At 51.5% G+C, this 57,671-nt stretch carries 47 protein-coding genes and 1 tRNA gene (2 of these 48 cut by a window edge); 6 read left to right on the top strand and 42 right to left on the bottom strand.

Annotation, left to right across the window (positions count from 1 at the left end; all coding sequences use genetic code 11):
- From yedF to ssnA, 12 genes are all read right to left on the bottom strand, one after another.
- Positions 1-339: the 5' portion of a sulfurtransferase-like selenium metabolism protein YedF gene (gene yedF, locus WMO41_RS04250; RefSeq protein WP_349228699.1), read on the bottom strand. The gene continues 270 nt to the left of window position 1, outside the view; 339 of the gene's 609 nt are visible here — the first part of the coding sequence; the start codon lies at positions 337-339; the stop codon falls past the left edge of the window.
- A gap of 100 nt (positions 340-439) precedes the next feature.
- On the bottom strand, positions 440-1,474 hold the full coding sequence (selD, locus tag WMO41_RS04245) for a selenide, water dikinase SelD (RefSeq protein WP_349228698.1): 1,035 nt from the start codon (positions 1,472-1,474) through the stop codon (positions 440-442).
- Positions 1,475-1,691: 217 nt separating this feature from the next.
- Positions 1,692-2,858 carry a M20 family metallopeptidase gene (locus WMO41_RS04240; protein ID WP_349228697.1) on the bottom strand — a complete coding sequence of 389 codons (1,167 nt, stop codon included), beginning with the start codon at positions 2,856-2,858 and terminating at the stop codon, positions 1,692-1,694.
- A 91-nt stretch (positions 2,859-2,949) separates the two neighbouring features.
- Positions 2,950-4,338, bottom strand: coding sequence for a dihydropyrimidinase (gene hydA, locus WMO41_RS04235; RefSeq protein WP_349228696.1), 1,389 nt, complete (start codon positions 4,336-4,338; stop codon positions 2,950-2,952).
- Positions 4,339-4,504: 166 nt separating this feature from the next.
- Positions 4,505-5,446, bottom strand: a complete 942-nt coding sequence (gene arcC / locus WMO41_RS04230; RefSeq protein ID WP_177292704.1) for a carbamate kinase — start codon at positions 5,444-5,446, stop codon at positions 4,505-4,507.
- Positions 5,447-5,634: 188 nt separating this feature from the next.
- Positions 5,635-6,831 carry a knotted carbamoyltransferase YgeW gene (gene ygeW, locus WMO41_RS04225; RefSeq protein ID WP_349228695.1) on the bottom strand — a complete coding sequence of 399 codons (1,197 nt, stop codon included), beginning with the start codon at positions 6,829-6,831 and terminating at the stop codon, positions 5,635-5,637.
- Between the two features lie 91 nt (positions 6,832-6,922).
- Positions 6,923-8,299, bottom strand: coding sequence for a YgeY family selenium metabolism-linked hydrolase (locus WMO41_RS04220; protein WP_177292589.1), 1,377 nt, complete (start codon positions 8,297-8,299; stop codon positions 6,923-6,925).
- 53 nt (positions 8,300-8,352) lie between these two features.
- Positions 8,353-9,564, bottom strand: a complete 1,212-nt coding sequence (dpaL, locus tag WMO41_RS04215; protein ID WP_177292588.1) for a diaminopropionate ammonia-lyase — start codon at positions 9,562-9,564, stop codon at positions 8,353-8,355.
- A 174-nt stretch (positions 9,565-9,738) separates the two neighbouring features.
- Positions 9,739-12,324, bottom strand: coding sequence for a selenium-dependent xanthine dehydrogenase (gene xdh / locus WMO41_RS04210; RefSeq protein WP_349228694.1), 2,586 nt, complete (start codon positions 12,322-12,324; stop codon positions 9,739-9,741).
- Between the two features lie 151 nt (positions 12,325-12,475).
- The gene (locus WMO41_RS04205) at positions 12,476-13,015 is read right to left on the bottom strand and encodes a 4Fe-4S binding protein (RefSeq protein WP_349228693.1); all 540 of its coding nucleotides are present in this window, start codon (positions 13,013-13,015) and stop codon (positions 12,476-12,478) included.
- Positions 13,016-13,102: 87 nt separating this feature from the next.
- Positions 13,103-16,096: a putative selenate reductase subunit YgfK gene (ygfK, locus tag WMO41_RS04200; protein ID WP_349228692.1), complete on the bottom strand. Its 2,994-nt coding sequence runs from the start codon at positions 16,094-16,096 to the stop codon at positions 13,103-13,105.
- A 68-nt stretch (positions 16,097-16,164) separates the two neighbouring features.
- Positions 16,165-17,505 carry a putative aminohydrolase SsnA gene (gene ssnA, locus WMO41_RS04195; RefSeq protein WP_349228691.1) on the bottom strand — a complete coding sequence of 447 codons (1,341 nt, stop codon included), beginning with the start codon at positions 17,503-17,505 and terminating at the stop codon, positions 16,165-16,167.
- Between the two features lie 135 nt (positions 17,506-17,640).
- Between ssnA and WMO41_RS04190 the strand changes: the two genes are divergently transcribed.
- Positions 17,641-18,321 (top strand): helix-turn-helix transcriptional regulator, encoded by a 681-nt coding sequence (locus WMO41_RS04190; protein ID WP_349228690.1) that lies wholly within the window; start codon positions 17,641-17,643, stop codon positions 18,319-18,321.
- A 42-nt stretch (positions 18,322-18,363) separates the two neighbouring features.
- Here WMO41_RS04190 and WMO41_RS04185 read toward each other — a convergent pair whose 3' ends face one another.
- On the bottom strand, positions 18,364-19,695 hold the full coding sequence (locus WMO41_RS04185) for a uracil-xanthine permease family protein (RefSeq protein WP_349228689.1): 1,332 nt from the start codon (positions 19,693-19,695) through the stop codon (positions 18,364-18,366).
- Positions 19,696-20,324: 629 nt separating this feature from the next.
- Positions 20,325-21,170: a DegV family protein gene (locus WMO41_RS04180; protein ID WP_349228688.1), complete on the bottom strand. Its 846-nt coding sequence runs from the start codon at positions 21,168-21,170 to the stop codon at positions 20,325-20,327.
- Between the two features lie 312 nt (positions 21,171-21,482).
- Here WMO41_RS04180 and WMO41_RS04175 point away from each other — a divergent pair, with 312 nt between their 5' ends.
- The 3 genes from WMO41_RS04175 to pcp all read left to right on the top strand — a co-directional run bounded on the left by WMO41_RS04175 (position 21,483) and on the right by pcp (position 23,820).
- Positions 21,483-22,175 carry a DUF969 domain-containing protein gene (locus WMO41_RS04175; RefSeq protein WP_494338424.1) on the top strand — a complete coding sequence of 231 codons (693 nt, stop codon included), beginning with the start codon at positions 21,483-21,485 and terminating at the stop codon, positions 22,173-22,175.
- A gap of 1 nt (position 22,176) precedes the next feature.
- Positions 22,177-23,106, top strand: a complete 930-nt coding sequence (locus WMO41_RS04170; protein WP_349228687.1) for a DUF979 domain-containing protein — start codon at positions 22,177-22,179, stop codon at positions 23,104-23,106.
- 69 nt (positions 23,107-23,175) lie between these two features.
- Positions 23,176-23,820: a pyroglutamyl-peptidase I gene (gene pcp, locus WMO41_RS04165; RefSeq protein ID WP_349228686.1), complete on the top strand. Its 645-nt coding sequence runs from the start codon at positions 23,176-23,178 to the stop codon at positions 23,818-23,820.
- A gap of 88 nt (positions 23,821-23,908) precedes the next feature.
- Here the strand turns inward: pcp and WMO41_RS04160 are convergent, their stop codons facing one another.
- Positions 23,909-24,547, bottom strand: coding sequence for a YczE/YyaS/YitT family protein (locus WMO41_RS04160; RefSeq protein ID WP_349228685.1), 639 nt, complete (start codon positions 24,545-24,547; stop codon positions 23,909-23,911).
- Positions 24,548-24,930: 383 nt separating this feature from the next.
- Here WMO41_RS04160 and WMO41_RS04155 point away from each other — a divergent pair, with 383 nt between their 5' ends.
- Complete coding sequence (locus WMO41_RS04155; RefSeq protein ID WP_349228684.1) at positions 24,931-25,485, top strand: PadR family transcriptional regulator; 555 nt, start codon at positions 24,931-24,933, stop codon at positions 25,483-25,485.
- A 113-nt stretch (positions 25,486-25,598) separates the two neighbouring features.
- Here the strand turns inward: WMO41_RS04155 and WMO41_RS04150 are convergent, their stop codons facing one another.
- From WMO41_RS04150 to nifS, 27 genes are all read right to left on the bottom strand, one after another.
- Positions 25,599-26,027: a hypothetical protein gene (locus tag WMO41_RS04150; RefSeq protein ID WP_349228683.1), complete on the bottom strand. Its 429-nt coding sequence runs from the start codon at positions 26,025-26,027 to the stop codon at positions 25,599-25,601.
- 150 nt (positions 26,028-26,177) lie between these two features.
- On the bottom strand, positions 26,178-27,005 hold the full coding sequence (locus WMO41_RS04145) for a TPM domain-containing protein (RefSeq protein WP_349228682.1): 828 nt from the start codon (positions 27,003-27,005) through the stop codon (positions 26,178-26,180).
- Positions 27,006-27,020: 15 nt separating this feature from the next.
- Entirely contained in the window at positions 27,021-28,112 is a 1,092-nt protein-coding gene (locus tag WMO41_RS04140) for a hypothetical protein (RefSeq protein ID WP_349228681.1), read from the bottom strand.
- A 90-nt stretch (positions 28,113-28,202) separates the two neighbouring features.
- On the bottom strand, positions 28,203-29,648 hold the full coding sequence (locus WMO41_RS04135; protein WP_349228680.1) for an SPFH domain-containing protein: 1,446 nt from the start codon (positions 29,646-29,648) through the stop codon (positions 28,203-28,205).
- Between the two features lie 348 nt (positions 29,649-29,996).
- Entirely contained in the window at positions 29,997-32,000 is a 2,004-nt protein-coding gene (gene htpG, locus WMO41_RS04130; protein ID WP_349228679.1) for a molecular chaperone HtpG, read from the bottom strand.
- 146 nt (positions 32,001-32,146) lie between these two features.
- Positions 32,147-33,160, bottom strand: a complete 1,014-nt coding sequence (locus WMO41_RS04125; RefSeq protein ID WP_349228678.1) for an ABC transporter permease subunit — start codon at positions 33,158-33,160, stop codon at positions 32,147-32,149.
- Positions 33,160-34,221, bottom strand: coding sequence for an ABC transporter permease (locus WMO41_RS04120; protein WP_349228677.1), 1,062 nt, complete (start codon positions 34,219-34,221; stop codon positions 33,160-33,162). Before WMO41_RS04120 ends, WMO41_RS04125 begins: the two co-directional genes overlap by 1 nt.
- A gap of 2 nt (positions 34,222-34,223) precedes the next feature.
- Positions 34,224-35,741, bottom strand: a complete 1,518-nt coding sequence (locus WMO41_RS04115) for a sugar ABC transporter ATP-binding protein (protein WP_349228676.1) — start codon at positions 35,739-35,741, stop codon at positions 34,224-34,226.
- 174 nt (positions 35,742-35,915) lie between these two features.
- Positions 35,916-37,001 carry an ABC transporter substrate-binding protein gene (locus WMO41_RS04110; protein WP_349228675.1) on the bottom strand — a complete coding sequence of 362 codons (1,086 nt, stop codon included), beginning with the start codon at positions 36,999-37,001 and terminating at the stop codon, positions 35,916-35,918.
- 199 nt (positions 37,002-37,200) lie between these two features.
- On the bottom strand, positions 37,201-38,724 hold the full coding sequence (locus WMO41_RS04105; RefSeq protein ID WP_349228674.1) for a sensor histidine kinase: 1,524 nt from the start codon (positions 38,722-38,724) through the stop codon (positions 37,201-37,203).
- Positions 38,721-39,848: a response regulator transcription factor gene (locus WMO41_RS04100; RefSeq protein WP_349228673.1), complete on the bottom strand. Its 1,128-nt coding sequence runs from the start codon at positions 39,846-39,848 to the stop codon at positions 38,721-38,723. The genes WMO41_RS04105 and WMO41_RS04100 overlap by 4 nt, the downstream gene beginning before the upstream one ends.
- 9 nt (positions 39,849-39,857) lie before the next feature.
- On the bottom strand, positions 39,858-40,358 hold the full coding sequence (locus tag WMO41_RS04095) for a DUF5721 family protein (RefSeq protein ID WP_349228672.1): 501 nt from the start codon (positions 40,356-40,358) through the stop codon (positions 39,858-39,860).
- Between the two features lie 80 nt (positions 40,359-40,438).
- Positions 40,439-41,434, bottom strand: a complete 996-nt coding sequence (locus WMO41_RS04090; RefSeq protein ID WP_349228671.1) for a peptidylprolyl isomerase — start codon at positions 41,432-41,434, stop codon at positions 40,439-40,441.
- A complete protein-coding gene (locus tag WMO41_RS04085) occupies positions 41,424-42,923 on the bottom strand; it encodes a DUF2130 domain-containing protein (RefSeq protein ID WP_349228670.1) in 1,500 nt (499 codons plus the stop codon). Before WMO41_RS04085 ends, WMO41_RS04090 begins: the two co-directional genes overlap by 11 nt.
- A gap of 134 nt (positions 42,924-43,057) precedes the next feature.
- The gene (locus WMO41_RS04080; protein WP_349228669.1) at positions 43,058-43,840 is read right to left on the bottom strand and encodes an HAD family hydrolase; all 783 of its coding nucleotides are present in this window, start codon (positions 43,838-43,840) and stop codon (positions 43,058-43,060) included.
- A gap of 375 nt (positions 43,841-44,215) precedes the next feature.
- Positions 44,216-45,202 carry a diaminopimelate dehydrogenase gene (locus WMO41_RS04075; RefSeq protein WP_118733256.1) on the bottom strand — a complete coding sequence of 329 codons (987 nt, stop codon included), beginning with the start codon at positions 45,200-45,202 and terminating at the stop codon, positions 44,216-44,218.
- A 95-nt stretch (positions 45,203-45,297) separates the two neighbouring features.
- The gene (locus tag WMO41_RS04070; RefSeq protein ID WP_177292880.1) at positions 45,298-46,377 is read right to left on the bottom strand and encodes a M20/M25/M40 family metallo-hydrolase; all 1,080 of its coding nucleotides are present in this window, start codon (positions 46,375-46,377) and stop codon (positions 45,298-45,300) included.
- Between the two features lie 77 nt (positions 46,378-46,454).
- Positions 46,455-47,321 carry an ABC transporter ATP-binding protein gene (locus WMO41_RS04065; protein WP_349228668.1) on the bottom strand — a complete coding sequence of 289 codons (867 nt, stop codon included), beginning with the start codon at positions 47,319-47,321 and terminating at the stop codon, positions 46,455-46,457.
- The gene (locus tag WMO41_RS04060) at positions 47,318-48,313 is read right to left on the bottom strand and encodes an ABC transporter ATP-binding protein (protein ID WP_349228667.1); all 996 of its coding nucleotides are present in this window, start codon (positions 48,311-48,313) and stop codon (positions 47,318-47,320) included. Before WMO41_RS04060 ends, WMO41_RS04065 begins: the two co-directional genes overlap by 4 nt.
- Before the next feature lie 13 nt (positions 48,314-48,326).
- The gene (locus tag WMO41_RS04055; RefSeq protein WP_349228666.1) at positions 48,327-49,175 is read right to left on the bottom strand and encodes an ABC transporter permease; all 849 of its coding nucleotides are present in this window, start codon (positions 49,173-49,175) and stop codon (positions 48,327-48,329) included.
- A gap of 3 nt (positions 49,176-49,178) precedes the next feature.
- Positions 49,179-50,108, bottom strand: a complete 930-nt coding sequence (locus WMO41_RS04050; protein WP_118530493.1) for an ABC transporter permease — start codon at positions 50,106-50,108, stop codon at positions 49,179-49,181.
- Positions 50,109-50,236: 128 nt separating this feature from the next.
- Positions 50,237-51,886 (bottom strand): ABC transporter substrate-binding protein, encoded by a 1,650-nt coding sequence (locus WMO41_RS04045; protein WP_349228665.1) that lies wholly within the window; start codon positions 51,884-51,886, stop codon positions 50,237-50,239.
- Between the two features lie 109 nt (positions 51,887-51,995).
- Positions 51,996-52,083: transfer RNA gene (locus tag WMO41_RS04040), tRNA-Ser, on the bottom strand.
- A gap of 135 nt (positions 52,084-52,218) precedes the next feature.
- The gene (locus WMO41_RS04035; RefSeq protein WP_349228664.1) at positions 52,219-53,478 is read right to left on the bottom strand and encodes an N-acetylmuramoyl-L-alanine amidase family protein; all 1,260 of its coding nucleotides are present in this window, start codon (positions 53,476-53,478) and stop codon (positions 52,219-52,221) included.
- Entirely contained in the window at positions 53,475-54,566 is a 1,092-nt protein-coding gene (mnmA, locus tag WMO41_RS04030; protein WP_494338425.1) for a tRNA 2-thiouridine(34) synthase MnmA, read from the bottom strand. Before mnmA ends, WMO41_RS04035 begins: the two co-directional genes overlap by 4 nt.
- Positions 54,566-55,003: a Fe-S cluster assembly scaffold protein NifU gene (nifU, locus tag WMO41_RS04025; RefSeq protein WP_177292777.1), complete on the bottom strand. Its 438-nt coding sequence runs from the start codon at positions 55,001-55,003 to the stop codon at positions 54,566-54,568. Before nifU ends, mnmA begins: the two co-directional genes overlap by 1 nt.
- 172 nt (positions 55,004-55,175) lie before the next feature.
- A complete protein-coding gene (nifS, locus tag WMO41_RS04020; RefSeq protein WP_177292776.1) occupies positions 55,176-56,360 on the bottom strand; it encodes a cysteine desulfurase NifS in 1,185 nt (394 codons plus the stop codon).
- Positions 56,361-56,567: 207 nt separating this feature from the next.
- Here nifS and WMO41_RS04015 point away from each other — a divergent pair, with 207 nt between their 5' ends.
- Positions 56,568-57,671 carry the 5' portion of a fructose-1,6-bisphosphatase gene (locus tag WMO41_RS04015; protein WP_349228662.1) on the top strand. Its footprint extends 885 nt past the window's final position, so 1,104 of the gene's 1,989 nt are visible here — the first part of the coding sequence; it begins with the start codon at positions 56,568-56,570; its stop codon lies beyond the right edge, outside the window.

Below are 57,671 nucleotides of genomic sequence, written 5' to 3'. Positions count from 1 at the left end.
CACTTTGCCAAGCTCCTCGTTGCCTTCGCCCATATGATCTGCGGTAACAGCAACCACCGTTTTCTTCTTTCCCGGAACCAGGCACTGATCTGCCGGGATCTCCTCTGCGGACTTTTCCTGACCACTCACATGAAGAACCACCTTCCAGGTTTTCTCCTCCTCTTTGGAAGACTCCACGCCGTAGCCCATCTGTCCGGCCATCTTCTCCAGGTTCTGGACTGCGATCTCGTTATCTACGAGAACCTCCACATCCCCTGCTCCGTTTAAGTTTTTGACAGCCTCTTTTGCCTTAATCAACGGAATCGGGCAGATCTCGCCTCTTGCGTCTACTCTTGTCATAGCAGTTTTCTCTCTTTCCTGATTTTATCGGCATGCCCCGGAAATTCCGGAAAGCATTGCCGCAATATTTATTAGGAGCTGTTCCATGCCGTCATCGTTCTTACAGCACCGTGATTTCTCTCTTGAATCCGGCATCCTCCGGTTTTATAAGCCGCCCCACAATCCGGGCCGGGAGTCCGGCTTCCTTTAATTCCTGCAGGAATGCTTTTCCTTCCTCCTGGGGCACCGCAAAGAGCAGACCGCCCGAGGTCTGCGGATCAAATAAAATCTCCTCCAGCGGGAACGGAACGCCCTTGAAATCTACAAACGCGCCAACGTGGTTGCGGTTGCGCTGTCCAGCCGCCGTGATCATGAAATTTTCCGCATGGGTACAGGCCTCTTTGATGTACGGAATACTCAGCGTATCCACCACCGCCCACAGCCGCTTGTCCAGCATCTCATGCAGATGACCTAAAAAGCTGAATCCAGTCACATCGGTACAGGCGTGTACCGTATATTTTTGGGAGATGGCCGCCGCATACTTGTTTAATGTGGTCATGGATGTAATTGCCTCATCCATAGCCTCTTTCGAAGCCGCTCCCACACGGTTTGCGGTATTCATGATGCCGACTCCCAGCTTCTTGGTCAGGATCAGCACATCTCCGGCCTGTCCGCCGTTATTTTTATAAATCCGGTCCGGATGCACGACACCGTTTACAGAAAGTCCGTACTTCACATCTTTGTCATTGATGGAATGGCCGCCGCAGAGCACCGCTCCGGCCTCCACCACCTTTTCCGAACCGCCCCGCATGATCTCGCCGAGAACATTCAGATCCTCATCCTGCGGAAAGCAGACAATATTCAGCGCACTGATGACCTCGCCGCCCATGGCGTACACATCACTCAGCGCATTGGTTGCCGCGATCTGTCCGAACACATAGGGATCCTCCAGCATCGGCGGAAAGAAATCCAGCGTCTGCACCACAGCCACATCGTCACTGACACGGTAGACCGCCGCGTCATCACTGCTGTCAAACCCCACCAGCAGATTGGGATTGGCTGCGCCGCGTTCAATCCGGCTTAAGACCCGCTCCAGAATGTCCGGGCCCAGCTTTGCCGTGCAGCCACCGCTGCTGCAAAATAAACCTCCTGCCATAACTTCTCCTTTCCTGAAACCCTGCCTGTTCTGCCAAACATTCCCACGCAGAAAATGCCAGTCTGCAAACAAGCCGCATAACTTGTAACTGTTCAGTACCCTCACAGTTACCATAACTTTTTCTTATCATAGCACAGAGACTCTGTTCCGTCCAGATACAGACAAAGCGGCCCCGTCTTCCAAAATTTTCAGTCAGGACCACTTTTCTGTCATTTCCTTATTTCCACAGCCAGTCCTCCAGCAGTGTCTCATACACCTTCTGGCAGCGGCGGATATCCGCCTCATCCACGTACTCGTCTGCCTTGTGGGCCATGGCCAGGGTGCCCGGACCGTAAGAGAGGCAGTTGCAGTTTCCGGTCGTTCCGGCAATAACTGCCGTATCGGTATAACCCGGGAATGCGGAAACCACCGGTGCCTTGCCGGTTGCCTCTTCTACCGCTGCCCGGATGCGGGCAAGCATTTCGGCATCCTCATGATGTGCAATCGGAGGACGGTTTCCGGTAATCTGAATTTCCGCTTTCAGTCCCGGAATCTCCTTTGCCGCATCCTTGGCGGCAGCCTCCAGAAGCGCTTTCACATCCTCAATGTGATACGGCGGAACGACACGCATATCCACCGATACCTTGCATTCTGCCGGAACCTGATACGGGTGAACGCCTCCCCGGATCTCACCAAACACGATGGTGGACCTGCCCAGGAACGCATCTTCCTTCAGCTCCTTCATACGATTGCGGGCAGAAGCCAGCATATAGGCCATACCGGCAATGGCATCCATGCCCTGTTCCGGGCGGCTGGCGTGGGCTGCCTTTCCGTGCATAGTCACTTCAAACCAGTAACGGCCCTTATGGGCGGTCTGAATCTCACCATCCGTCGGTTCGGTATCCATGACCAGACTGTCCTTCGTTACCCAGCCCAGTTCAATCACGCGCTCCGCGCCGGTCATGTCACCCTCTTCATCTGAAGTACCGATCCACTTTAAGGTTCGCCTCGGCGCCTTTCCGGTTTCCTTCACCTGTGCTGCCGCTTCCAGAAACGCGCACAGTGCGGAAGCCAGGCCGGATTTCATGTCGCAGGAACCGCGGCCAAAGAAACGGCCGTTCTCCCCGTCCTCGCCCAGCGGATTCTTTGTCCAGCCGCCGGCAATCGGGACAGTATCCATGTGACAGATAAACACCAGTTCTTCTTTTGTCTCACCAGGAAGGACGGCCATTAAAATGGGGCGCCCCTCCTTTGTGTAATCTTTTTTCAGCTTACCGCTCTCCGGGAGCGCCGCCAGAATCTCCTGCTCTAAAAATCCGGCAATCTCATGCTCTTCTTTTCCCGGATTTGTGCTCTCAATGCTGACTAATTTCTTTGTCCATACCACCGCATCCGTATTCTGCATGTTCCCTGCTTCCTTTCTTTCATCCCCGGCCTGCTTCCCGTTCCATCTGACGATCTACATTCCACCGCCGGGGCCTGATTCCAATTTTATATTACTCTGCCAGAGAGCTCTTTCCTCTCTTTAAGTACTGTCCTTCTCCGCGTGTTCCCACAAAGGCTCCGTCAGAAACGATTTCGTTGCCGCGCAGGAATACCTTCTCGATGGCACCGGTTATCTTCGTGCCCTCGTAGCAGGTGTAATCCGCGTTTCCGTGCATCTTCTCTGTGGTGATGGTCCACTCCTTCTTCGGGTCGATGAGTACCAGATCTGCGTCAGAACCGGTCTGAATGGTACCCTTCTTCGGGTACAGTCCGGCAATCTTAGCCGGATTCGTGCACAGATAATGAACCACCTGCGGAATGGTCAGATGCTCGCCCTTTACTGCCTCTGAGAACATCAGCGGCAGGCGCTCCTCCACGCCCGGCGCTCCGCTCGGACACTGGGTAAAGTCCTTCGCGCCCTGCTGTTTCTGCTTTGCGAAGGTGAATGGGCAGTGGTCAGTTGCGACTGCGTCCAGTTCTCCGTTCTCCAGGGCCTGCCAGAGTGCTTCGTTATCATCCTTCTTGCGAAGCGGCGGTGCCATAATGGCCTTTAACCCCTCCTGGTCATCTGCGTAGCGGTCATCGGTCAGAAACAGGTACTGCGGACAGGTTTCCACGCCAAAATGCTTCTGACCACGGCGTTTCGCGCGGCGCACTTCCATGAGGCCCTGCTTGCTGGATAAATGTACCACATAGACCGGTGCCTCCCCTGCGGACTCAGCCAGATACAGGAAACGGTTCACGGCTTCCGCTTCGGCCTCAGCCGGACGGCTGATCGGGTGATACTTGGCCTGGGTGTGGCCCTCTTTTACAAACTTGTCACGCCAGTAGTTGACAATCCCGTCATTCTCGCAGTGGGAAGCAATGAGGATGCCGTCTTTCTTCGCCTGGGTCAGGATCTGCATCAGATCACTGTCTCCAAGGCCATAACCGTAGGTCATATAAACCTTAAAGCTGGTGATACCTTCTTCCTTCGCAATCTCGCCCATCTCTTCCAGAACCTGCGGATTTACATGCTGGAACACGCCATGGAAGCCATAGTCTACGACCGCATTGCCATCTGCCAGTTTATGGTATTCCTTTACCTGATGCCACAGGCTGCAGTCCTTCGGGCCGAAGGCCATATGGTCTACAATGGAGGTAGTACCACCGCAGGCCGCCGCAATGGTTCCGGTATAGAAATCGTCAATGACACGGGCAATGCCCACATCCAGATCCATGTGAGTGTGAATATCCACAGCACCAGGCAGAACATATTTGCCTTTCGCGTCTACCACTTCAGCATCCGCGTCTGCAAGACCGGTTCCGATCTCGCGGATCACGCCGTCTTCGATTAAGAGATCTGCTTCATATACGCCGCTCTCTGTGCAGAGCATTCCATTTTTTACTAATTTCTTCATAGTTTGAAATTCTCCTATCCCTGTATACAACTTTAACCGCAAGAGTAGACAAGCCACTCCTGCGGTTATTCGCTGTCAGACGATCATAACCATTCGAACATTCTCACAGCTATAATCCATATTTATCATGATGTAACTGTTCAGTATCCTCACAGTTACATCATGTTTACTGATGAATTCTGGTACCAGTTAATCCGTTGATACCATCTTTTGCTTTTTCAAGCAGGGTAATTAAGGACTCGCGTCCCGGTGCGGACTGGGCGAAAGCAACAGCTGCCTGTACCTTCGGAAGCATGGAGCCCGGTGCAAACTCGCCAGCCTCGATATACTTCTGTGCAGTCTCCGGGGTAAGCTCGGACAGCCACTCCTGATCCGGTTTGCCGAAATGAACAGCAACCTTCTCAACTGCGGTTAAGATGATCAGGCAGTCTGCGTTTAACTGCTCTGCCAGCTTCTCTGCTGCAAAGTCTTTATCGATGACTGCTGCAGCCCCCTTTAAGTGATGACCCTCAGTTACGAATACCGGGATACCGCCGCCGCCGCAGGCAACAACAACGTAGTCGTTCTCAACCAGGCTGCGAATGGTGTCGATCTCAATGATGGACTGTGGCTTCGGAGAAGCAACCACACGGCGGTAGCCGCGTCCTGCATCCTCTACTACCTTGTAGCCCTGCTCTGCAACCATCTTGTCAGCCTCTTCTTTGGTCATGAATGCGCCGATCGGCTTGGTCGGATTCTTGAAAGCCGGATCATGAGCATCTACTTCTACCTGGGTCAGGATGGTGGTGCAGCCGGTGGTGATGCCTCTGTCCAGCATCTCCTCACGCAGTGCGTTCTGCAGATCGTATCCGATGTAGCCCTGGCTCATAGCCACGCATACAGACAGCGGACACGGAATGTATTTCTCCGGGTTGGAACGGGTCAGCTCGGACATTGCGTTCTGGATCATGCCGACCTGCGGTCCGTTACCGTGTGCGATTACAACTTCATTGCCTGCCTCGATCAGATCTACGATTGCGGAAGCAGTTTTCTTTACTGCAACCATCTGCTCCGGCAGGTTACTTCCCAATGCATTACCGCCAAGGGCGATTACAATTCTTTTTCCCATAACAATATCTCCTACGTCCGCTTTCCGTTACTGTTAAACTGTAATTTTTCCCCCGCGGACTATTTTCATTTTTTCTTTTTGAAGCAGTGATGGCAGTCCGTTTAAGGACTGCCACCGCTTTTGTTGAGCAGGTTGTTGTATAAAAAGGGGTATTCCCAATTTACCTGATTATTCTGACAACAGGCAGATTATGCCATATGTCTCTCGGTTGCTTTCTCAGCCAGTTTAGCCAGAGTCTCCTGCGGGCACTGCTGTTTAGCAAGCAGGATCATAGCTGCGATGATGTACGGCTTGTAGCTAGCCTCTTTGTACAGAGGAGTACGATAGCGATCGAATACGGAAGCCTCAACCTCGCCGTCCTTGCAGGATACGTCGTTGATATCAGCCGGTAAGCAGTGCAGGTACAGAGCCTTGCCATCCTTGGTGGTGGACATTAACTCTTCGGTGCAGCACCAGTCTTTGTGCTCTGCGTTCTGAGCAAGCAGCTCTTTCTCCAGAGCCTTGATGCCGTCGGTGTCGCCCTCAGCGTACAGGTTGGTTCTCTTCTCCATAGCTGCGAACGGAGCCCAGCTCTTCGGATATACGATATCAGCATCCTTGAATGCCTCTGCCATGGAATGGGTCTTGGTGAAGCTGCCGCCGGTCTTCTCAGCGTTCTTCTTAGCTACTTCCTCAACCTCCGGCATTACCTCATATCCTTCCGGATGAGCCAGAACAACGTCCATACCGAATCTGGTCATCAGGCCGATAACACCCTGCGGTACGGAAAGCGGTTTGCCGTAGCTCGGGGAGTAAGCCCAGGTCATAGCTACTTTCTTACCCTTTAAGTTCTCAACGCCGCCGAAGGTATTGATGATGTGAAGCATATCAGCCATACACTGGGTCGGATGGTCGATATCGCACTGTAAGTTAACCAGAGTAGGTTTCTGCTCCAGAACACCGTCCTTGTGTCCCTCGGTTACAGCGTCTACTACGTCGTGCATGTATTTGTTACCTTTGCCGATGTACATATCATCACGGATACCGATAACGTCTGCCATGAAGGAGATCATGTTAGCGGTCTCACGAACGGTCTCACCATGAGCGATCTGGCTCTTGCCCTCGTCAAGATCCTGAACCTCAAGACCAAGCAGGTTACAAGCAGATGCGAAAGAGAAACGGGTACGGGTAGAGTTATCACGGAACAGGGAGATGCCCAGGCCGGACTCGAATACCTTGGTGGAGATGTTGTGCTCTCTCATGTAACGCAGAGCGTCAGCTACTGTGAAAACAGCCTCAAGCTCGTCGTCGGTCTTCTCCCAGGTCAGGAAGAAATCACCCTCGTACATATCTTTGAAGTTCAGTTTGTTCAGTTTGTCAATGTAACCCTGTAATACTTTATCCATTTTTTTATTCTCCTTATAAAATAGGTAATATGTTTTTATGCGGTCAGCGCAGCTTCTGCGCTGACCTGCTTATTACTGTGTGGAACGATGATTACTTAATATCGTTGTTGGTCTTGCCTGCACGGAACTGGGAAATATCGTCAGTCTTCTTGGAACCATCGTACAGGTTTGCTGCTGCTACATACATAGCTGCGCATCTTACAAGGTCATCTTTGTAGGTGATCTCGTTCGGAGCGTGAGCCTGGCTCTCAGCACCCGGGCCAAAGCCTACGCACGGGATACCGTAACGGCCCTGGATAGCAACACCGTTGGTGGAGAAGGTCCACTTATCGATTAACGGACGGTTACGAAGCTCTTTGGTGGAATCCGGTCCCATACGATGCTCGCCGAACAGAGCTACATGTGCGTCGTACAGAGCCTGTACGTGAGCTGCGTTCTCTTTGTTGATCCAGGTCGGGAAGTAGCACTCGGTCTCGTAAACTTCGCCGGTCCATGACGGACGATCGTACATGTACATGGAAACCTGTACATCATCGCCATACTTCTGAACGCTCGGCAGCTGACGGATCTCTTCCAGACAGGAATCCCAGGTCTCGCCTGCGGTCATACGACGGTCAATGGAGATTGCGCAGCTGTCTGCTACTGCACAACGGCTCGGAGAGGTGTAGAAGATCTGAGAAACGGTGCAGGTACCTCTTCCAAGGAACTGAGCGTCCTCGTAGTGCTCCGGGTTGTATTTCGGGCTCAGCATCTTAACAAGGCCCTTGATATCGGTGTCTTCGTCACAGCCGTTGTTGTTCAGGGAACGAACATCAGCGATGATGTCAGCCATCTTGTAGATTGCGTTGGAACCACGCTCCGGTGCGGAACCATGGCAGGAAACGCCCTTAACGTCTACACGGATTTCCATACGTCCGCGATGTCCACGGTAGATACCGCCATCGGTCGGCTCGGTAGAGATTACGAACTCCGGAACAATTTTGTCTTTGTTGTAGATGTACTGCCAGCACATACCGTCGCAGTCCTCTTCCTGTACGGAACCAACGATCATGATCTTGTAGCCCTCCGGAATGAGGTTCAGATCCTTCATGATCTTTGCGCCGTAAACAGCACTTGCCATACCGCCTTCCTGGTCGGAACCGCCGCGGCCGTAGATGATCTCATCAGTCTCATAGCCCTCGTACGGATCTGCTTCCCAGTTGTTGATGTTACCGATACCAACGGTATCGATGTGAGAGTCGATAGCGATGATCTTGTCGCCTTCGCCCATCCAGCCGATGACGTTACCAAGTCCGTCAACCTCAACTTTATCGAAGTTTAACTTCTCCATCTCAGCTTTGATGCAAGCTACTACTTCTTTCTCCTCGCAGCTCTCACTCGGATGAGAGATCATTGCTCTCAGGAATGCAGTCATATCTGCACGATAGCCCTCTGCTGCCTGTTTGATTTTGTCAAAATCAAGTCCCATTTCTTTTACCCTCCTGGATTATATATGTTCTTGTTAATTTGGTTCTTTGGTGATTAAACGGTCGGATACTCGCCGCCCCATACGATCTTTTTGTACTTGTCCGGATCGGTATCGCCCTCGGTGGAGAACATCAGGACCTTACTGTCGCGGTTTAACTCTAACGCGTCGCGCAGCTCTTTGTACTCGTCGTCCTGCATGATGGTGGAGATCACACCCATACCAACTGCTCCGGACTCACCGGAAATTACCTTCGGATCGCCCTTAACCGGAGCTGCCAGCATTCTCATACCCTTTGCTGCTACCCAGTCCGGGCAGGAAACAAATGCGGATACGTGGTTTCTTAAGATATCCCAGCCAATGATGTTCGGCTCGCCGCATGCAAGGCCAGCCATGATGGTCTGAAGGTCACCGCCAACGATACGCGGCTCGCCATCTCCTGCAACAGCGCCCTTGTACAGGCATGCTGCTGCGCCAGCTTCCATAACAACGAATTTCGGCGGGTTCTCCGGATACAGGTTGGTGAAGTAACCAACCACTGCACCTGCAAGGCTTCCTACGCCTGCCTGAACGAATACGTGGGTCGGACGGTTAACGGAAACTTCGCGTAACTGCTCAGCAGCCTCGCCAGCCATGCTTCCGTAGCCCTGCATGATCCATGCCGGAATCTCCTCGTAGCCTTCCCATGCGGTATCCTGAACAACGACGCCGTGCGGGGTTGCCTCAGCCTCAGCTGCTGCCATACGTACGCAGTCATCGTAGTTGACTTCCTCGATGGTAACTTTTGCGCCCTCTTTTGCGATGTTATCGAAACGGGTCTTAGTGCTGCCCTTCGGCATATGTACAACGGCTTTCTGGCCCAGCTTGTTTGCTGCCCATGCAACGCCTCTGCCGTGGTTACCGTCAGTAGCGGTAAAGAAGGTTGCCTGACCAAACTCCTCACGGAATTTCTCGCTGGTCAGGTAATCGTATGTCATCTCGGACACATCGCGTCCCATCTCACTAGCGATGTAACGTGCCATTGCGAAAGAACCGCCCAGCACCTTGAACGCGTTGAGGCCAAAACGATAGCTCTCATCTTTTACAAACAGACCGCCAAGGCCAAGGCCCTCAGCCATACCGTCCAGCTTTGCAAGCGGGGTGATGGAATACTGCGGGAAGCTCTTGTGGAACTCGCGTGCCTGTTTGATGTTCTCAATGCTCATAACCGGCAGACACTTGTCTTCGCTTTTCGGCATCTTGTTCAATGCCCAAAGAATTTTCTCCATTTTTTCTCTCCTAACAAACTTTTTGTATTTATTCAAACTTTTTGTTTGTTTCTATGACTATCATAACACATTCTGGCTCTATGTCAAGTATGTACAAAACTTTTTTTTATTTTTTTCTCATTTTGTAAATCTGTCATAAAGCCAGAATACGTAAAAATTTATTTCTTCCTATTATTAATTCTTTTTCTTTCTATAGAAAGTATCCTCTAACGGCAGGGAGGTACGGAATTTACCGTCCAGCGCGTAGTAAGCGCCCTGGATGGCCGGTGCGGTCGGGATGGTGGCGATCTCGCCGATACCCTTTGCGCCGTAGGCCACGCCGAGGAGTTTTTCCTTCTCTACATAGATGGCGTGAATATCCGGGATCTGGGTGGAACGGAGAAGTCCCAGGGTTCCGTATTTGACCTGCGGTACGCAGTCCTTAAGCGGCCAGTCCTCGGTGAGGGCGTAACCCATGCCCATCAGCACGCCGCCCTCGATCTGTCCCTGAATGGAGATCGGGTTCACAACCTTACCGGAATCATGTGCTGCGTAAACCTCTTTCACTTTGCCCTCTTTGTCCAGAATAACAACGTGGGTTGCGTAGCCGTATGCGATATGGCTCTTCGGGAACGGTACATCCGCGCCCAGCTTGTCGGTCGGCTCGAAGTATTCGTAGAAGAAGTCGCGGCCTTCCAGCTTGCTTAAGTCTCCGCCCACTTCATCCATGGCTTCCTTTAACAGTGCGGAAGCGCCGCGGACTGCCTCGCCGGAAAGCAGGGTCTGGCGGGAACCGGATGTGGTACCGGAATCCGGCGCGTTCTCGGTATTGGCTACTGCGTTGCGGATTTTGGAGAGAGGAAGTCCGGTGGTCTCGGATACCGCCTGGCAGAATACGGTCAGACAGCCCTGTCCGATATCGGATGCCGCACAGTAGATCACGCAGACGCCGTCCTCGATGACGAGTCTTGCTCGGCCCTTATCCGGAAGTCCTACGCCGACACCGGCATTCTTCATGGAACATGCGATTCCGGCATGGTCCATATTCTGCTCGTAAACATCTTTGACTGCTTCCAGCGTCTCTTTCAGCGCGGTGGAGCAGTCCGCAATCTGGCCGTTCGGAAGTACCTTGCCCGGCTCGATGGCGTTGCGGTAGCGGATCTCCCAAGGAGTGATGCCGACCTTCTCTGCCAGTACATTGATCAGGGACTCTAACGCAAATTCACTCTGGCATACGCCGAAACCACGGAACGCGCCAGCCGGCGGGTTATTGGTATAGTAGCCATAGCCGCGGATATCGGTATTCTGGTAGCAGTACGGTCCTACGGAGTGGGTACATGCACGCTCCAGAACCGGTCCGCAAAGAGATGCATAAGCACCGGTATCGAAGTTGATCTCACAGTCCAGACCGGTGAAGATACCATTCTCATCACAGCCCAGGGTGAAGGTACCTTCCATAGCATGGCGCTTCGGATGGAAATATAAAGATTCCTGACGGGTGAATTTTGCCTTCACCGGAACTTTGTACTTCCATGCTGCCAGTGCCGCGATATGCTGCACAGACACATCCTCTTTTCCACCGAAACCGCCGCCGATGAGCTGGTTTTCCACCACAATGCGCTCCGGCTCCCAGCCGAACATGATCGCGGTCTCTTTTCTGGTATCAAACGCGCCCTGGTCGGTACTTAAAATCTTAATGCCGTCCTTATACGGGAAGGCAACGGCGCACTCCGGCTCCAGGAACGCATGCTCCGTAAACGGAGTACGGAAGGAATTGGTCACGGTATACTTGGATTCCGCCAGTGCTTTGGCTGCGTCGCCGCGGACCACGTGACGGGTCTGACAGAGGTTTCCTTTGGAATGTACCTTCGGAGCGTCCTCTCGCTTCGCGTCCGCAATGCCTCTTACCGGCTCTAACTCCTCGTAATCGATCTTCACCAGTTTCTTTGCTTTATTTAAAATATCTTCGGTCTCGGCAACCACCAGACAGATGGCGTCGCCGACACAGCGGGTGATGTCGCCTTCCGCGATCATAACATCCCAGTCCTGCTGAATGTGTCCGACCTTGTTGTTCGGAACATCCGCCGCAGTCAGAACACCCAGAACGCCCGGCAGCGCCTCTGCCTTGGAGGCATCGATCTTCAGAACGCGGGCTCTCGGATATTTGCTGCGGACTGCGGAAACGTAAACCATGTCATCCATCACGATATCATCCGGGTATTTGCCGAAGCCTAATACCTTCTTGCGGACATCCACACGGAATGCTCTCTGGCCAACGCCGTAAACATCACCCTTCTCCAGGTCCTCATTTACGGAAGCCTCGCCCCGCAGGATCTTTGCCACCAGCAGGATTCCCTCGATGATCTTCTTGTATCCGGTACAGCGGCAGATGTTTCCGCGCAGCGCGTATTTCACATCCTCCTCCGTCGGATTTAAATTATTCTGTAATAATGCCGTTCCGGCCATCACCATGCCCGGAATACAGAAACCACACTGAACAGCTCCGACTGCTCCGAACGCATACACAAACGCGTCCTTCCACTCATCGCTTAAGCCTTCTACAGTCAGAATGTTTCTGCCAACGGCTCTTTTTGTGGTCAGCACGCAGGACTTGATCGCCTTTCCGTCTACCACGATGGTACAGGTACCGCAGGCACCCTCACTGCAGCCGTCCTTTACGGAATACAGCTTCAGATCATCGCGCAGATAACGGAGCAACGGCTTGTCCTCTTCGGTGCGCTGCACCTGGCCGTTTACTGTAAACTCAAAAACTTCTCCCATGATCCTTCTCCTCATCCACCGCTGTTCCGATCCTACGGAAACAGCAATTTTACTTCATAACTGTTCAGCACCCTCACAATTACTTTATTTCTTTTTAAAAGCCGCCGCGAGCCGCGAACAACAACGCGTCCGCGGCGGCTGAAAATCTTTTTTAAAATGCAGTTGTATAAATTCCGTCTGCGTCATGAATGACACCACGCGGACATTTGGTCGCGCACATACCGCACGCTACACATTTTTCCCGGTCGATGACGGCATGGAAATCGATCACATGGATGGCATCGGACGGACAGTATTTTTCGCAGATCTTACAGCCAATGCAGCTGGATGTGCAGGCCTTGCCCGCGTCTGCTGCTTTCTGCTCGTTGGAGCACAGCGGCTGGATGGTTCCCTCCGGCGCCTCCAGGCGGATCAGATGCTTCGGGCATGCTTTTACGCAAAGTCCGCATCCGACACATTTGTCCCGGTCAACCTCAGCGACACCCTTCTCGTTGATGGAGAGGGCATGCAGCTTACAGGCTGCCACGCAGCTTCCGCCGCCCAGACAGCCATAGCTGCAGCTGTGGATTCCATCCGGATACTGTTCCAAAATCTGGTTACAGTCTTTCGGTAATGCGGCAAAGTCAATCCCCTCGTTCCGTTTTGACCCGCCGGAGCAATGAACTACCGCAATGTTTTTCTTTCTTTTCATGTGAAATCCCTAACTCCTTTTGTTACCACGCTGTTATTTTTGCGTGACTGTCCACACACCGTGCAGACAGCCGCACAATTTCACTTCTTAGTGGATCAGATATGCGTAATCCTTTAATACGGTGCGGATCACAGCCACTGCGTCTGCAGACAGATCAGTCTCACCGACAACGTCAACAGTCTCTACCTTTCCATCCAGACGAACCTTCACCTGGGTTCCGCCCAGTGACAGGAAGCCCTCGTTGGTGCTGTCGAGGAAGTCTTCTTCGCTCCAGTATAAGGTGAATTTATCTTTGTAAGGTCTGCCGCCCTTGTACGGACAGAATACTTCACAGTTGCCGCACTCGTTACACATGCCATCTACGTGGATGATCTGTGCTTTGCACTTGCCCGGTACGTGGATTGCCACGTTTGCGCGGTTCGGACAGACATCGGTACATACCTCACATACAGTCGGGCAGCCTAAGCAGCGGTCATCCGGAGTCTTCCCGGTATCTCTGCTCTGAACACCCTTCTTCGCGGTGTAGAGCTTCTCGTCTGCTGCAACGTTCTCTTCTGCGTACTTATCGTAGCTGATACCTGCGATGGCTGCTGCAGCCTTAGCGGAATCTGCGATCGCCTCAACAACGGTAGCCGGTCCTCTTCTGGAATCGCCGACTGCATATACGCCAGCCTCGGTGGTCATCATGTTGGCGTCCACAACCGGACGGCCCTTGGCATCCATCTCTACGCCAAGTTCTGCGTACAGGCTGGTGTCGATGGTCTCACCGATTGCTGCGATGATGGTGTCTGCCGGGTACTCCTCGGTTCTGCCGGTATCTACCGGAGATCTTCTGCCGGAAGCGTCCGGAGCGCCAAGCTCCATAACGGAACATTTCAGCTTGCCGTTCTCTGCGCCAACCGGAGCAAGAAGCTCTAAGAACTCTACGCCATCCTCAATAGCCAGCTGTAACTCTTCCTCATCTGCCGGCATATAACGTTTGGTTCTGCGGTAGATCAGGCGGACGTTCTCAACACCCGGGAGACGTTTTGCAGCTCTTGCAACGTCCATAGCGGTGTTACCGCCACCCAGAACAACCACATCTTTGCCGATGTTCATGGAAGCGCCGTTCTTCTTAGCCTCCATTAAGAACTCCAGAGCGTCGGTTACTTCGCCGTATGCCAGCGGAGATCTGCCCGGCTTCCATGCGCCGATGGAAACGATGACATCGGTGTAGCCCTCTGCCTTTAATGCCTTCACAGAGGTAACCTCTGCGCCAAGCTTGAACTCTGCGCCGTAAGCCTTGCACAGCTCTACATCCTTGTCGATGGAATCTGCGGAAATACGGAACTCCGGAATCACGTTGCGTACAACACCGCCCAGCTGCTCTTTGCGCTCGAATACGGTAACTGCTACGCCTGCGCGGGACAGGAAGGCAGCTGCTGCCAGACCTGCCGGGCCGCCGCCGATGATAGCAACCTTCTTGCCAGCTACGCTGCCCTCAGCCTTCAGAGCCGGAAGGATCTCGTTGTATGCCTGGCTTGCTGCTGCCAGCTTGGTCTCGCGGATATGTAAGGTCTCCTCGTAGTAGTTGCGCATGCACTTGTCACCGCAGTGGTGCGGACAGATGGTACCGGTGATGAACGGAAGCGGGTTGCGCTCTAAGATGATCTCAAGAGCTTTCTTCGCGTCGCCATCTACCATAGCCTGTAAGTAAGCCGGGATATCCTGCTCGATCGGGCAGCCGTTACGGCACGGTGCGTTGAAGCAGTCAAACAGCGGAAGCTTCTTATCTACATGGCGCTCCGGAAGCGGTTTTACCGGTTTGCGGTACATAGCCTTTGCCTCTACGCCGTCATCGATAGCTGCCAGTGCTGCTACGTTTACGCCGGAGAAGCGCTCGCTTCCGCACTCCATGAGCTCGTCTGCGATCTGGCTCATTCTCTGGTATCCGCCAGGCTTTAAGATATTGGTAGCCATGGTGATCGGCCAGATGCCTGCGTCAAACAGCTCTTTGATGTTCTCGATGGTTGCGCCGCCTGAGTAGGAGATACGCAGCTTGCCCTGAAACTCATCGGTCAGAAGGCGTGCTACATGGATACTTAACGGGAACAGCGCGCGTCCGGCCATGTACATCTCGTTGCTCGGAAGCTCGTTTCTGGTTACGTCTACCGGGAAGGTGTTGGTAATCTTAACGCCGAACTCCAGGCCCTTCTCCTGGCAGAGGTCATACAGTCTGTGCAGCATCGGAACTGCGTCAGCCCACTGAAGGTCCTCTAAGAAGTGATGATCATCGAAGGCGATGTAGTCAAATCCAAGGCCATCCAGACGTTTTCTTGCGTACTCATAGCCAAGCAGAGTCGGGTTGCACTTGATGAAGGTGTTTAAGTGCTTCTCGGTGATCAGGTAAGTAGCGATACGCTCGATCTCTGCTGGCGGGCAGCCGTGCAGTGTGGACTCGGTGATGGAGTTGGAAACGTTGGAACTGATGTTTTTGATGTACTCCTCATCTACGTTCTTGAACTCGTTTACATGCTCTAATGCCCAGTTGATGCACTCTTTGAAGACTTCGGTATCCTTTGCCTCGATCATGTCGTTGATGTACTTGTCAACCTTCGGAGACTTGATGCCTTCGAGGTCGTAACCAACGGACATGTTGAATACGAATGCGTCCGGATCGCCAAGGTTGTACTCTTTTGCGATCAGCTTACATGCTACCCATGCTTTTACATACTCAGCGAATGCCTGCGGAACGTACAGCTCGGTAGACCACTCACAGTTGTAGCACTCATCGCCTGCAATGATACACGGACGGCTGATGCATGCCGCAAGGTCAGCACCGTCCATCACCTGAACGGTCTTTAACTCGAAGAAACGGGAGCCAGCCACATAGGCTGCTACGATATTCTGTGCCAGCTGGCTGTTCGGGCCTGCTGCCGGACCAAACGGAGACTCGATCTTCTCTTCGTAGATCGGAAGTGCCTGGCCGTTCTCATGCTTTACAATCTTTTCAATGCCAAAGATGCTCTTTTTCTGCTCGTATTCGGACATAATCCAGTGCATCAGATGGCCGATTGACATTGGTCTCATAATTTCGCTCATGTTATCCTCCTGTCGGAAGCCATTTTTTAACCCTTGCTTCCCATTTATATAGTTTTTATATGGTTTTATTAGTATACTCTGTGATTTAACTTGCCCCAGAGCTTCTTACTCTGCTCCATGGTCCATGCGTTGATCTTGTCCTCATCCAGGTCAACGAACTCTCTGTCTTTGTAGAGGACCTTACCATTGATGATGGTGGTGCGGCAGTTTTTGCCCTCCATACCGAAGATCATGTGGCCGTCAATGTTCTCGTCAGAGAACGGGGTGAATGGCTTGTAATCCATGATGATGATATCGGCTGCAGCGCCCTCTTTTAAGATGCCAAGGGTCTTGCCAAAGTACTTCTCAGCGATGATGCGGTTGTTCTCGAACTGCATCTTCACATCCTCACACCAGCCTACGTTCGGCAGCATTGCGTTGTGGCGCTGGATGGTCAGGAATGCCTTCATGCTCTCTAACATGTCGTGGGTGTAAGCATCGGTACCCATACCAACGGTGATGCCCTTTGCCATCATCTGCAGGACCGGGGAGCATCCGACTGCGTTGCCCTGGTTGGACTGCGGATTGTTGACCACCATGGTGCCGGTCTCTTTGATGATATCCATCTCAGCCGGGCTGATGTGGATGCAATGGCCAAGCATAGTCTTCTCACCCAGGATACCGTTGTACAGAAGGCGGTTCACCGGACGGCAGCCGTAGTTTCTTAAGCTGTCGTAAACATCGTTCATGCCCTCAGCGACGTGGATGTGGAAACCGGTCATGCCGTTGTTTGCTTCTACCATCTTCTCGAAGGTCTTGTCGGAGATGGTGAACAGTGCGTGGCCGCCGAACATAGCTTTTACCATGCTGTCGTCAGCGTCCTTTGCCCATTTTGCGAAATCCGCATTTTCTTTGATGCTCTGCGCGGTCTTCTCTTCGCCGTCACGCTCGGAAACTTCGTAGCAGAGACAGGAACGGATGCCCGCTTCTTTGACTACGTCGCGGATTGCAAACAGGGAACCCGGGATCTCACCGAAACTTGCGTGGTGGTCGAAGATGGTGGTAACACCGTCACGGATGCAGTCCAGAACGGTTGCCCATGCGCAGGCTCTGGTTCCGTCCAGATCCAGCTGACGGTCGATGGCCCACCAGGTTCCTTCCAGAACTTCCAGGAAATTGGTCGGATTATTGCCCACGATAGAAAGGCCTCTTGCCAATCCGGAATAGATGTGGGTGTGGGCGTTGATGAGACCCGGCATGATGACACCGCCGTGCGCATCTACGAACTCAGCCTCCGGATATTTCTGCTTCATGGCATCCAGGATACCAACCTCTTTGATGTTCTCGCCATCGGTTACGACTGCGCCATTCTCCAGATATGGATTTGCGCTGTCTCTTGTGATCACTTTACCATTTCCTATAAGCAGCATTTATATACCTCCTCGTATAAATTAGTTTTTTTAATTTTTTCTTGCATTCCATACGTTCAGTTGCTATGATAAGATAGATAGCACCAAACAAATAGTTAGATGACTAACGAATTCATTGTCAGAAAGGAGCAAAACATGGATAAAAGTACCATTGATTTTTACACCCGTCTGGCCCACGGCCTTGCAGCCCAGTTTGGTTCCAATTGCGAGATCGTCATTCACGATCTGGAAAGCAATGATGTGGAACACTCCATCGTAGCCATTGAGAACGGTTATATCACCGGTCGTAAGCTTGGCGATGGTCCCTCCCACATTGTTCTGGAATCTTTACAGAACGGGGAAAAACACACCGAAGACAAACTGGCTTACTTAACTAAGACAAAAGACGGAAAAATCTTAAAATCCAGCACCATTTACATCCGCAACAGCAAAGGTAAGATTGTTGGTATCTTAAGTATCAACTATGACATTACCATTCTGCTGGCCGCGCAAACCCACATTCAGGGCCTTACCGCTACGGCAGCCGACGACTCGGAGGAGTCCGGTCCGGAGACCGTATCCATGAATGTGACCGACCTTCTCGACGAGCTTATTGACCAGGCATTCCGTCATATTGGAAAACCGGCCGCTGTCATGACGAAGGACGATAAGATTGACTTCATCCGGATTTTGAACGATGCAGGTGCTTTCCTCATCACCAAGTCCGGTCAGCGTGTCTGCCAGATCTTATGTATTTCCAAATTCACGCTCTACAGTTACTTAAATGAGATCAAAGCCGAAGATGAAGAAAAAGCAGCAAAAGCCGAACAGGATTAAAAACTGTTCGGCTTTCTTTCTGCATTAAATCATCCGACTGCCCTACTCTTCCGGCGGAAGGGTGAGGTTCAGGATGATCGCCATGATCGTTGCCACTACCACGGACGAACTTCCAAATACGGTATTGATCCACTCCGGGATTCCAGGACCCTGTAAGCATCCGGATACCTGAGTGATACCAACGCCAAGTGCTACAGACATACCGACTACGGTTGTCTTTCTTGCAGTCATGCCATCTTTGGTGAACAGGCGCACACCGGTCATTGCGATCTGCGCAAATACGGAAAGGGTTGCACCGCCGATTACACACTGCGGAATGGTGGTCAGTGCTGCGGACAGACCAGGGATCAGGCCTGCGACCAGAAGCACGGTTGCGGATACCGCGAAAATTACGCGGTTTACTACTTTGTTCATGGTTACGATACCAACGTTCTGGCTGTAGGAAGCGGTCGGCAGTGCGCCAAAGAACGCACCAACGATACTTGCAACACCCTGAACCAGGATACCGCCCTGAAGTTCATTGTCAGTCGGAACACGGTCCATGCCGCCAACGGTGGTGGAAGTTAAGTCACCGATGGTCTGTACCGCATTGACTGCGTACACGATAGCCAGGGAAGCGCAGGCCGCCGGAGCAAATTCAATCTGAAAATGCATCAGCTGCGGGAACGCAACGATGGATGTCGTATTCATGACATTTGTGAAGTCTACCATTCCAAGGAACAGAGACACCACATAACCAACGATAATACCGAAGAACAGAGAACCAAGTTTCAACACGCCTTTTGTAAAGTTGTTCAGGAACAATACCACTGCAAAGGTAAGCAGGGCAATGATCCAGTTCTTTAAACCACCGAATTCCGGATGTCCGGAACCGCCTGCCATGTAGCGGATTGCGGTCGGATACAGGGAAAGACCGATGGTAAAGATAACGGTACCGGTTACGATATCCGGGAACAGCTTACGGATCTGCTTTACGAAGATTCCAAATACGATGGCTACGATACCGCCAATAATCTGCGCGCCCATGATGGCTCCGATGCCAAAGTCAGCACCGATGGCAGTCAGTGTAGGAACGTAAGCAAAGCTCGTACCCATGATAACCGGGAGTGCCGCGCCGATCTTGTGGAACAGCGGGAACAGCTGTAAAAAGGTGGCTAACGCGGTGAAGATCAGCGCTGCCTGGATCATCATGGTTTTCTCTGCGTCTGTCAGGCCGCAGGTTCCTGCGATGATCATGGACGGTGTGATAACACCGACGATTGCTGCCAGTACATGCTGTAAGCTTAACGGAACAAGCTGGGACATCTCCGGGGCTTTTCCATAAAAGTCAAACAACACGTTACCATTTCCTGGCTCTTTTGTTTTCTCCTTCATGCTTTGTTTGAGGTCCAGACGAAACAGGACTGCTTATTTCATTCACAAGCACGGAAAAAACGTAACTGCGTTTCATATCACAGTCACAAGCAAAATCTGTAAAATCCATTTACTTTGCCTGCGGCAATGGGATTCTTGCCTTACAGTTTGCGTTTTTTACGGTCAGCACAGAAATCTGCGAAGACCCACCGAACAGGAACGAATAAACAGGTATTTAGCATTAGCAAAGATCTCAGGCCCCCACCCGAAACCATTTCGTCCGAGCCTCCCCTCCTTACTTTTTTTTATTTTTGCTAAATATAATTTTGCTGACTTAATCATAACATATTGTGAGGGAAATGCAAGTGTTTTGGATAATTTTTTCTCAAAATCCATACTGTTTTTGTGCTCATTGTATACCAAAAATATATTTAGCCCTCCGTGCATGGAACACATACTGACTTTTTGTATGATTTCTATTTTGCGTATATAGTTCCGTAAAATTAAAAAACAGGGTGGAATGACCGTTTTTTCTCCGGCCTCTCCGCCCTGTTATCTGACTTTTTTTGAGATTCATTGATTTTTACGATATTTTGTCATTTTTTTAACCAGTTCTGATCCGTAAACATTCTGACTATGCACCATAACCATTAACCAACAGCCAGGACAATTCCACCATCGCCCGCGTACACGGTGGCAACACCTGCGGTGTTGGTGATCACAATATCACGATAGTTTCCGCGCTTCTCCAGTTCTGCCTTGACCTGGAGCGCACGCTCCGGACAGTTCACGTGGGCGATAACCGCACGCTTCTCTTCCGGCTTTCCGGCGCGTTTGGTAGCCAGCTCACACATGCGGGCCAGTCCCTTGGCAATGCCTCTCGCCTGATCCAGCTTGATGATAACGCCATGATCCGCCCCCATAACCGGTTTGATGTTCAGTGCGGTTGCGAAAAATGCCTGTAGGCCGGTCAGACGGCCGTTCTTTCTGAGTGGTTCCAACGTATCAATGACGAAATAGGTCTGCTGCTCATCCCGCATTTTCAGAATACGCTCAGAGATCTCGCTGAAGGTAAGCCCCTCCTCGTACATATCGCGGATAGCCAGGGCCTCGTTTAATTCTCCGGCGGAAGCAGACTCAGAATCGATGACCAGAATGTTCTTGCTTCCCTTGCCGTGCTCTTCCTCATACAGTTCTTTTCCAAGCACCGCGCTGTTGTAAGTACCGCTCAAATGGCTGGACAGCGCGATGATGTAAACATCGTCCGCGTCGCACTCGCAGGCCTTCTTAAACGCCTCCGGGGACGGGCAGGCCGTTTTCGGACAGTTCGGGCTTTCCTTTACCATCTGCAGAAATGCCTTCTGGTCAAAGGTTTCATCATCAATTACCATATGGTCATCTACCTGAAGCGTCAGAGGAATCATCTCAAATCTGGGATCCTTCTTTAATTCCTCAGTTAAATCCAGGCAGCTGTCACCAAAAATTTTATAGCTCATATCTTTCCTCCGAATCCGTGCTGTTTTCTGCCTTCTTTTTACAGTCCACATGTTCGATGCCGTAACCATTTCTCCCGCATTCGCAGCACGCTCTCTATCTGACATAGTTTTTATTACTACTTATTATAGCATAGTTTACTGATAATGCAAGTGAGGGTTACGGTGCACGAACAGGAATTTTTCGAATCCGCCATGCCCGCTGGTAAAAAATATCATTGTTAGTTTCCTTTCCTTATGATAAAATCGGAATGTTGCTGTTGCTGTCAGCTTCCGCGCAGTAACACGCATTACCATCATAAGGAGGTTATTTTCATGGAAGTTATCAAACTGATCGGTGTCCTGATCGTCATCGTCGGCTTTATCTTAAAGCTTGATACCCTTGCCGTTGTTGTCGTGGCCGGTCTCGCTACCGGACTTGTGGCCGGCATGAGCCCGATGAAGATTCTCGACACCCTTGGCACTGCGTTTATTACCAACCGTACTGCCACCCTGTTCATCCTCACCCTGCCGGCCATCGGCCTGTGTGAGCGAAACGGCTTAAAGGACAAGGCCGTAGATTTCATTACATCCTTAAAGAATGCGACCACCGGCCGCCTGATCGCCATCTGGCAGATCATCCGCACCATCGCGTCCGCGTTCTCCTTGCGTATCGGCGGACATCCGCAGTTCATTCGCCCGCTCATCAACCCGATGGCCCAGGCTGCTGCCGAGGTTCAGTACGGCGAGCTGGATGAAAAGACTCAGGACGCGATCAAAGGTATGTGCGCCGGAAGTGAGAACTACGGAAACTTCTTCGCGCAGAACTGCTTTATGGGTGCTTCCGGCACCCTGCTGATCGTATCCACCTTAACCGAGCAGGGTTATCCGGTGGATGCCCTTCAGATTGCCGGACAGTCCGTTCCGATTGCCGTGCTCTCTGTGGTTGTCGGCGTCATCTATGCCCTGCTCTTTGACCAGATCTTAAAACGCCGGTTTGCAGACCGCAAGAAACAGGAGGGAAAGTAATATGACCTGGACCGTAAGTACCATTGTTGCAGAGATTTTCTACTGCATCATCGGCCTTTTCTTCGTTTCCAACGGCGTGAAAGCATTAAAAGACCCGGACTGCGCGAAAAAGCATACCACCGCGCTGTTCTGGTTCATCCTGGCATTCACCTTCATCGCAGGAGTTTATCTTCCACGCTGGATCACCGGTGCCTGCGTGGTCCTGATGGCAGCGCTCACCGCGTTCCGTCTGGTTGTCCCGTCTAAGAGCGATGTGCCGGAAGCAGCTGAAACCCGGAAAGCCGCAGACCGAATTGGCTACTCCGTCTTTATCCCGCCGCTCACCCTGGCCATCAGCGCCGTGCTGGTAGCAACCTTCTTAAAGGTGCTGGGCGCCAACAATGCCATCGGCATCTCCGGTGCCATTGCCCTGGTTGTGGCCCTGCTGCTGTTTAAGACCAAACCGTCCTACGCAGTCAGCGATGGAACCCGCCTGGTGGACAGCGTTGGCGTGACCGGCATCCTGCCGCAGGTCCTGGCCGCACTCGGCTCCCTGTTTACTGCTGCCGGTGTCGGTGACGTGATTGCCCACGGTGTCAGCGCTGTGATCCCGACCGGCAACCTGTTCGCGGCTACCGCTGTGTACTGTATCGCCATGGCCCTGTTCACCATGATCATGGGCAACGGCTTCGCAGCCTTCTCCGTCATCACCGTCGGCATCGGTATTCCGTTCCTGATCTCTCAGGGCGCAAATCCGGTCGTTGTGGGCGCGCTGGGTCTGACCGCCGGTTACTGCGGTACCCTGATGACCCCGATGGCCGCAAACTTCAACATTGTACCGGTGGCCCTGCTGGAGACAAAGAGCAAATACGCAGTCATCAAGTCCCAGCTTCCGGTGGCGCTCACCATGCTGGTGATCCACATCCTGCTCATGTACTTCCTGGCTTTCTAAGCCCGGAAGCCTGTGTACGGCTGTTTCTGAAACCCATTCACAATTTCACACGAAAGCGAGGTTTTTATCATGAAACTTCTTTTAACCGCATTTGACCCCTTCGGCGGAGACAAAGTCAACCCGGCCCTGGAGGCTGTCAAGCTGGTATCCGAAAAAGTAGAAAACGTAGAAGTCGTAAAGGTTGAGGTTCCTACCGTCTTCCGCAAATCCATCGCTACCGTAGCTGCTGCCATCGCAAAAGAAAAGCCGGACGCAGTCCTTTGCATCGGCCAGGCAGGCGGACGCTACGACATCACCCCGGAGCGCGTAGCCATCAACTTAGATGATGCCCGCATCGAAGATAATGAAGGCAACCAGCCGATTGATGTGCCGATCTATGAAGACGGCGCTCCGGCGTATTTCTCTAATCTGCCGATCAAGGCTATGGTACAGCACATCCGCGAGGCCGGCCTCCCGTCCAGCGTTTCCAACACCGCAGGCACCTTCGTCTGCAACCACTTAATGTACGGCGTGCTCTACACGCTGGCAAAGGAGTACCCGGGTGTGCGCGGTGGCTTCATGCACGTTCCGTTCATCCCGGAGCAGGTAGTCGGAAGACCGGCACCGGCACCGTCCATGAATTTACAGGATATTGCCCGCGGCATCGAGGCAGCCATTGCTGCAATTTGGGAATACGAGGAAGATATCCGCACCGCAGAGGGACAGACCCACTAAATAGTAATATTATAAAGTAACGAAAATGCCAGGCGGCGCCAATTCGGCGCCCCTGGCATTTTCTGTACAGTTACTAAATTTTTTATATTTAAAAGCAAAGTTTCTGTATGATCGGACTTACGCGCTTTTTCATGACCGGAAGAATTTTTCCTACCAGAATTGCGCTTAAGATGGTGCCCTCACGGATGCCGAACAGTCCATGCATGAACAGGAAGGACAATACCACACCAATTGCCACGGAAGAACAGTCCACAATGATCTTAATCTTGTGGAACTCGATGTTCGGGAAGCAATCGCTGATGGCAAGGGTCATACCCTCCATTGGCATGTTGACCAGCTTCACATCCATGTAAATGGCTACACCAAGAGCAACCAGGACAATGCTGATGGCCATCATGAGCAGCTGACCAAAGTAGGTCGGAATCACAAAACCATGCATCACGCCCTTTGCGAAATCTGCGAAGTAACCGAAAATGGTGGAAAATACCAGCTGGGTCAGATTGATCCACTTATATTCCTTACGCTTAATGATGATCTGCACAACCATGTAAGTTACGAACACGCCGACAATACAGCGGCCAAGATCCTGATGTATAATCAGGGAAATCACGTACGGCAATGAATTGACCGGCGAAACACCCAGATTGGAATTCACCGAAAAAGCCACGCCAAACGCCAGGAACAGCAATCCGACGCAATACAACAAGATTCTCATTAACATCTTCATTTTGTATTTTCTCCCTTTATCTAATAGTTGATAATATTATAACGTACCGGAAATATTATGTAAATATAGATATGTCAAAAGCGATATAGGGAATTTTAACAAAGTTTTAATGAGATTTTTCAGCATCTTTTTCGTTATATTTCTGACACTTTTCTGCTTATCCTATTTTTCTTTTCATTCCATTTATTTTTTATATTTTTCGATTACGCACTGATGCTCTTTCGTTTTTATTTTTGTAAAATTAACACGATAAGTCCTTTTTTTGCTTTTCATATTGTATTTTTATGTTAAAATTTACATATCAATCTTTACAGATCATACTTTGAAAGCCATCTGCTTTCCAGGAAAGCAGCAGTTTTATCATATTAGAGAGGAGCATTCATATGCGAACATTAAAATACGCCATTCTTGGCCTGATCAACCGGGAACCCATGACCGGTTATGATATCACCCGGGAATTTAACAGCAACAATCTGGCTAACTTCTGGTATGCCAAACACAGCCAGGTTTATCCGGAGCTCGGACGTCTTATGGAGGAAAAACTGGTTACCTGCGAGGTCGTGATTCAGGGAGAAAAGCTGGAGAAAAAACTGTATTCCATCACCCCGGAGGGAAAGGCGCAGCTTCTGGAATGGCTCATGAAAAACGAACCACTGGAAGCCACCCCAAAAGATGTATTCCGCCTGCGCATGTACTTCTCTGATTTCATGACGCCGGAAGAGCTGAAAAACCAGCTTAGCCTGCAGCTCGAAAAACACATCCTGAAGAAGAAATATCTCACCGATATCATGCACGAAAATCATCATGATCAGGCTCCTGCCATCACCACCCCGGAATTTGGAGATTTCATGGTACTCGAGGGCGCCATCATGCGCGAGGAATCCTACATTGCCTGGATCCAGAACTGCCTCGCACGCTGTCCGGAAGAAGAAAAATAAAGAAAACCCAGCCACAGATACCGCGAACAAAAAAGTCTCTTATGTGCGGATGACTCATCATCATCTTCACATAAGAGACTTTTCATTTTTATTATGTCACTATAATTGCTATACTACGCGATGTTCTGTCTGTTTTCCTCACAGATTTCCTTCGCGGAACGCTCGTCGTGAGAAAGACCGTCTGCGTACTTGCGGATAATATCAGCCGCATAGCGGATCAGTTCCGGATTCTCATCTTCCTCGATTGGAAGATTGCCGTTTGCCTGCTCTAAGAGTTTCTGCAGCGCATTCGCGATCCACAGTAATTTTGGAAGACAGACCGGATGCTCGAACTCATGGCATACCTGCATGCTGTTGTCCTGTTCTTCCTTGTTGCCAATCATAACGGTATGATACTCACCGTCTTCACTTACCCAGATTTCATCCTGAGCACCTGTCTTTAAAAGACTGCCCAGACAAATTTCCTGCTCGTCCTGGCCGGTGAGAAATTTTTCTTCGGATTCTAAAATCAGTTCTGCTAATTTCTTTATGCCTTTGTACATCTGTCCTACCTCTGTTTTACTCGAATTGTAGATTGCGCCGAGAGTGCGCTTCTTTCTATTATAAGGATATAGGAATATTTGACAAGTAGGATTTCTGTTCTTTTTTCAGGACATAAACATTTTTTTGACGACTGACTTTTATTTTGGTTCCTAGAACTTTCCGCCACCGCCCCCATGTGTCTTGCCGGAGGATGAGGTGTGGGTGCTGCTGCCGCCGGAGCCGGAGCTCTTTTGCTGTGGCTTTTCGGTTCTGGTGACCTTGCGGTAGAGGAAGAAGTCGCTGCTGTTCGTTACCTTCATACTGCCCGGACGAACGTAATTGCGTGCTTCCTGCTGCATTCCAACGCTCTTCAGCTCGCTCTTATTGACGCCGACTACTATAAGCGCGCCGCCAAGACCCACTACGAAGGAAATTCCAAACCAGATCGGAGACAGCGGTTCCTTCGGCATATGGTCTACATCGTAAGGTTCTCCGCTGTTTGCCTGGGTAATGAAATTGTCACACTGATCCGCATAGGTTTCGAATGCGTCCAGATAATTTCCATCTGCCAGATCCGGTTTTATCTGTTCCCCGATGTACTGGATGCCTGCATCCGTAAATGCGGTAATTCCATATCCGGATGTGGAAATGTACCAGTCATGGTCTTCCAGGCTTACCAGCAGCAATACACCGTCACGGTCCGCTCCATAGCCAAAATCACACATATCGTAAAGATCATCCGCATAATCCTGTACGCTGCTGCCGCCCAGGCTGTTTACCAGTGCCGCCGTCACATCAAAGTCCTGATTATGGCTGATTTCATCCAGTTTTTCGTTCAGTTCTTCTGCCTCATCTCCGGAAAGGATTCCATCCGGATCCTGAAACCGGCTGTACTCCTCGGAAAATCCTTCCGCATCCGCAAAGGCCGTGGCACAGCCCAGAAGGGAAAGGAGACCTGCCGCAAGCATAACGGCTGCATATGTTTTTCTCTTTTTCATCTTCCGTTCCCTCCCTTAAATTCCAAACATCCATAAGATCAGACGCAGGATGTAGACTACAATCGTAATGATGATCGTAAGCTTGATGGTCATCTTCCGTGCCGCGTTCTTGTCGGCCGGGAGGTCTCCGACGAATTTGCCGGTCTGTCCATTCATGGCAAACAGGTAATGTTTTCCTTCCCAGGTGGTATTCAGGATCCACACCGGAAGCAGCGCATACTGGGCGCTTCCATCGCGAAGCTGGATGCTGCTGTTCTCTGTCATTACAGTAGCATAGCCCTTAACGGTCTCCTCAAAGGCACGCTCGACGGATTTTTTCACGCGCTCGTTGGCCCGCGGCGCGCTCTTTTCCGAATCCACATCATAGCGGTCTGCCAGATATCCGGCCAGATAAGCTGCCTGGAACGGAACCGCCTCTTTTAAATCGTAGGGCTCAATAGATTCCATCAGATCATCCGGGATCTTGGAATCGCCGTCTACCGGCACTTTCTCAAATCCAATGGTGCCGCCCCGATTGATCAGATAAAAGCTGGTCTCTGTATAATCATATCTGCTGTCGCTCCAGAAACGGGTTCTGGTTCCGCGGTAGCGGATGTTCGCGTCTGCCTCGGTGTTGAACAGCCAGAACGGAACGTAGATACCGCGGATCTCATCAATGTGGTTCTGATCCTTGAAAATTTTCGGAAGGAGTTTCTTTCCCTCCAGATGCTTCATCAGTCCGGCCTTGGCTGCCTTTTTATCCAGCTTAAACGGAATCAGGATATCCGGGCGCAGATCACCGGAAAGCTTTCCGGTCATGACGATCGGGTTGCCGCAGAAGGGGCAGGTGGATGCCGCCGTGTTGTCGTCTGCCACGATCTCGCCGCCGCAGGATTCGCAGTGGTAAGTATTCAGATTCTGTTCCTCACCGTCTTTCCAGGCGCTTCCTTCGGCCTTCTCCCACTTCATGTCATCCTTTTTTTCCTGCTTCAGAGTTTCATCGTACTGTTGCAGCGCTTCCATCTCAAATTCCGTATCACAGAACGGACATTTCAGTTTCTGGGCCTTGCTGTCAAAGCGGATGCCGCCGCCACAGCAGGGACATTTGTATTCCTGTAATTCTCCCATGTAGTTTCTCCGATCTTTTCTCATTGGCAAAACAAACCACCGGTGCCTTGCTGCACAGCCCCGGCGGTTTCCCAGTCTTATGTACCTCTGTTATCTTACAATATCGCCCTCATCAAACGGATCTCCGCATTCCGGGCAGAATTTCGGCGGATGTGCCGGATTTTCCGGCTCCCAGCCGCACTTGTCGCACTTATAAAGCAGTGCGCCAGCCGGTTTCTTTGCGCCGCAGTTGCTGCAGAATTTGCCCTTGTTCACAGTTCCGCAGGAGCAGGTCCAGCCGTCTGCTTCTGCCGGTCTCGGTGCTCCGCACTCCGGGCAGAATTTTCCGGTTGCTGCCGTGCCGCACTTCGCGCAAGTCCAGCTGCCTGCCGGCTGCATCTTCGGCTCCGGCTTCTTTGCGCCGCATTCCGGACAGAATTTGCCAGTTGCGGTTGCTCCACAGGAGCAGATCCAGCTTCCTGCTGCAGCCTGTACAGGCTGTCCAGCCACGCCGGAACCGGCAGACTGCATAGCCTGCGCCTGCTGCTGTCCCATGGCAAACAGGTTCTGGGCGTTCATGCCGCCGCCTGCATTCATGGCCATACCCATTCCCATAAATCCGGTCATGGCGCCGCCGCTGTTGGATGCTGCTGCCTTCATGGCATCGATCTGGCCTCCCACCAGGCGTGCTGCCGCCGTGTTCGGATTGGTGGTCATGGCATTCTCTTCCCACTCGGTCAGCTTCTTTCTCTGGTCATCCGGAATGCTTAAGGAATTGATGTTGACAGAGAAGACCTCGATACCACGTTTCTGCCGCCAGGAACCGGACAGGACCTCATTTAAGGCATCGGAAATCTCCATGGTGTGGGCCGGAATCTCATAATACTGGATCTTCTGGGCAGAAAGCTTTGCCAGCGCCGGCTGCAGGGCGTTCATCATCTCGCCCTTTAAGCGGGCCGCGATCTCATCGCTCTCATAGGTATCCACGACGTTTCCGCATACATTGGTATAGAAAAGAAGCGGATCACAGATCTTGTAGGTGAACAGGCCGTTGCAGCGGATATCCACGGAAAGCTTGTAGCCAAGGGACTCATCCACTACCACGCGGAACGGGATCGGTGTTGCGGTTCCAAACAGAATCTCCCCCAGCTCCTTGGTGTTGATGTAGTAAACCCGCTGGTCCTTTGCCGTATCACCGCCGTAGGTAAAACGCTTGCCGACGATTTTAAATGTCTCCTTGATGCTGTCTCCCAGATTGCCGGTAAAAATGCTCGGCTCCGTGGAGCTGTCATAGGTAAATTCACCCGGCTCCGCGCAAACCTCCACAACTTTTCCCTGCTCCACGATCAGCATACACTGGCCGTCTGCCACTGCAATGCCGCTGCCGTTGGAAATGATGTTGTCATTGCCCTTTGTATTGACGGAACGGGAAGAGGTACGCTTCTGACCTCTCTTTACCAGTATGTCTTTGTCCATGGCGTCACAGTAGAAAAATTCCTTCCACTGGTCTGCCAGGGTGCCGCCAAGTGCCCCTGCTGCTGCTCTGATCAGTCCCATATGTAATCTCCTTTCAACTACCGTTCCCAGAAACGGAACACGTTTTTCTATGTTCCTACTATACCATATTTTGACAATAAAGGAATAGCTAATAAGGTCCGAAAGCGCCCGCCCCGCCACTATTCTTTTCCTGGCGGAGCCAATACAGCAGGAAATGAAAGAGACCGACTTCCGGTATTTTCCGCATATCTGGTTGTTTGCATCTCGATCACACGTGTCCGAATGCAGCGGATTTTCATCCGATGCAGGCGAACGCGTGTTGTGAAAGCAAGCAAACAACGATATGTGAAAATAAAGGAAGTCGGTCTCTTTCATTTCCGGACCTTTATTCGTTCCGTTCCCTAATTTTTATTTGGCTTCAGCCAGCATCATCATAATCTCATTGGTGCGTGCCACGAATCCGGTCATGCGCTCCGGGCTTAAGCTGCCGTGAGCCAACAGAGCCAGATCATAGAGCTGCTCGCAGATCTTATTGGTATTCTCGCCCTCGCCGTGATTCAGCACATACTGAACCAGCTTGTTGTTGGCATTTAATACCAGGGTCTCGCCTGCGCCGCCGAACATGGACGGATCCATGCCGTACATGTTGTACATCTTCATCATATCCTGCATACGGCGGGTTTCCTCAGAAACGGTCAGCATGGAGGAAATGCTCTCGTCTTTCAGCTTCTCAACCTTGATTTCCAGCTTGTCGTTGCCAAGGGCCTTCTTGAAGGTCTCGGTCAGAGTCTCGGAGGTCTTCTTGAATTCCTCATCGTCCTCCCTGACCTCTTCCTTGAAGGTGCTGTTTAAGTCTGCATCGATGCGCAGGAACTTCAGTCCCTCGTTCTTCTGCTCCAGGTGGCCAATGAACGGGCTGTCAATGCTGTGCGGCAGAATGACTGCATCCAGGCCCTCCTTCTTGAACATGTTGATATACTGGCTCTGCTCTTTCTCATCGGTAACGTAGAAGACGGTGTTCTCGTGCTTCTCCTTATTCTCCTCCAGGCAGTCCTTTAAGGTCAGGTACTTGCCGTCCAGGTTCTTAAAGAGGATGTAGTCGTTCATCTTCTCTGCGAATTTCTCGTCCTTGATGCAGCCGAATTTGATGAACGGAGCGATGTCATCCCAGTATTTCTCGTAGTTTTCGCGGTCGGTCTTGCACATGCCGCTTAACTTGTCGGCTACCTTCTTGGTGATGTAGTCAGAAATCTTCTTCACAAATCCATCGTTCTGCAGGGCGCTTCTGGAAACGTTCAGCGGCAGATCCGGGCAGTCGATGGCGCCCTTTAACAGCATCAGGAATTCCGGAATGACCTCTTTGATGTTATCGGCAATGAAGACCTGATTGTTGTACAGCTTGATGGTTCCCTCAATGGAATCGTACTCGGTGTTGATCTTCGGGAAGTACAGGATACCCTTTAAGTTGAACGGATAATCCATGTTTAAGTGGATCCAGAACAGCGGCTCCTTGTAGTCGTGGAAGACCTTGCGGTAGAAATCGCGGTACTCCTCGTCGGTGCACTCGTTCGGATGCTTGCTCCACAGCGGAGTGGTATCGTTTAAGGCCACCGGGCGTTTCAGGATTTTGTATTTTTCCTTAGCCGGTTCGGTCTCTACGGTCTCTTTCTCACCCTTCTCGTTTTCCTTCTCCTCGGTCTTGGCCGGCTCTACGATGGTTTCGATGATGGTGTCCTTGTCGGTGAGTTCGTCCTTCTCGATGGTCTCATACTGCGGCTCTGCCTTCTCATTATTTAAGTAGATCGGCACCGGCATGAAAGAACAGTATTTCTCCAGAACCTCTCTTGCGCGGTACTCGTTGGAGAACTCATAGCTGTCCTCGTTTAAGTACAGGGTGATGGTGGTACCCTGCTCGGCCTTCTCGCCGTCCTTCATCTCGAAGGTCAGGCCGCCCTCAGACTCCCAGTGAACCGGCTTGCTGCCCTCTTTGTAGGAAAGGGTGTCGATGGTTACCTTGTCTGCTACCATGAATGCGGAGTAGAAACCTAAGCCGAAATGACCGATGATCTGGTCTTCATTCGCCTTGTCTTTGTATTTCTCCAGGAAATCCTGAGCGCCGGAGAACGCAATCTGGTTGATGTACTCCTCCACCTCAGCCTCGGTCATGCCCAGGCCGTTATCGGTGATGGCAATGGTCTTGTCGTCCGGGTTTACGGTAACCTGTACCTTGTACTCCATGTCTTCCGGCTTGGTGTACTCGCCCATCAGCTCCAGCTTCTTTAACTTGGTGATGGCATCGCTGCCGTTGGAAACCAGCTCACGGTAGAAGATGTCGTGGTCAGAATACAGCCACTTTTTGATGATTGGGAATATATTTTCACTGTTTATGGATAAATTACCTGTTCTGCTCATAATGCATTGCTCCTTTTCGATTCAGAATGGAAAGCCGGCACATTCGCCGCTTTCAAATACCATAACGGTATTTTAATACCATGAAATCGAAAAGTCAATAAAAAATTAGCACTCAATTGGATTGAGTGCTAATAATTTATAATTTTTTAATTTTTCTTCTTTGCCATGGCAAGAATGGACTGCAGCACAATGAAGAAGCAAAGAAGTGCCGCAATGGTGATACGGGTCCACCAGGAAGATAAGGTTCCCTGGAAGGTGATGAATGCTTCGATGGTTGCCTTGATCAAAACACCAAACAGGGTTCCGATCACATTGCCGACACCACCGGTCAGCAGCGTACCGCCAATGACGGAAGACGCGATCGCATCCATCTCAAAGCCCTTCGCCTGCTCTACGAAGCCGCCCAGTGTATTTAAGCAGAACAGGATTCCGCCAACTCCGCATAAAAAGCCATCCAGCACATAGGCTTTCAGTTTTACGCGGCGGACATTTAAGCCCATCATCAGGGCTGACTGCTCATTACCGCCGACTGCGTAGATGCTGCGTCCGAATTTGGTGTAGCGCAGCATAATGAACGCCAGGATCAGGATAACCAGCGCGATCACCACCGTTGGATAAATGTACGGATAGATCATGACGCCTTTCCGGTTTACATAGCCGCCAAACGGAAGATAGATCTTTGCTTTTGCCCATGCCATAAAGGTCTCATTGGTAATGCTGATCATATCCTTGGAGATGATTGCGGTCATGCCTCGTGCAAAGAACATACCGGCCAGAGTTACAATGAATGGCTGAATGTCCATGTAGGCTACAAGGAAGCCCTGCACCAGTCCGAATACGATTCCGCTTACCAGCACGATCAGAACTGCGGGAACCGCGCCGATCTGCGCCCGCTCCATCATCCAGGCCAGCATCATGCAGGCCATAGCCACAAAGGAGCCAACACTGATATCAATGCCGCCGGTGATCATAACGATGGTCATGCCGACACCGATTACGATCAGGCCTGCGTTGGAAATAAACAGATTTAAAAAGTTCTGTGTCTTTGCGAAGCCCTGCTCCTTAAATACGACACAGCCGATGGCATACATAACAAAGAATAATACAATGGTGATCAGCAAAAGGAAGCTGGTCTGGTTCAGCTGTTTTTTCTGTTTCATTATGCAGCCTCCTTTCCCGCGTTCATCTGCGCTGCTTTTTTCTGGGCGATGGACTTACGCCATTTCGCAAAGCCAGGTGACTGAAGGGCTACGATGATAACAACCACGATAGCCTTGTACACCGGCACCTGGTCCGAAGATACATGCATTGCGTAAAGGGTTGTGGTCAGGGCCTGAATCGTATAAGCTCCGATGACAGAACCCGCCAGCGAGAATTTACCGCCTCCAAGAGAGTTGCCGCCAATTGCGACTGCCAGAATCGCATCCAGTTCCATGTTCAGTCCGATGTTGTTCGCATCCGCAGAATAGATACGGCTGGAAGCGATCAGGCCTGCCATACCAGAGCAGATTCCGCAAAACGCATACGCGAGGAACACGATCATAGTGGATTTGATTCCCACAAGCCGGGATGCTTTGGAGTTAATACCGACCGACTGGATATAAAGTCCCAGCGCCGTCTTTTTTAAGAGCAGCGCCGTCAGGAGCACCATGAGCATCGCCACAATAAACGGTGTTGGTACCGGCACATGCGGAAGGAAGCTTCCCAGAATCTTGTAGCTCTCCACACGTACATATGTAATCTGTCCATCGGTGATCAGCTGCGCGATTCCGCGGCCGGCCGTGAACATGATCAGGGTTGCTACCATTGGCTGGATTTTTAATTTCGCCACCAGAAATCCGTTAAAGGATCCGATCAGCACACCGATCACCAGTGCCGCAAGAAAACCAAGGATCAGGGGACTTGCGTACTCTGTAGCCGCGCGCTCACCGCCGGTCAGAATGTTACAGCAGACCGCCGCGCTCACAGCCATGATCGCGCCGACGGAAATATCGGTACCTGCGGATGCCGATACAACCAGAGTCATGCCGATGGCCAGGATTACCAGCTCCGACGCACGGTTGATGATATCAATGATATATCCGTACAGAACACCATCCCGGATGGAAATGGAAAAGAAGTCCGGTGTTGTCATAATGTTGACAAGAAGAACCAGTACCAGACAGAAGACCGGCAGAAATAATCTCTGCGATGTCAATTTTTTGATATTAAAATCTTTCATACTTACTGCCCCCCTGCGATCGTTGTCATGATGGAAGCCTGGTTCATCTCTGCGCCGCTCAGTTCGCCGACCTTCGCGCCATCGCGAAGAACAACCATGCGGTCACAGGTACGAAGCATTTCCTCCACTTCAGAAGAAATAAAGACGACTGCCATTCCTTTTTCTGCCAGTTCTACTACCAGTTTCTGAATCTCGGTCTTGGTTCCGACATCGATACCTCTGGTCGGCTCATCCAGCACCAGAAAATCCGGATTCGTCAGAAGCCATCTGCCGATGATGACCTTCTGCTGGTTACCACCGGATAAGGATTTGATCGGAGTTTCGCGGCTGGCGGTCTTGATCTGGAGCATATCGATGTATTTGTCGGTAAACTCTTCCTGCTGCTTTCTGCTCAACAGATGGAACATTCCCTGCTTTGCCTGCAGCGCAATGATCATATTTTCCCTTACGGAAAGATCCGCAATGATTCCTTCATTTTTACGATCCTCCGGAAGGTACGCCATACCACGGTTCATGGAATCGATCGGGTGTCTGGAAAGAAGCTTTTCGCCCTTCACCTCCAGCTCTCCGGTATCCGGTTTTTCTGCTCCGTAAATAACACGAACCGTCTCAGAACGTCCGGATCCAAGAAGACCGGTCAGGCCAATGACTTCTCCTTTGCGGATGACCAGATCAAACGGCTTGATGTAACCCTGTTTCCCAAGGCCTGCTGCCTTGATCACAATGTCTTCCCCATCAAAGCTGCGCTCGCCATCTCCGCTGTGCTTGATCGCAGCCAGGTCATCGAAATCCTTACCCATCATCTTCGCTACCAGCTGGAAACGCGGCAGCTCCGCGGTCGTAAACTGTCCAACCAGCTGACCGTTTCGAAGAACCGTGATCTTGTCGCAGACTGCATACACCTGCTCCAGGAAATGGGTTACGAAAATGATTCCGACGCCTTCATCCCGCAGCTTGCGCATCAGGGTGAACAGCTTTTCTACTTCATTGTCGTCCAGGGAGGAAGTCGGCTCATCGAGGATCAGGACCTTTGCGGACATATCCACTGCGCGCGCGATGGCGATCATCTGCTGGATCGCAATGGAATAATGATCGATCGTCTGGGTTGCTTCTGCGTTTATATCAAGGCTTTTTAAAAGCTCACTTGCTCTCTTATTCATGGTCTTCCAGTCGATCAGGCCGCCCTTTCTTGGCTCTCTGCCAATGAACAGGTTCTCTGCGACAGAAAGATTCGGACAGAGGTTAACCTCCTGATATACCGTACTGATTCCCCGCTGCTGTGCCTCCTGCGGACTGCGGTTGATGATTGCGTGATCGATTCCGTCGATCATGATCTGCCCGGTTTCAAATTCCTCTACTCCGGTAAGGACTTTGATCAGGGTAGATTTTCCGGCGCCATTCTCTCCCATCAGGGCATGGATCTCGCCCTTTTTCAGTGTAAAATCTACATTCTGCAGAGCTTTTACTCCAGGGAATGTTTTGTAAATTCCTCTCATTTCAAGAACTGAACCTTGCTCCATAAAAGCTTTGCCTCCTATCAGCTAATCTCAAACTTGCCTTATACAAAATGTTTCCTGTAAAACAAAAAGCGCGGAACCGGAAGCCTTAGCCTCCGGCTCCGCACTCTGTATCCTGCATGACGGAACTCATGTTTTATGATCCATTCCGTTCCTGTCACGGATGGTCATTCTGAATTAGTATGCTCTGTCTTTCAGAATATTTTCAAGATCCATGGAGGTATCAAAGTATGCTTCGTCTACGTACTGGATCTTATCAACCTGCTCGCCCTTTTCCAGTTTCTGGATGATCTCTGCTACACGCGGTCCATGAAGCGGGTTGCACTCGAAGGTTGCGTTCAGATCGCCTTTGATCATGGATTCGAAAGCTGCCTTTACAGAGTCAAAGCTTACTACGATGATGTCGCCGTCCGGGCCACAGGTCTTGCCTGCTGCGTGGATTGCGTCGATTGCGCCGAATGCCTCGTTATCGTTCTCACAGATAACAACGTCGATATCCGGGTAGCTCTTTAAGAAGGACTCCATAACTTCCTGGCCCTTTGCCTGGGTGAACTCACCAGACTGTCTGTCCAGCATCTTCCAATTGGAGTGCTCTTTTAACTTGTTATCCATACCTTCGGTACGGCCAACCTGTGCGGATGCACCGATGGTACCCTGAATGGTTACCATGTTGATTTCCTCGTCGCCGCGGCCCTGGTCTTCCAGATATTTAGCCAGCCAGTCGCCACAGGTCTCGCCCTCTTTTACAAAGTTTCCGCCTACCCATGCCTCATACAGAGAATCGTCGGAAAGCTGCATCTGACGGTCAGAGAGGATAACCGGGATTCCGGCTTCTTTTGCCTCTTCCAGAACGGTCTCCCATCCGGTCTCTACTACAGGTGCTACTACAATGTAGTCAACTTCCTGCTGAATGAAGGAACGGATTGCCTTGATCTGGTTCTCCTGTTTCTGCTGTGCATCATCAAAGATGAGCTTGTAACCGTTTTCTTCGGTAAAGGTGGACTTGAAGGACTCGGTGTTTGCGGTTCTCCAGTCAGACTCTGCACCAACCTGCGCGTAACCTACTGTGATCAGATCGCCATCGGCTTTTCCGGATCCGGCATCGGCTTCTTTACTCTCTTCTGCTTTTGCCTCGGTCTCTGCAACCTCAGTCTTTGCTGCTTCTGTCGGAGCTGCTGTTGTCTCTTTTGCTCCGCCTCCACAAGCGGTAAGAGAACCTACCATAGCTGCTGTCATGGCGATTGCCATCAGTTTCTTTTTCATAAATACCTTCCTCCTTTTAAATATGATTTCGAACTCACATCGTACTTTTATTATAAGAAAAAGCCCTGTTTTTTGAAACAGAGCTTTTTTTGAAAAAAATGGATTATTTTACTGTTTTTGCTGATTTTCTCGACGTTTTTTTCTCTTTTTCTCGAAATTGGTGTGTTTTCTTTCAATGGACGTGTGTTTTCTTTTAATTTTACACCGTCTGCTTCCCTGCCGGCTGTCCATGTCCGATATAAATTTTCACACAGGTACCGACCTGTTCTTCCGATTCAATCGTAATTGACGCCTCCGTTCCATAATACATCCGGATGCGCTGGGCCACATTGGACATACCAAAACCGCCTTTGTCACTGACTTCCGCGGTAACATTTCTGCCGCTCACCTTGTCCCTGAGGCTGCTTAAAGTGGCCTGATCCATTCCATGACCGTCATCTTCCACTTCAAACACCAGCCCGCTTTTGTCCTCATAGCCGCGGATCACAATGGTGCCTCCGCCCCGCTTATTTTTAATGCCATGGTAGAGCGCGTTTTCAACGATTGGCTGAAGCAGCATTTTCAGGACCCGTTTGTGCAGGATCTGCTCCTCAATGACGATCCGGTAATCCAGAATATCCTCGTAGCGGATTTTCTGGATCTTTAAATAGCTTTCAATGTGGCGTTTTTCCTCTTCAATGGGAATAAAATCAGAGCCGCCGGAAAGAACCGTCCGGAAAAAATCGCTGAGATCGGAAGTCATTTCCACCACCTTCCGGTTATCTCCGTCCTCCGCCATCCAGACGATGGAATCCAGGGTATTATATAAAAAGTGGGGATTGATCTGTGCCTGCAAAAGCTTCATTTCCGCAATGTGAAGGTTCTTCTGCTCTTTCCGGATCCGCTCGATCAGCCCTGCGATTTCCTCACTCATCTGGTTAAAGGTACGCGCAAGCACGTTGATCTCTTCTAAACTCCCCGTCTCGGCCCTGGCATTCCAGTCTCCGTTTCCCAGACGCTCCGCCGTCATTTTCAGGCTGCTGATCGGCCTGGTCACCGAATTGGTCAGCATCGCGGAAAACATGATTCCGGTCGTCAGAATGACGGTCAGGAGGACCATAAAGGCATAAACGCTCTGCCTGGTATGAATTTCCAGATCCCGCTGCAGATTCTCCATGTTGCGGGTTTCGTAATAAATGTATTTGTTGATATAGTCCTGGATCATGGAGCACAGGCCCTGGACATCGTTTTCCCATATGGAAGCGCTCTCGTCATACCGCCCTGCCTTATTGGAATTCTCAACCATCTTCTCCACGGCTTTTTCCAGGGAATCGAGGCAGGATAAGATTCCTTTGATGCTGATATCTCCATCGCTTCCTGAAGTTCTTGCAATCCGTTTTTCCATGTCGTACCGGGCCTCCTCGATCATGTGGAACGGATTTTTTACTACCGTGGCATACTGGCTCTCCCCCTCCAGAATATCTCCGCTTTCGAACTCCTTTGTATTGATCAGGCCGATCATAACCCGGTACATGGAGTATTCCATATCCGCCTTGAAATTCATATTGTAGGTATTGATGACCTTCAGATTGGCCATGATCCGGTTATAGGAACTGGAGTAATTATAGATCATGGCAACAATGCCAAGAACCATCACGGTAAGGGGAATCACCGTAAGCATGATCAGAAGACGCATCCGGTCTTTTAAAGATACCCTGCTGGCTACCCGTTTCGCAATGTTCATACCGTTCTTCTTTCTGGCTCCTGCCCGCCATTTTTATAGTCCTTCGGGGATATTCCCGTCACCTTCTTAAACGTGGCGCTGAAATAATGCGGATCATTGTACCCGACCCGTTCCCCGATCTCCGAGGTCCGAAGCGTCGTGCAGCGAAGAAGTTCACATGCTTTATCAATTCTCAGCTTTGTCAGGTACTCCACAAAGGACTGCCCGGTCTCCTGTTTAAAGATGGAAGAAAAGTAGCTGCTGCTGACGCCGACCTGCGCCGCTACCGTATTTAAGGAAACCTCATTGCTCTCAAAATGCTCTGCAAGGTACTGCTTTGCGGTATCGATCAGAGAACCATAGCGGTTGCCGGATACCCGGTCCCGCTCTGCAATTGCGAACGCGAACAGCTTTTTCAGGTAAGAAATGGTCTGTTCCTCGCTCCCGACAATTTTCGGAATATATTTGATGTCACCCAGCTCCGGTGGAATTTCGTCTGTATGGCCGTCGAGTCCCTTTAAAAATTCCTGCACACAGAAAAATATGTCAATGGTCATGTACTGGCGCAGCAAAAGAGACCGGTAGTTATTTTCTCCCACCGCCGCAAGGTACTCGTCAATAAACATACCTTCTTCCCCGGCGGAACCAAGCTTCAGAAAATCATTGATCAGCTTTCGGTCCACTCCCGTGTAATCGGTCTTATCGAGGAATTCATTGTATTTTTCATAGCTCACAAAGTAACGTTCCAGCAATCTGGATTTTTCTTTTTCTTCCCGGATTTCTTCCCTTACTTTGCGGAGTACTGCCGTCAGACTGGCGGCGGTAACCGGTTTGAGCAGATATTCACTGATTCCAATGGTGATGGCCTCCTTGGCGTACTCAAACTCATTGTATCCGCTGAGAATGATGATTTTTGTATTCGGAAGGGCCTTTTTTACCAGATGGCTTAACTCCAGCCCGTCCATAAACGGCATCTTAATGTCCGTAATCAGAATATCCGGCTCCGTCTTTAAAATCTGCGGGTACGCGTATTCCCCATCCCCGGCTTCCCCTACAAACTCAAAGCCGTTTTTCTCCCACTCTACATTCTTTTTGATTCCGCGGCGGATGATTGCTTCATCCTCCACAAGAAATACCTTTACCATACCCGCCTCCTAGTTTGCCTCCACACAGGGAATCTGCAGTTTTTTGAAATACCTGCGCACGGTATCATCCCATTCCAGCTCAATCTGTTTATCCAGCGTAAACACCTTAAGCGAGGTTCCGGTCACACAGGACGCCGCATGGTTCTCGTAGCGGATATTCAAGTAAAGTGCCGCCACTTGCTCTGCCGGGAAATCCGGCTTCACCCGGCGTATGAATTTCTCATTCTCCTCCGGCGAAAGCTGCATGGTAATCTGAAAGCTCTCCGGCAGCTTTTTCCCTTTGATCAGGGAATAGCAGAAGGGGCGCAGGGTTTTCCAGGAAGAAAGCTCCTCAATGCGGTTTTCTTCCAGTTCCTCATCCGAATAGTAACCCTGGCGGATCCGTCCGTCTATGGTAAAACTGTTGAAGGTCACAATATTAGCTTCCCGCACCAGCCAGTGGTCAAAGGTCTCCCCCATAAAAAGCTGCGCGGTAAATGTTTTCAAGTCCTCTATTTTTAATGCGATCATGCGCAAATCCCCCTTTTTGCTGCCTGCTTTTGTTTCTGCCCTGCGGCGCGCCATGCTGCGTTTCCCGCTGCCAGCACCTTCTACTCGCCCATCACCTCGTGGTACCGCGTAAAGAAATCTGAGGTGGTGCAGTCCGCTCCGTCACTCAGAGAGACCTTGTTCCAGATACTGCCCTCAATTTCCACCTTGTGCTCTGCCTCAAAGGAATCATAAATGCTCCGAAACGCCTTGTTTTTGCTCTCCAGCGCCATATTGTTTTTCCGTTCCAGCGTGGCATCCTCATCAAAATCATTGACACATTTCACTACATACCATTTCCCCTGCCATAAAAATGGCTCCGCAACCGCACCGGTTTCCAGCGCAAACACCGGGTCTTCGTAGGCGGCATCCCGCTCGCCGCGCCCGACGGTCACATCAATTTCTGAATTTTCCGATTCTTTTCTGGCAGTGGCCGCAAAATCCGCGCCCTCGTTTACAACCTTTTCGTACACTTCCCGTGCCTTTGCTTCCTCGCTCATCACAATTTCCTGTACCTGGATTACCCGTGCCTCGCTGTCACTGATTTCCAGACTCACATCCTTCGTCAGCTCATCCACCAGCTTATTCGCCCGGTGATAGGCCTCGTACATCGTGTATACATCGTCCCGTGAAGCCTTTATGTAAGCCTTGTCCGCATCGGTGAGGGAAGCATAATAATCATCTGCCAGCTGCTTTAACTGTTCCCGCTCCTGGCTCGTCAACGTCAGTCCCTCTTCATCTGCCAGAAGATTCATAGACTTGATCTCACTTAAAAAGGTACGGATCTGCTCCAGCAGATAGGTCTGAAACGGCGTCTTGTCATCACTGACCTCCACATTCCAGATCTGGTCCGTGTAAACCTGGCGGTAACGGTTGCGCTCCGTGGCTATGACGAGCATCGTCTGGGCGTCCGTATACCCTTCCGCATCCGCACTGTCAGACACCATGGGAATGTTGACACTGCAGGCGGTGAGGAAGGTAAGCTGGGCCGCCGCAAAAAGCGCCAGAATAACTGCCCGAAAGCAGCGCTTCTGCTTTTTTATGTTCTTACTCTGCATCCTGCCCAACCTCCACCTGTTTCTGTTCCGGAATGGCCGCTGCCCGCGCCTCGGCAAATTTCTCCTGCATGGTCGGATTCTTCCAGGTCAGCTTCTTGATGGTCAGATCATCCAGCTTGTTGTTGGCCAGACGCAGATTGTTCTCCGACGCCAGCAGATTGTCCTTCACCTTCTGCAGATGGTCAATCGTCTTATCAATCTCGTCGATGGCCTTCTGGAACCGGTCACTGGCCAGCGTGTAGTTGCGGCCAAACTTATCCTTAAAATCCAGAAGTTTCTCCTCAAAGTGGGTAATATCCAGGTTCTGGTTGCGCATTGTCTCCAGTTCCCGCTTGTACTGCAGGGAATTCATGGCCGCGTTTCGCAGAATGGTGATGATCTGAATGAAGAACTGCGGACGGATCACATACATCTTCGGATACTTGTGGGACATATCCACAATGCCCGTATTGTAATAGTCGTTGTCCGCCTCCAGAAGGGTTACCAGCACTGCGTACTCGCAGCCCTTCTCCCGGCGGTCCTTGTCCAGTTCCTTTAAAAAGTCCGCGTTCTTATGCTTGGTGGCTGTGGTCTCGTTCTCATTTTTCATCTCAAACATGATGGAGATATATTCCAGACCGTTCTCATCGTAATCCCGGAAGATATAGTCGCCCTTGCTTCCGCTTTTAGAAACTTCATTATCTTTTTCGAAGTAGGCATTCTGAAAGCCGATAGCCCGCACCTGATTGAAAGATACCTCGCAGTGCTGCTCCAGAGTCTCGCCCACCATTTTGGTGGACTGCTTCGCCTTTAAGTCGCGGTAGTACTCAATCATCTCGTCCTTGTCTTTTAACTGGATCTCGTAGCGCTCCTTAACAGCTTTTTCCTCCAGCTGACGCTCCGCTTCATAGCGCTCCTTCATGGACTGCTCCTGCTGCTTCAGCTGCGCCTCATAACGTTCCTTCAGTTCAGTCATGGATGCCTGCTGCTGTTTGAGCTGCACGCCATAACTTTCCTGCTGCTGTTTAAGCTGCATATCATAGCTTTCCCGCTGCTGTTTCAGCTGCGCGTCATGGCTTTCTCTCAGAGTTTTCTCCTGCAAAACTGCCTGTTTTTCCGCCAGCTCTGCCTGTTTTTTCGTGAGCTCCGTCTGCGCCTTCAGCTCTGCAATTTCGTCCTGCTGACGCTGAATCTGCTCCTGCAGCTGCCCTTTTAACACCGTCTCTGCCTTCGCCACCGCCAGCTCCTGTTCCTTCCCGGCCTGCTCACCCCGAGCCTTCAGCTTCAGGATCTCTGCCTCCTTCACCGCCAGCTGCTTCTCGTAGCTTTCGGCAGTCTGGGACCTTGCCAGTTCCAGGGCCGTCCGCTTCTCCGCCTCCAGAGAGGCCTGCTGGCGGGTCAGTTCTTCCTTAAACTCCTTGTCCCGCACCTGCTTTGCGATCGCAGCATAACCCTTCTCATCAATCTCAAATGGTTCCCCACAGTTGGGGCACACCAGTTTCTTTTCCATATTCCGTCAAATCCTTTTCTCAGATCCAGTCTCTGTTGCCTCCTGACTGCCACTGTCCGCTTTGACCTGGCTTTTTCCTGTCAGCTTGTGTTCTTTTTCTGTAACTGTTCAGTACCTTCACAGTTACCTTTTTCTTACACCAGCAGCTTCAGGATTTTCAGCACACCGTCCCTCACATTGGTGTCTGCCTGAAATCTGGCTGCTGCCTTCACTTCCGGTCTTGCGTTTCCAATGGCAAAGCTGTAGTAAGCCTGGCCTAGCATCTCAATATCGTTTAACTGGTCGCCAAAAGCAATGGTCTCCTCCGGCGCAATCTCCAGACTCTCCTGTAACAGCTTCACGGCTGCTCCCTTGTTCACGCCGGTTGCCATGCAGTCCAGCCACATATCGCCGGAAATAGTCATTTTCAGGCGGTCGCCGTACTTTTCGCGCAGTTCCTTCGTGTGCCCCTCAATGTCTGTTTTCCGGTATGCGGACACCTTGATAAACTGGTCATCCACCGCCAGAACATCCGCCACACTCTTTGCCTGAAATTTGTAGCCGTTCAGAATCCAGTCCTCAAATTCCGGATCCGGATTTTCCATGTAAGCCACATCCGGTCCGCCCACCATGACCGTCAGCCCCGCCTTGCGGATATCCTTCACCAGTTCCTCCACCAGAGAACGGTCAATGGGATTTACAAACAGCTGACGTCCATGGCAGCCCACATAAGCGCCGTTGTCCGACAGATAAAAAATCTTCTCCTTGATCGGGTCAAACACCTGCTCAATACTCGCCCACTGCCTTCCACTCGCCGCCGCAAACTGCATACCCTTCTCTCTGAGCTTTAAAATCACCTCAAACAGTTCCGGATTCAGCTCATGGCCTCCATCCTCCAGCAAAGTCCCGTCAATATCCGATACCACCAGCTTAATCATGGGGTCCTCCTATTCTATCCATTACTTCACAATCATCTCATACCCTACTAACTTACACTATAAGCCCCCAACCGTCAAGAGGACCATTTTGCAGCCACGAAAAGGGCAGGAAGAGAATGAGACCGCCTGCCTATATTTTCACATATCGTTGTTTGCTTGCTCTCACAACACCTGTTCGCCTGCATCGGACTTCATCCGCTGCATTCGGACACGTGTGTTCAAGAGGCAAACAACCAGATATGTGGAAAATACCGGCAGGCGGTCTCATTCTCTTCCTGCTTTACTGGCTGCGCTACTGATTAAAAACCACGCGAGCACAATGTATGAGGGCACCGGAACTTCGGACCTTTATTCGATTTTGTAACTCAAATTTTTTTAGAGCATATGTGCCCGCAGCTCTTCTGCGCTCTTCGGGGACAGGTATGCCGGTGCTACATCAAATACGGTCTTGCATCCGCTCATGCCCTCTTTGTTCATGCGGCTGACTGCTCTTGCGTAAGCCACGATCACAGAACCGGTAAACTCCGGGTTGGAATCCAGCTTTAAGCTGTACTCGATCACGTGCTTATGCTCTTTCTCCATTCCGGTTACGCCGGTACGGATCACCATACCACCGTGCGGCAGTCCGCTGTGGTCGCGCTTCATCTCTTCCTCGGTGATGAAGTGGACGGTGGTGTCGTAATCGGAGAAGTAGTTCGGCATGGTCTTGATCTCGTTCTCGATCTTAGCCAGATCTGCGCCTTCCTCAGCTACTACAAAGCACTCTCTGGTGTGTTTCTCTCTGGTGGTCAGCTCCGGGTTGGAACCGCTTCTGACTGCCTCGACTGCCTTCTCTACCGGGATGGTGTACTGTCTGCAGTCCTTTACGCCCTCGATGCGGCGGACAGCGTCAGAATGTCCCTGGCTTACGCCCTTGCCCCAGAAGGTGTAATCCTTGCCTTCCGGAAGCACACAGTTTGCGTACAGGCGATTTAAGGAGAACATACCCGGATCCCAGCCACAGGAAATGAGGCTGACCTTGCCTGCCTTCTTTGCTGCTGCGTCTACAGCTGCGAAGTGCTCCGGAATTCTTGCGTGGGTGTCGAAGCTGTCTACTACGTTGTACATGGAAGCGTACTGCGGAGTCTGTACCGGAAGGTCGGTTGCGCTGCCGCCGCAGAGGATCAGCACATCCAGCTCGTCCTGCATATGGGACAGCTCATCTGCCTGAAGAACCTTTACGCCTGCGGTGCGAACCTTTACGTTCTCCGGGTTTCTGCGGGTGAAGACTGCCTTCAGCTCCATATCATCATTCTGGGCAATGGCGCTCTCTACGCCTTTTCCCAGGTTGCCGTAACCTAAAATACCAACTCTGATGCTCATAACTTTGTTCTCCTTTTTTGTGTATATTCAGGGGGCCATTTTAAGCAGCCCCTTGCTGGCTTTTCTCGTGATACCTTTTCCTGCAGTTCTGCGCCTTAGATCTGCGCGTCCTTTACGTACCAGTAAAGCAGTTCTACGCTGTCCACCACATCGCGGATATCGCAGACTTCATAGGAATGCACATAACGCATCGGAATCTGAATGCCGCCGCTTTTGATGCCACCGTTCAAGGTCTGCATAAAGCTTGCATCGGTGGCACCGGCCGCATAGGCCTCGATCTGGTAGGGGATATCGTGGGCCTTTGCGATCTGCTTCATCTCCCGGACTAAATCCCGGTTTGCGAGGATGCCGCCCACACCAGTGCTCAGCTTATCCATCACCTTGATGGAGGTGCCACGTCCCAGCTCGTTGATGTAGCGGCTCTCGGAAACACCCGGAATGTCCACCGCCAGGCTCATGTCCAGAGCCAGGGCCACATCCGGCTTTAAGCGGGTGGCTGCCGCAATGGCACCGCGGGCTCCCACCTCTTCCTGAGTGGAAAACAGGCCGTAGATATCCGGCACATCCGCATCATCCTTTAAGAGTTTTAACACCTCTAAGAGAATAAATACCAGTGCCCGGTCATCTAATGCCTTTGCGCCTACCCGGTGCTTTCCAAGGAAGATCACCGGATAGCAGATGGAAACAGAATTGCCTTCCTCGATTCCCATCTCATATACTTCCTCGCGGCTCTCCGCGCCCACTTCAATGTAAAACTCCTGCGCGGATTTCGGCATCTCGGAGCAGCGATCCGGACGGCCCGGATGCAGGGACTGCACAATGCCGTCCACATGGCCGGTCTCAGTCTTAATGATCACATGCTTGCCGAAAAACTGCTGCGGCGCGATGCCGCCCAGCGTCTCTACCCATAAAAATCCTTTGCTGTCGATGTGGCGGATGATGAGTCCGATCTCATCCATATGGGCTGCGATCAGCACACTGCCCTTTTTGTTTCCTTTCTTATATGCAATGAGGTTTCCCATCACGTCATCGGAAAGCTCTACGTCACAGTCTGACAGCTCTTTTCTTAACAGATCTGCCACTTCATCCTCAAACCCGGAAGGTCCCACTGCGTCACACAGCGGTCCGATCAGGGCACGGAAATCCGCTTCAATCTGGCTTCTATCCAGTTTCATAAATTGCTTCCTCCGTTGTTTCTTTGCGTTCAGAACCGATTGTCGTTCCCGTTCACACATGGTGCAGAAACCGGCAATCAGCTGTTCTCCTTATCCAGTTCATCATAGCACGCCTGGTACGAAGAATCAAATGCTTCAAAATCCATTTTTTCTCCGATTTTCGGGATACTGCGCAGGAGCAGCTTTGTGTAGTCGTGCTTCGGATGAGAGAAGATCTCGTCCCGGGTTCCCTCTTCCACCACATGTCCGCGGTACATGACCATCACGCGGTCCGCAATGTGCTTGACTACGCCCAGGTCGTGGGAGATGAAAATATAGGAAATGTTTAACTTCTGCTGAAGTTCCTTTAACAGGTTGATGATCTTCGCCTGCACAGACACATCCAGCGCAGACACCGGCTCATCACAGATGATGATCTCCGGCTTTAAGATGATGGCCCGGGCAATGCCGATGCGCTGGCGCTGTCCGCCGGAAAATTCATGGGGATAGCGGTCCGCAAAGTCCTTGTTCAGGCCCACCATCTCCATGGTATCCAGGATCAGCTTCTCGCGCTCTTCCTCAGTCTTGTAGCAGTGCTCGATATCTGCCGGTTCCCCAATGATATCCCGCACCGTCATACGCGGATTTAAGGAGCTGTAGGGATCCTGGAAGATCATCTTGATGTTTCTGCGGGCTTTTTTCAGTTCTTCGCCCTTTAATTTCAGGAAATCCTGCCCCTTTAAGATGACCTCGCCGGAGGTCGGCTCCGTCACGCGGATCAGGGATTTCACGGTGGTGGATTTACCGCAGCCGCTCTCGCCTACGATGGCCAGCGTCTCGCCGCGGTGCAGTTCAAAGCTGACACCGTCCACGGATTTCACATATTCCTTTTCCCCGAACAGGCCCTTTCTGCCCACCATATAATATTTCTTTAAATTCTTTACCTGAAGGATCGTCTCACTCATGCCTGCGTTCCCCCTTTGCTCGGATTCTCTTCATATAAGAAGCAACGCACCAGATGGCCACTGTTCTCTACCAGCGCCGGACGCTCGTTCCCGCACCGCTCTGTCGCATGAGTGCAGCGTGGGGAGAAAATGCAGCCCTTCGGCAGATCATAGAGCATTGGCACACTGCCCGGAATGCTGAGCAGCGTATCCTTTTCCTCATCCAGGCGCGGGATGGCGGCCTGCAGTCCCTGAGTGTACGGGTGCTTCGGCTCGGTAAAGATTTTCTCGCCCTCCGCGTACTCTACCAGCTGTCCTGCGTACATGACCGCTACCCGGTCTGCCATCTGGGAAATGACACCCATATCATGGCTGATGAAGATAACAGATGTGCCGGTCTCCTTCTGCAGGCGGCGGATCAGTCCCAGGATCTGGGCCTGCACCGTTACATCCAGCGCCGTGGTCGGCTCGTCACAAATCAGCAGCCTCGGGCGGCAGATCAGCGCCATGGCGATCATGATACGCTGGCGCATACCGCCGGAAAGCTGGGCCGGAACCTCGGAAAATACTTTTTCCGGGCGGGAAATGCCAACGGAACGGATCATGGCAAGGGCCCGCTCTTTTGCCTCTGCCCTGCTCACCTTCTCGTGGGCGGTAATGGTCTCCACGATCTGGCGTCCGCAGGTCATCAGCGGGTTTAAGCTGGTCATGGGTTCCTGGAAGATCATGGAGATGCCCGTTCCGCGGATCTTCCGCAGGTCTTTCTTCTTCATACCCACCAGCTCCTGGCCTTCAAACTGAATGCTGCCCCCGGTCACCTTGCCCGGATGGGCAATCAGTCCCATGATGGCAGATGCCAGCATACTCTTTCCACATCCGCTCTCGCCCACGATGCCAAGGGTTTCTCCCGCCTTCAGGGTAAGACTTAAACGGTCGATGACCGGAAGCTCGCCACGGTCGGTAAACAGGCGCACATCCAGGTCTTTGATTGTAAGAATGTTTTCGTTTTCCATTTCGTCTTCCTTTCTATTTGCGGAGCTTCGGATCCAGCACATCCCGCAGGCCGTCGCCCAGCGTGTTGAAGGCGATCACGGTCAGGATGATGCACAGACCCGGAAACAGGCTGTAGTAGGTGTTGGTACGGATGAAGGTCTGGGCGCCGGAAATCATGGAACCCCAACTGGCTGTCGGACTCGGCACACCCAGGCCCAGATAGCTTAAGCTGGCCTCCGTCAGGATTGCGGACGGAATACCCAGAGTACAGGACACGATCAGCATCGGAATACAGTTCGGGAATAAGTGCTTTAAAATGATGCGCAGGCTGCTTCCGCCGTCAATGCGGCAGGCCTGAATGTACTCCTGCTCCTTTAACTGCAGCACCGTGCCGCGGATCAGACGGGCAGTATTGGCCCAGGATAAAAAGCCCAGGGTCAGATACAGGTTCATGAGTCCGGAGCCCAGCGCGTACATCAGCGCCATGGCAAACAGCAGGGCCGGGAAGCTGGAAAACACCTGGATCAGGAACGAGATCACATCGTCCACTTTCTTTCCAAAGTAACCGGCACACACACCCATGAAGTAACCAATAACCGACGCAATCAACTGGGAGATCAGGCCGACACTTAAGGATACCCGGCAGCCGTAAAGACAGCGGGTCAGAATGTCACGGCCAAACTCATCGGTTCCGAACAGATGCCCGGAACTTGGGAACAGCAGCTTATCTGCCAGCACCTGCTTGTTCGGATCATAGGGAGTCAGAACCGGTGCCAGGATAGCGGACACGGTCAGGATCACCAGGATCAGCAGGGACAATACCGCCAGTTTATTTTTCCAGAACAGCTTTAAGCTCTCGGAATAGTAATTCTTTTTTCTCATCAGCTATTCTCCTTTCGTCAGGCGGATGTTCGGGTTAATAACCGCATACAGAATGTCCACAATAAAATAGATCAGGACACAGATGGCCGCCACATAGATGACGCCGCCCTGCACCAGCGGAATGTCTCTGCGGTGAATGGCATCGATCAGAAGTTTTCCGATTCCCGGAATGTTGAACACGTTCTCGGTGATCATGGAACCGGTCAGAAGCGCACCGATATCCGTACCGATCACGGTGATGATCGGCACCAGGGCGTTCTGGAAAATATGGATCAGGATGATGCGCCAGGAATACAGGCCCTTGGCGTATGCTGTTTTGACAAAGTCCTGTCCGGTCACCTCCAGCATGCTGGCGCGGGTGATGCGGGCAATGGATGCCGCGTAGCGCACACCCAGAGCCGCGGAGGGCAGCACGTAGCCGATCGGGCTCTTTACACCGGATACCGGGAAAATATCAAAACGCAGTCCTACATAAATCTGGAGAATGATCGCTACCCAGAAAGACGGGGCGGAAATTCCCAGGGCGGAAAGGCTCATAAGAATGCGGTCCAGCGGACGGTCATGGTAAACAGCCGCCAGAATACCGGTGGTCAGGCCCACGATCAGCGCTACAATATAGGCTGCGGTTGCCATGATGACCGTGTAATGGAATGCCTGCAGGATCAGGGTAATGACCGGTTTCTTCTGGAAATAACTGGTTCCCATATCTCCGTGCAGAAGGTCTTTCAGCCAGTTAAAGTACTGGACCGGAAGCGGGGTGTCAAGTCCCATCTGGGCCTTTACCTGGGCGATCTTGTCCGCATCCGCGAACTCACCCAGCATTGCCGCTACCGGGTCTCCCGGGATCACGTTCAGGATAAAGAATGTGATCAGGGAGATGGAAAAAATGATGCCGACAGCCAGGGCCGCCCGCTTTATGATATATCGGATCAAGCGATCTCCTCCTTTTTGTTTCGTAAAATAGATAAACAGAAAAAAGGGAGTCCGTTTTGCCGGACCCCCACGCGCCGGAGCGCTTTTGTTTTCACTGGGCCGTGTGCCCCTGTGAATGCAGATTCTGCTTACTGGTTCTGTGCTGCGGTATCAACATCCACATTCCAGAAATGATAGATCAGGTTGCCAACCTTGTAGTTCTTCACATACGGTTTTGCAATGAACTGGGACTGCGGATAGTACAGCGGGATGCATGCGTAATCCTCGCGGGACAGGATCTTATCTGCCTCTTTGTACATATCTGCGCGTGCAGTCTCATCGGTAGACTTTCTTGCCTCGTCTAAGAGCTTGTCAAAATCATCGTTCTTGTAGAATACGCCCTGTGCGTCAGATCTGTTGGAGTAGAAGTAGTTGTACATCTGGAAATCTCCATCCGGGTACAGCGCGTTCCAGGTGGTTCCGGTCATCGGGATCTTGCCTGCGGTTCTGTCGGAGTTGTAGGTTGCGTTATCAACTACGGTCAGATCCAGGTTAATGCCAACCTCAGCCAGGTAACCCTGAATAGCGGAAAATACTGCCTGATCAGCCTGACGGACCTCCGAACTGATGGTGATGCCATCTGCATAGCCAGCCTCAGCCAGGAGTGCCTTTGCCTGCTCCGGATCATACTCGTATACGGAAAGGGAATCGTCATGTCCCGGGATGCCGTTGTTTAAGTAGGAGGTAGCCGGAATGCCAGCGCCGTTTAATACTGCGCTTACCAGCTCCTCACGGTTGATAGCCAGGGAGATGGCCTTTCTTACGTTCACATCGCTTAAGTACTGGTCGTTTAAGTTCAGGGAAATGAATGCGGTTCCCAGCGGATGGTAAGCAGTGATCTCATCTGCGTAGTTTGCCTCATACTGGCTTAACAGGCTTGCGTTTAAGTCTGCCAGGTCAATGTCGCCGTTCTCATAGGCGATCAGCTTGGTCTGGTCATCATCGTAGAAGATGATATCCAGCTCGTCTAAGTTTACCTCGCCGCCGTGGTAATCCTCGTTCTTCACAAGAACAACCTGGGTGGTGTCATCGTTCTCTGCAATCTTGTACGGGCCGGTACCGATCAGATTGGTGCCAAGACCCCAGTTTTCGCCTGCCTCGGTACATGCGTCCTCCGGGAAGATATCTGCGTAGGAAGTACCGATGTTCTTTACAAACGGTGCAAATGGATACTCCAGGGTGATGTTGAAGTGGTAATCATCCACAACCTCAAAACCAGCCAGCTCGGTGGCGTTGCCAGCCAGCATATCCTGTGCGCCCTTGATCATGTTGAAGTAAGCGGTACTCTTTGCAGCAGTAGCCGGGTTGAACATACGCTCAAAGGTAAACTTAACATCCTTACTGGTCAGCTCGGTGCCGTTGGTGAAGTGTACGCCCTGCTTTAACTCAAAGCTGTAGGTCAGGCCGTCATCAGAAACGGTTGGGAAATCGGTTAACAGAACCGGCTCCTCATTGTTGTCATCGTCGAAACGAAGCAGGCTCTCTGTTACCTCATCTGCGATGGACGCGGATCTGGAGTTGGTGGAAGTCTGCATATCCAGGCCCTCGCCTGCGTTTGCCTGTCCAAAACGCAGCACTTTCTTTGCGCCGTCCTCGCCTGCGGTCTCAGCGCCGCTCTCTGCTGCAGCGCTGTTCTGGTCTGCTGCCGCAGTGCTCTCGGAAGTCTTGCCGCCACAGCCGCTTAATGCCAGGGCTGCAACACTGGCAGATACCAGAGCCGTTAAAAATTTCTTTTTCATAACTTTTCTCCTCTCATGTGGAACTTTTATGAAGGCGCGTTCAGAGGAAAATTCCCTCTAAACACAAAAACCGGAACCCCCGGAGATCCGGGGAATTCCGGTTGTTTTACGGAGATAGAGAGATTTGAACTCTCGCGCCGGTTGCCCAACCTACCGCATTTCGAGTGCGGACCCTTCAGCCACTTGGGTATATCTCCATCCGTTACCGGCACTGTAACGCTTTGCCGCAATAACTTAATCAGTATACACGAAAAATGGCTGATTGTAAATATCTCTATCCCTATTTCTTTGCTATTTTATGCCGTTTATACGCATTTTTCTTCTGAAAATACCTACTTTCCAAAGTATGCGTCTACACCGTCTGCCAGTCCGGTTCCCAGCTTATCCAGGGTTGCCGTTGAATGATCGGAACCGCCGTCTCCCAGTTCGATATCAATGGAAGGAACTGTGGAGTAGGAAGTCTGGGTCAGGTCCATCTCCATGCTGCCGCCGGAGAAGATCTTCACGCCTGCATTTTTCAGACCTGCCACCAGGCTCTCGCCCAGGGCATTGTGCTGCTGCCAGTGGGAAGCCACCGGCTCCATGGCGCGGTAGGATGCCACATTGGGAACACTCATATAAAAGGCACCCTTGTTGCTTTTCGTGGAATCCCAGTGCAGGGCTACGTGGCAGTCTGCTAGGTTGTTGGCCAGCACGGTGCGGGCTACGTTGTCCAGCTGGACATCATCACTCTCGCGGATCATCAGTACATCGTAACCCCGGGCCAGAAGCTTATCCTTTAAGACCTTTGCCATGGCCAGGGTTACCTTCGCCTCCGGGGTTCCGTCCGCAAAGGTCATGCCGCCGGATACTGCTACCGCTGTGGTAGAGCCGGCGCTAGTGGTTCCGCTGGTCACCTTCGGGGTTCCGTCCGGATGGCACTGGGTTTTCACGCTGCTGCCACCCTTCGTTCCGTGACCGGCATTGACGCAGACTACTTTATTTTTGCGTGCTGCTGCCTCAGAACGATACAAAACCGCCTTTCCGCTGTTGATCTTCGACATGGAAGCGTACTTCCAGTCCATATTCAGGCCTACTTCGCCTGCACCCTGGGAAGCAGATGCTGAACTGCCTGCCTCTGCATTCTGGCCGGAGGCTGCAGCCGTTTCTGCCGGCTTTTCTGTTGTAAGATAGCCAGACGCCGCATAGCAGGTCTTTCCATCATACTCTACCTGACTCCAGGTTCCATTGTCACCGGTGCGCTTTAGCGCAGTTCCGTTTGCAGGAGCCGCGATCACCTCTGTGCCCGGTGCCGGAGAAACCCGCAGGTTTAAGGTCGTTGCTTTCACATACACCGTTTCATCCCGCGTTTCCATAGTCGGTGCTGACTCTGTTGTCCGTTCTGCCTTTTTCTCACTGATTCCGGCTGTCTGGTCAGGTGCGTCCTGTCCGGCCACATCGTTCCCTGCCTGAGCTGCTGCATCTGTTCCGGCCTGGGCCACAGTTTCTGCTGTGGTTCCCGGCACGTCTACTTTCTCATATTTTGACTGACACCCGGCTGTCATAAGCATAACCGCCGCTGCCGCCCCAAACAATACACTTCTTTTTCTCATCGGATGATGGTCCCTCCCCCTACTACATAATCTCCATCGTAAAATACCACTGCCTGTCCCGGGGTTACCGCGCGGACCGGCTCTGAGAAATGGCACTGCACCAAGTCTTCCCCGATCTCCTCAATGACGCAGGGAGCGCCCTTGTGGCTGTAGCGGATCTTGGCGCTTACCTCCATCGGTTTTCCGTGCAGGCCGTCAATGGCCATCCAGTTTAACTTATTGCAGACCAGGGTGTCCGTGAATACATCTCCCGCCTCGCCAATGACCACCTCGTTGGTCTCCGGGCGGATTTCCGTCACGAATACCGGATGTCCCATGGCAAGGTTTAAGCCCTTTCTCTGGCCGACGGTGTAATGGGTAATGCCCTCATGGCGACCAATGACCGTACCGTCTGCCGTCACAAAATTGCCCGGTCCCGGAACGTTTTCTGCCTCGCGCTCAATAAAGCCCGCATAATCATTATCCGGAATGAAACAGATTTCCTGGCTGTCCGCCTTGTGAGCCACCTGCAGACCAATATCCTCCGCAATCTTGCGGATCTGGTCCTTGGTGTACTCGCCAACAGGCATGAGCGTGTGAGACAGCTGCTCCTGGGTCAGGTTATACAGTGCATAGGTCTGATCCTTTGCCGCGGTGGCGGATTTCTTTAAGGCATATCTGCCATTTGGCAGCTGTTCCACTCTGGCATAATGGCCGGTGGCAATGTAATCTGCCCCAATGTCGAGGCTTCGCTTTAACAGGGACTCCCACTTTACATAGCGGTTGCAGGCAATGCAGGGGTTCGGAGTGCGCCCGCATAAATATTCGCCCACAAAATAGTCCATGACATTGTCCCTGAACTCCTTTTTGAAGTTCATGACATAGTAGGGGATCTCTAACTGCCATGCCACGCGTCTTGCGTCATCAACGGCAGAAAGACCACAACAGCCTCCGTTTTCCTGCTGCGCGGTCTCCTCTTCATCCTGCCAGATTTGCATGGTGACGCCGATGACGTCATACCCCTGCTGTTTTAAAAGCCAGGCGGCAACCGATGAATCGACGCCGCCTGACATTCCAACTACTACTTTCTTTTTGTTCTCTGCCTGAATCAATATTCTTCTTCCTCTTCGCCTTCGCTGATATCGGACTTCGGCTTCTCCAGACCTTCGATCTTGATGCCGTTCTTCTCAGCGTAATCCCACAGAGCTGCGTGAATGGCTTCCTCTGCCAGTAAGGAACAGTGTACCTTTACCGGCGGAAGTCCGTCCAGGGCCTCCATAACGGCCTTGTTGGTTACTTCCAGGGCTTCCTGAATGGATTTGCCCTTTACCATCTCAGTTGCCATGCTGCTGGTTGCTACTGCAGCGCCACAGCCGAAGGTTTTGAACTTACAGTCCCGGATGATGCCGTTGTCATCGATGTCCAGGTAAATTCTCATGATATCACCGCACTTTGCGTTGCCGACGGTGCCGACACCGCTGGCGTTCTCAATCTCGCCTACATTTCTCGGATGCTGGAAATGATCCATAACTTTATCTGAATACATAGTGTTAATCTCCTTTTCTTATGAAAACCAAGTAACTGTTCAGTAGGTCTGCGCATTCACTGCGCTGACCGTATGAAAACATGGGCTTGCAGGCAAAAATCCCATTGCCGAAGGCAATTTTCAATGGATTTTTGCCCGTAACTGTGAGGGTACTGAACAGTTACAAAACCAATTACTTTGCCTGATGCTTGATGAAATCCTCGTACAGCGGGGACATGCTGCGCAGTCTTGCCACGATTGCCTTTAAGTTGTCTACGGTGTAGTCGATGTCCTCTTTGGTGGTCTCCTCGCTTAAGGTTAAGCGCAGGGAGCCATGGGCGATCTCATGAGGAAGACCGATGGCAAGCAGGACATGGGACGGATCCAGAGAACCGGAAGTACATGCGGAACCGCTGGAACCGCAGATACCCTTGTCGTCTAACATGATCAGCATAGACTCACCCTCGATAAACTGGAAGGAGAAGTTTGCGTTGTTCGGAAGACGGTTCTCACGGCTGCCGTTGATGCGTGCGTACGGAATCTCTGCCATTACACGGTCCATCAGGTAGTCACGCAGCTCGCTCTCATATTTGGAGCGTTCTTCCATGCTTGCAGCAGCGATCTCTGCTGCCTTGCCGAAACCAACAATGCCGGTTACGTTCTCAGTACCTGCACGGCGTTTGCGCTCCTGCGCGCCGCCATGGATGAAGGAACGGATCTTCACACCAGTACGGATGTAGAGGAAGCCGATGCCCTTCGGTCCGTTGATCTTGTGGCCGCTGGCACTCATCATGTCGATGTTTAACTCATCTACGTTGATCGGCACATGTCCGTATGCCTGAACGGCGTCGGTGTGGAACAGGATGCCATGCTCTTTCGCAATCTGGCCAATCTCCTTAATCGGCTGAATGGTTCCGATCTCATTGTTTGCGAACATAACGGAAATGAGGATGGTAGTCGGGCGGATGGCTTTCTTTAACTCGTCTAACTTCAGAACACCGTTCTCGTCTACGTCGATGTAAGTAACCTCAAAACCGTTTTTCTCCAGCCACTCGCAGGTATGCAGGATTGCGTGATGCTCGATCTTGCTGGTGATGATGTGGTTGCCCTTGCTCTTGTATGCCTCTGCGGTTGCCTTTAATGCCCAGTTGTCGGACTCGCTGCCGCCGCCGGTAAAGTACAGCTCATTGGTCTTTGCGCCAATTGATTTTGCAATGATCTCACGACCGTTTGCTACTGCCTTCTTCGGCTCGTCAGAGAAGCTGTAAATAGAAGACGGGTTTCCGTAAAACTCGGTAAAGTACGGAAGCATAGCCTCTACAACTTCCGGTCTGGTTTTGGTTGTTGCCGCATTATCCAAATAGATTGTTTTCTTCATCTATAAATCCACCTTTCCTGGAAAGATATATTTTAAATTTGACAGGCATATTATAGTATTTATTTCATAGTATTTCAATAGGAATTAACAAATTTATGAAAATTTTTCTCGATTTCCCGAAAAAGTACAATCCCCGCCCCGGCTTTTGACGGTATCTGTGGTATAATCAATCTATCATATATTATGATCGCAAACAAGGAGGTTTGTATGAATTACCCGGAAATCCGTTATTTAGAGCGGCTTGCTGACCTGTATCCAACCATCGCGGCCGCTTCTACCGAAGTCATCAACATGGAGGCCATCTTAAACCTCCCAAAAGGGACGGAGCACTTTCTTACCGACATCCACGGTGAGGACGAGGCGTTTGCCCACGTGCTGAAGAACGGTTCCGGATCCGTGCGCCGCAAGGTTAACGAGGTATTCGGCAATACCCTGTCCCAGCAGGACAAGCGTACCCTTGCCACACTGATCTACTATCCCAGAGAGAAAATGGACCAGATCTTAAAGGTCACCGAAGACAAGGATGAGTGGTACCGCATCACCCTGTACCGCCTTATTGAGATCTGCAAGCGCGCAGCCAGCAAATACACCCGCTCCAAAGTCCGCAAGGCCATGCCGCCGGATTTTGCCTACATCCTGGAAGAGCTCATCACCGAAAAAGATGACAGTGTGGACAAGGCTTCCTATTATAACGCCATTGTCAACACCATCATCCACGTCGGCCGCGGCCGGGAATGCATCATTGCCATGAGCCAGCTCATCCAGCGCCTGGTCATTGACCACTTACATATCGTGGGCGACATCTTCGACCGAGGCCCGGGCCCGCACAAGATCATGGACAAGCTCATGAGCTACCACTCCGTGGACATCCAGTGGGGCAACCACGACGTGCTGTGGATGGGTGCTGCCGCAGGCCAGCCGGGCTGCATTGCCAACGTCATCCGTATCTGCGCCCGCTACGGAAACCTGGATATTTTAGAGGATGGCTACGGCATCAACCTGCTGCCCCTTGCCACCTTCGCCTTAAACACCTACAAGGATGACCCGTGCACCTGCTTTAAGTTAAAGGGTTCCAACGAGCTGAACCAGTACGAGGTGGAGGTCAACTTAAAGATGCACAAGGCCATCTCCATCATCCAGTTCAAGGCTGAGGGACAGCTCATCAAGGCGCATCCGGAGTACCATATGGAACAGCGAAACCTCCTGCACCGCATCGACTACGAGCATGGTACCATCACCCTGGATATTCCGGATGAGAATGGAAACCTGGTTCCGCGCACCTACGACCTGCTGGATACCAACTTCCCGACC

It is taken from the genome of Ventrimonas faecis, assembly GCF_040096075.1.
Classification (GTDB): domain Bacteria; phylum Bacillota; class Clostridia; order Lachnospirales; family Lachnospiraceae; genus Brotaphodocola; species Brotaphodocola faecis.
This window is presented reverse-complemented; position numbering and strand designations above follow the sequence as displayed.

What these genes read in the sequence shown, in the direction of transcription:
- selD (WP_349228698.1), bottom strand. Translation starts at nt 1,474, where the DNA reads ATGGCAGGAGGTTTATTTTGCAGCAGCGGTGGCTGCACGGCAAAGCTG.
- WMO41_RS04240 (WP_349228697.1), bottom strand. Translation starts at nt 2,858, where the DNA reads ATGCAGAATACGGATGCGGTGGTATGGACAAAGAAATTAGTCAGCATT.
- hydA (WP_349228696.1), bottom strand. Translation starts at nt 4,338, where the DNA reads ATGAAGAAATTAGTAAAAAATGGAATGCTCTGCACAGAGAGCGGCGTA.
- arcC (WP_177292704.1), bottom strand. Translation starts at nt 5,446, where the DNA reads ATGGGAAAAAGAATTGTAATCGCCCTTGGCGGTAATGCATTGGGAAGT.
- ygeW (WP_349228695.1), bottom strand. Translation starts at nt 6,831, where the DNA reads ATGGATAAAGTATTACAGGGTTACATTGACAAACTGAACAAACTGAAC.
- WMO41_RS04220 (WP_177292589.1), bottom strand. Translation starts at nt 8,299, where the DNA reads ATGGGACTTGATTTTGACAAAATCAAACAGGCAGCAGAGGGCTATCGT.
- dpaL (WP_177292588.1), bottom strand. Translation starts at nt 9,564, where the DNA reads ATGGAGAAAATTCTTTGGGCATTGAACAAGATGCCGAAAAGCGAAGAC.
- xdh (WP_349228694.1), bottom strand. Translation starts at nt 12,324, where the DNA reads ATGGGAGAAGTTTTTGAGTTTACAGTAAACGGCCAGGTGCAGCGCACC.
- WMO41_RS04205 (WP_349228693.1), bottom strand. Translation starts at nt 13,015, where the DNA reads ATGAAAAGAAAGAAAAACATTGCGGTAGTTCATTGCTCCGGCGGGTCA.
- ygfK (WP_349228692.1), bottom strand. Translation starts at nt 16,096, where the DNA reads ATGAGCGAAATTATGAGACCAATGTCAATCGGCCATCTGATGCACTGG.
- ssnA (WP_349228691.1), bottom strand. Translation starts at nt 17,505, where the DNA reads ATGCTGCTTATAGGAAATGGTAAAGTGATCACAAGAGACAGCGCAAAT.
- WMO41_RS04190 (WP_349228690.1), top strand. Translation starts at nt 17,641, where the DNA reads ATGGATAAAAGTACCATTGATTTTTACACCCGTCTGGCCCACGGCCTT.
- WMO41_RS04185 (WP_349228689.1), bottom strand. Translation starts at nt 19,695, where the DNA reads ATGAAGGAGAAAACAAAAGAGCCAGGAAATGGTAACGTGTTGTTTGAC.
- WMO41_RS04180 (WP_349228688.1), bottom strand. Translation starts at nt 21,170, where the DNA reads ATGAGCTATAAAATTTTTGGTGACAGCTGCCTGGATTTAACTGAGGAA.
- WMO41_RS04175 (WP_494338424.1), top strand. Translation starts at nt 21,483, where the DNA reads ATGGAAGTTATCAAACTGATCGGTGTCCTGATCGTCATCGTCGGCTTT.
- WMO41_RS04170 (WP_349228687.1), top strand. Translation starts at nt 22,177, where the DNA reads ATGACCTGGACCGTAAGTACCATTGTTGCAGAGATTTTCTACTGCATC.
- pcp (WP_349228686.1), top strand. Translation starts at nt 23,176, where the DNA reads ATGAAACTTCTTTTAACCGCATTTGACCCCTTCGGCGGAGACAAAGTC.
- WMO41_RS04160 (WP_349228685.1), bottom strand. Translation starts at nt 24,547, where the DNA reads ATGAAGATGTTAATGAGAATCTTGTTGTATTGCGTCGGATTGCTGTTC.
- WMO41_RS04155 (WP_349228684.1), top strand. Translation starts at nt 24,931, where the DNA reads ATGCGAACATTAAAATACGCCATTCTTGGCCTGATCAACCGGGAACCC.
- WMO41_RS04150 (WP_349228683.1), bottom strand. Translation starts at nt 26,027, where the DNA reads ATGTACAAAGGCATAAAGAAATTAGCAGAACTGATTTTAGAATCCGAA.
- WMO41_RS04145 (WP_349228682.1), bottom strand. Translation starts at nt 27,005, where the DNA reads ATGAAAAAGAGAAAAACATATGCAGCCGTTATGCTTGCGGCAGGTCTC.
- WMO41_RS04140 (WP_349228681.1), bottom strand. Translation starts at nt 28,112, where the DNA reads ATGGGAGAATTACAGGAATACAAATGTCCCTGCTGTGGCGGCGGCATC.
- WMO41_RS04135 (WP_349228680.1), bottom strand. Translation starts at nt 29,648, where the DNA reads ATGGGACTGATCAGAGCAGCAGCAGGGGCACTTGGCGGCACCCTGGCA.
- htpG (WP_349228679.1), bottom strand. Translation starts at nt 32,000, where the DNA reads ATGAGCAGAACAGGTAATTTATCCATAAACAGTGAAAATATATTCCCA.
- WMO41_RS04125 (WP_349228678.1), bottom strand. Translation starts at nt 33,160, where the DNA reads ATGAAACAGAAAAAACAGCTGAACCAGACCAGCTTCCTTTTGCTGATC.
- WMO41_RS04120 (WP_349228677.1), bottom strand. Translation starts at nt 34,221, where the DNA reads ATGAAAGATTTTAATATCAAAAAATTGACATCGCAGAGATTATTTCTG.
- WMO41_RS04115 (WP_349228676.1), bottom strand. Translation starts at nt 35,741, where the DNA reads ATGGAGCAAGGTTCAGTTCTTGAAATGAGAGGAATTTACAAAACATTC.
- WMO41_RS04110 (WP_349228675.1), bottom strand. Translation starts at nt 37,001, where the DNA reads ATGAAAAAGAAACTGATGGCAATCGCCATGACAGCAGCTATGGTAGGT.
- WMO41_RS04105 (WP_349228674.1), bottom strand. Translation starts at nt 38,724, where the DNA reads ATGAACATTGCGAAACGGGTAGCCAGCAGGGTATCTTTAAAAGACCGG.
- WMO41_RS04100 (WP_349228673.1), bottom strand. Translation starts at nt 39,848, where the DNA reads ATGGTAAAGGTATTTCTTGTGGAGGATGAAGCAATCATCCGCCGCGGA.
- WMO41_RS04095 (WP_349228672.1), bottom strand. Translation starts at nt 40,358, where the DNA reads ATGATCGCATTAAAAATAGAGGACTTGAAAACATTTACCGCGCAGCTT.
- WMO41_RS04090 (WP_349228671.1), bottom strand. Translation starts at nt 41,434, where the DNA reads ATGCAGAGTAAGAACATAAAAAAGCAGAAGCGCTGCTTTCGGGCAGTT.
- WMO41_RS04085 (WP_349228670.1), bottom strand. Translation starts at nt 42,923, where the DNA reads ATGGAAAAGAAACTGGTGTGCCCCAACTGTGGGGAACCATTTGAGATT.
- WMO41_RS04080 (WP_349228669.1), bottom strand. Translation starts at nt 43,840, where the DNA reads ATGATTAAGCTGGTGGTATCGGATATTGACGGGACTTTGCTGGAGGAT.
- WMO41_RS04075 (WP_118733256.1), bottom strand. Translation starts at nt 45,202, where the DNA reads ATGAGCATCAGAGTTGGTATTTTAGGTTACGGCAACCTGGGAAAAGGC.
- WMO41_RS04070 (WP_177292880.1), bottom strand. Translation starts at nt 46,377, where the DNA reads ATGAAACTGGATAGAAGCCAGATTGAAGCGGATTTCCGTGCCCTGATC.
- WMO41_RS04065 (WP_349228668.1), bottom strand. Translation starts at nt 47,321, where the DNA reads ATGAGTGAGACGATCCTTCAGGTAAAGAATTTAAAGAAATATTATATG.
- WMO41_RS04060 (WP_349228667.1), bottom strand. Translation starts at nt 48,313, where the DNA reads ATGGAAAACGAAAACATTCTTACAATCAAAGACCTGGATGTGCGCCTG.
- WMO41_RS04055 (WP_349228666.1), bottom strand. Translation starts at nt 49,175, where the DNA reads ATGAGAAAAAAGAATTACTATTCCGAGAGCTTAAAGCTGTTCTGGAAA.
- WMO41_RS04045 (WP_349228665.1), bottom strand. Translation starts at nt 51,886, where the DNA reads ATGAAAAAGAAATTTTTAACGGCTCTGGTATCTGCCAGTGTTGCAGCC.
- WMO41_RS04035 (WP_349228664.1), bottom strand. Translation starts at nt 53,478, where the DNA reads ATGAGAAAAAGAAGTGTATTGTTTGGGGCGGCAGCGGCGGTTATGCTT.
- nifU (WP_177292777.1), bottom strand. Translation starts at nt 55,003, where the DNA reads ATGTATTCAGATAAAGTTATGGATCATTTCCAGCATCCGAGAAATGTA.
- nifS (WP_177292776.1), bottom strand. Translation starts at nt 56,360, where the DNA reads ATGAAGAAAACAATCTATTTGGATAATGCGGCAACAACCAAAACCAGA.